The 56,093-nt window shown below is 69.2% G+C and carries 50 protein-coding genes (2 of these 50 only partly in view); 29 read left to right on the top strand and 21 right to left on the bottom strand.

The genetic code is table 11. From position 1 onward, the window contains the following. From AC1DGW_RS07110 to AC1DGW_RS07095, 4 genes are all read right to left on the bottom strand, one after another. Positions 1–1,104, bottom strand: the 5' portion of a protein-coding gene (locus tag AC1DGW_RS07110; RefSeq protein ID WP_478021008.1) for an asparagine synthase-related protein. The gene continues 636 nt to the left of window position 1, outside the view; only the first 1,104 of its 1,740 coding nucleotides appear in the window; it begins with the start codon at positions 1,102–1,104; its stop codon lies off the left edge, out of view. Next, the gene (locus tag AC1DGW_RS07105) at positions 1,104–1,784 is read right to left on the bottom strand and encodes a lasso peptide biosynthesis B2 protein (protein WP_478021006.1); all 681 of its coding nucleotides are present in this window, start codon (positions 1,782–1,784) and stop codon (positions 1,104–1,106) included. The genes AC1DGW_RS07110 and AC1DGW_RS07105 overlap by 1 nt, the downstream gene beginning before the upstream one ends. A gap of 52 nt (positions 1,785–1,836) precedes the next feature. Beyond that, the gene (locus AC1DGW_RS07100) at positions 1,837–1,980 is read right to left on the bottom strand and encodes a benenodin family lasso peptide (RefSeq protein WP_478021004.1); all 144 of its coding nucleotides are present in this window, start codon (positions 1,978–1,980) and stop codon (positions 1,837–1,839) included. A gap of 217 nt (positions 1,981–2,197) precedes the next feature. Further along, on the bottom strand, positions 2,198–2,833 hold the full coding sequence (locus tag AC1DGW_RS07095; protein WP_478021002.1) for a GntR family transcriptional regulator: 636 nt from the start codon (positions 2,831–2,833) through the stop codon (positions 2,198–2,200). Positions 2,834–3,020: 187 nt separating this feature from the next. On the opposite strand from AC1DGW_RS07095, the gene AC1DGW_RS07090 reads away from it, so the two are divergent. The 4 genes from AC1DGW_RS07090 to AC1DGW_RS07075 all read left to right on the top strand — a co-directional run bounded on the left by AC1DGW_RS07090 (position 3,021) and on the right by AC1DGW_RS07075 (position 8,511). Next, complete coding sequence (locus AC1DGW_RS07090) at positions 3,021–3,653, top strand: hypothetical protein (protein ID WP_478021000.1); 633 nt, start codon at positions 3,021–3,023, stop codon at positions 3,651–3,653. A 107-nt stretch (positions 3,654–3,760) separates the two neighbouring features. Further along, a complete protein-coding gene (locus AC1DGW_RS07085) occupies positions 3,761–4,852 on the top strand; it encodes a DNA glycosylase AlkZ-like family protein (protein WP_478020998.1) in 1,092 nt (363 codons plus the stop codon). A 119-nt stretch (positions 4,853–4,971) separates the two neighbouring features. After that, positions 4,972–6,933: an alpha/beta hydrolase family protein gene (locus tag AC1DGW_RS07080; RefSeq protein ID WP_478020996.1), complete on the top strand. Its 1,962-nt coding sequence runs from the start codon at positions 4,972–4,974 to the stop codon at positions 6,931–6,933. A 381-nt stretch (positions 6,934–7,314) separates the two neighbouring features. Next, the gene (locus AC1DGW_RS07075) at positions 7,315–8,511 is read left to right on the top strand and encodes a serine hydrolase domain-containing protein (protein WP_478020992.1); all 1,197 of its coding nucleotides are present in this window, start codon (positions 7,315–7,317) and stop codon (positions 8,509–8,511) included. A gap of 50 nt (positions 8,512–8,561) precedes the next feature. On the opposite strand, the gene AC1DGW_RS07070 is transcribed toward AC1DGW_RS07075, so the two are convergent. Then, positions 8,562–8,879: a hypothetical protein gene (locus AC1DGW_RS07070; RefSeq protein ID WP_478020988.1), complete on the bottom strand. Its 318-nt coding sequence runs from the start codon at positions 8,877–8,879 to the stop codon at positions 8,562–8,564. A 76-nt stretch (positions 8,880–8,955) separates the two neighbouring features. Further along, entirely contained in the window at positions 8,956–9,387 is a 432-nt protein-coding gene (locus AC1DGW_RS07065) for a helix-turn-helix domain-containing protein (protein ID WP_478020986.1), read from the bottom strand. A 68-nt stretch (positions 9,388–9,455) separates the two neighbouring features. Between AC1DGW_RS07065 and AC1DGW_RS07060 the strand changes: the two genes are divergently transcribed. The 3 genes from AC1DGW_RS07060 (at position 9,456) to AC1DGW_RS07050 (ending at position 11,194) form a co-directional block, all read left to right on the top strand. Then, positions 9,456–9,950 carry a DUF2938 domain-containing protein gene (locus tag AC1DGW_RS07060; protein ID WP_478020984.1) on the top strand — a complete coding sequence of 165 codons (495 nt, stop codon included), beginning with the start codon at positions 9,456–9,458 and terminating at the stop codon, positions 9,948–9,950. A 68-nt stretch (positions 9,951–10,018) separates the two neighbouring features. Next, positions 10,019–10,765 (top strand): type I methionyl aminopeptidase, encoded by a 747-nt coding sequence (map, locus tag AC1DGW_RS07055; protein WP_478020982.1) that lies wholly within the window; start codon positions 10,019–10,021, stop codon positions 10,763–10,765. Positions 10,766–10,843: 78 nt separating this feature from the next. Continuing rightward, a complete protein-coding gene (locus AC1DGW_RS07050; RefSeq protein ID WP_478020980.1) occupies positions 10,844–11,194 on the top strand; it encodes a hypothetical protein in 351 nt (116 codons plus the stop codon). Between the two features lie 108 nt (positions 11,195–11,302). Here the strand turns inward: AC1DGW_RS07050 and AC1DGW_RS07045 are convergent, their stop codons facing one another. The 4 genes from AC1DGW_RS07045 to AC1DGW_RS07030 all read right to left on the bottom strand — a co-directional run bounded on the left by AC1DGW_RS07045 (position 11,303) and on the right by AC1DGW_RS07030 (position 14,919). Then, positions 11,303–11,944 carry an ABC-type transport auxiliary lipoprotein family protein gene (locus AC1DGW_RS07045; protein ID WP_478020978.1) on the bottom strand — a complete coding sequence of 214 codons (642 nt, stop codon included), beginning with the start codon at positions 11,942–11,944 and terminating at the stop codon, positions 11,303–11,305. After that, positions 11,941–12,867 carry an MlaD family protein gene (locus AC1DGW_RS07040; protein WP_478020975.1) on the bottom strand — a complete coding sequence of 309 codons (927 nt, stop codon included), beginning with the start codon at positions 12,865–12,867 and terminating at the stop codon, positions 11,941–11,943. The genes AC1DGW_RS07045 and AC1DGW_RS07040 overlap by 4 nt, the downstream gene beginning before the upstream one ends. Positions 12,868–12,972: 105 nt before the next feature. Next, complete coding sequence (locus AC1DGW_RS07035) at positions 12,973–13,794, bottom strand: ABC transporter ATP-binding protein (RefSeq protein WP_478020973.1); 822 nt, start codon at positions 13,792–13,794, stop codon at positions 12,973–12,975. A gap of 12 nt (positions 13,795–13,806) precedes the next feature. After that, the gene (locus AC1DGW_RS07030; protein WP_478020971.1) at positions 13,807–14,919 is read right to left on the bottom strand and encodes an MlaE family ABC transporter permease; all 1,113 of its coding nucleotides are present in this window, start codon (positions 14,917–14,919) and stop codon (positions 13,807–13,809) included. A gap of 90 nt (positions 14,920–15,009) precedes the next feature. Here AC1DGW_RS07030 and AC1DGW_RS07025 point away from each other — a divergent pair, with 90 nt between their 5' ends. After that, a complete protein-coding gene (locus tag AC1DGW_RS07025; RefSeq protein ID WP_478020969.1) occupies positions 15,010–16,278 on the top strand; it encodes a threonine/serine exporter family protein in 1,269 nt (422 codons plus the stop codon). 156 nt (positions 16,279–16,434) lie between these two features. Here the strand turns inward: AC1DGW_RS07025 and AC1DGW_RS07020 are convergent, their stop codons facing one another. The 3 genes from AC1DGW_RS07020 to AC1DGW_RS07010 form a co-directional block, all read right to left on the bottom strand. Next, complete coding sequence (locus AC1DGW_RS07020; RefSeq protein ID WP_478020967.1) at positions 16,435–16,806, bottom strand: H-NS histone family protein; 372 nt, start codon at positions 16,804–16,806, stop codon at positions 16,435–16,437. A gap of 272 nt (positions 16,807–17,078) precedes the next feature. Continuing rightward, positions 17,079–18,773 (bottom strand): proline--tRNA ligase, encoded by a 1,695-nt coding sequence (locus AC1DGW_RS07015; protein ID WP_478020965.1) that lies wholly within the window; start codon positions 18,771–18,773, stop codon positions 17,079–17,081. Between the two features lie 123 nt (positions 18,774–18,896). Further along, a complete protein-coding gene (locus tag AC1DGW_RS07010) occupies positions 18,897–19,277 on the bottom strand; it encodes a DUF4124 domain-containing protein (RefSeq protein WP_478020962.1) in 381 nt (126 codons plus the stop codon). Positions 19,278–19,359: 82 nt separating this feature from the next. Here AC1DGW_RS07010 and pssA point away from each other — a divergent pair, with 82 nt between their 5' ends. From pssA to rimI, 3 genes are read left to right on the top strand one after another with little or no spacing between them, the layout of a single operon-like run. Further along, positions 19,360–20,139 carry a CDP-diacylglycerol--serine O-phosphatidyltransferase gene (gene pssA / locus AC1DGW_RS07005; protein ID WP_478020960.1) on the top strand — a complete coding sequence of 260 codons (780 nt, stop codon included), beginning with the start codon at positions 19,360–19,362 and terminating at the stop codon, positions 20,137–20,139. A 56-nt stretch (positions 20,140–20,195) separates the two neighbouring features. Continuing rightward, entirely contained in the window at positions 20,196–20,600 is a 405-nt protein-coding gene (locus AC1DGW_RS07000; protein ID WP_478021485.1) for an alanine acetyltransferase, read from the top strand. Then, positions 20,597–21,094, top strand: a complete 498-nt coding sequence (gene rimI / locus AC1DGW_RS06995; protein WP_478020958.1) for a ribosomal protein S18-alanine N-acetyltransferase — start codon at positions 20,597–20,599, stop codon at positions 21,092–21,094. Before AC1DGW_RS07000 ends, rimI begins: the two co-directional genes overlap by 4 nt. Positions 21,095–21,109: 15 nt before the next feature. On the opposite strand, the gene AC1DGW_RS06990 is transcribed toward rimI, so the two are convergent. The 5 genes from AC1DGW_RS06990 to AC1DGW_RS06970 all read right to left on the bottom strand — a co-directional run bounded on the left by AC1DGW_RS06990 (position 21,110) and on the right by AC1DGW_RS06970 (position 26,572). Then, positions 21,110–21,397, bottom strand: a complete 288-nt coding sequence (locus tag AC1DGW_RS06990) for a hypothetical protein (RefSeq protein ID WP_478020956.1) — start codon at positions 21,395–21,397, stop codon at positions 21,110–21,112. An 85-nt stretch (positions 21,398–21,482) separates the two neighbouring features. Further along, the gene (locus AC1DGW_RS06985) at positions 21,483–24,308 is read right to left on the bottom strand and encodes a valine--tRNA ligase (protein WP_478020954.1); all 2,826 of its coding nucleotides are present in this window, start codon (positions 24,306–24,308) and stop codon (positions 21,483–21,485) included. Between the two features lie 32 nt (positions 24,309–24,340). Then, positions 24,341–24,541: a YqaE/Pmp3 family membrane protein gene (locus tag AC1DGW_RS06980; protein WP_478020952.1), complete on the bottom strand. Its 201-nt coding sequence runs from the start codon at positions 24,539–24,541 to the stop codon at positions 24,341–24,343. A 12-nt stretch (positions 24,542–24,553) separates the two neighbouring features. Then, positions 24,554–24,979, bottom strand: coding sequence for a DNA polymerase III subunit chi (locus AC1DGW_RS06975; protein ID WP_478020949.1), 426 nt, complete (start codon positions 24,977–24,979; stop codon positions 24,554–24,556). 105 nt (positions 24,980–25,084) lie between these two features. Beyond that, the gene (locus AC1DGW_RS06970; protein WP_478020947.1) at positions 25,085–26,572 is read right to left on the bottom strand and encodes a leucyl aminopeptidase; all 1,488 of its coding nucleotides are present in this window, start codon (positions 26,570–26,572) and stop codon (positions 25,085–25,087) included. A gap of 105 nt (positions 26,573–26,677) precedes the next feature. Between AC1DGW_RS06970 and lptF the strand changes: the two genes are divergently transcribed. Both lptF and lptG read left to right on the top strand, forming a co-directional pair. Beyond that, positions 26,678–27,760, top strand: a complete 1,083-nt coding sequence (gene lptF / locus AC1DGW_RS06965) for an LPS export ABC transporter permease LptF (RefSeq protein ID WP_478020945.1) — start codon at positions 26,678–26,680, stop codon at positions 27,758–27,760. Beyond that, positions 27,757–28,863 (top strand): LPS export ABC transporter permease LptG, encoded by a 1,107-nt coding sequence (gene lptG / locus AC1DGW_RS06960; RefSeq protein WP_478020943.1) that lies wholly within the window; start codon positions 27,757–27,759, stop codon positions 28,861–28,863. Before lptF ends, lptG begins: the two co-directional genes overlap by 4 nt. 207 nt (positions 28,864–29,070) lie before the next feature. Here lptG and AC1DGW_RS06955 read toward each other — a convergent pair whose 3' ends face one another. Continuing rightward, positions 29,071–29,535 (bottom strand): RDD family protein, encoded by a 465-nt coding sequence (locus tag AC1DGW_RS06955; RefSeq protein WP_478020941.1) that lies wholly within the window; start codon positions 29,533–29,535, stop codon positions 29,071–29,073. Between the two features lie 71 nt (positions 29,536–29,606). Here AC1DGW_RS06955 and xerD point away from each other — a divergent pair, with 71 nt between their 5' ends. The 16 genes from xerD to AC1DGW_RS06875 all read left to right on the top strand — a co-directional run bounded on the left by xerD (position 29,607) and on the right by AC1DGW_RS06875 (position 54,337). Then, positions 29,607–30,638, top strand: a complete 1,032-nt coding sequence (gene xerD / locus AC1DGW_RS06950) for a site-specific tyrosine recombinase XerD (RefSeq protein WP_478021483.1) — start codon at positions 29,607–29,609, stop codon at positions 30,636–30,638. Positions 30,639–31,103: 465 nt separating this feature from the next. Next, on the top strand, positions 31,104–31,883 hold the full coding sequence (locus AC1DGW_RS06945) for a DsbC family protein (RefSeq protein ID WP_478020939.1): 780 nt from the start codon (positions 31,104–31,106) through the stop codon (positions 31,881–31,883). Positions 31,884–32,139: 256 nt separating this feature from the next. Further along, positions 32,140–36,021, top strand: a complete 3,882-nt coding sequence (gene purL / locus AC1DGW_RS06940; protein WP_478020937.1) for a phosphoribosylformylglycinamidine synthase — start codon at positions 32,140–32,142, stop codon at positions 36,019–36,021. Positions 36,022–36,302: 281 nt separating this feature from the next. Then, a complete protein-coding gene (locus AC1DGW_RS06935; RefSeq protein ID WP_478020935.1) occupies positions 36,303–37,166 on the top strand; it encodes a glycosyltransferase family 2 protein in 864 nt (287 codons plus the stop codon). Then, on the top strand, positions 37,163–37,999 hold the full coding sequence (locus AC1DGW_RS06930) for a glycosyltransferase family 2 protein (RefSeq protein WP_478020933.1): 837 nt from the start codon (positions 37,163–37,165) through the stop codon (positions 37,997–37,999). Before AC1DGW_RS06935 ends, AC1DGW_RS06930 begins: the two co-directional genes overlap by 4 nt. A gap of 113 nt (positions 38,000–38,112) precedes the next feature. Next, a complete protein-coding gene (gene pncB / locus AC1DGW_RS06925) occupies positions 38,113–39,291 on the top strand; it encodes a nicotinate phosphoribosyltransferase (RefSeq protein ID WP_478020931.1) in 1,179 nt (392 codons plus the stop codon). A gap of 203 nt (positions 39,292–39,494) precedes the next feature. Continuing rightward, on the top strand, positions 39,495–41,021 hold the full coding sequence (gene bcsE, locus AC1DGW_RS06920) for a cellulose biosynthesis protein BcsE (RefSeq protein WP_478020929.1): 1,527 nt from the start codon (positions 39,495–39,497) through the stop codon (positions 41,019–41,021). Next, positions 41,018–41,200, top strand: coding sequence for a cellulose biosynthesis protein BcsF (gene bcsF, locus AC1DGW_RS06915; protein ID WP_478020927.1), 183 nt, complete (start codon positions 41,018–41,020; stop codon positions 41,198–41,200). Before bcsE ends, bcsF begins: the two co-directional genes overlap by 4 nt. Continuing rightward, on the top strand, positions 41,197–42,840 hold the full coding sequence (gene bcsG, locus AC1DGW_RS06910) for a cellulose biosynthesis protein BcsG (RefSeq protein ID WP_478020925.1): 1,644 nt from the start codon (positions 41,197–41,199) through the stop codon (positions 42,838–42,840). Before bcsF ends, bcsG begins: the two co-directional genes overlap by 4 nt. Further along, the gene (gene bcsR, locus AC1DGW_RS06905; RefSeq protein ID WP_478021481.1) at positions 42,840–43,016 is read left to right on the top strand and encodes a cellulose biosynthesis protein BcsR; all 177 of its coding nucleotides are present in this window, start codon (positions 42,840–42,842) and stop codon (positions 43,014–43,016) included. The genes bcsG and bcsR overlap by 1 nt, the downstream gene beginning before the upstream one ends. Continuing rightward, on the top strand, positions 43,013–43,768 hold the full coding sequence (bcsQ, locus tag AC1DGW_RS06900; RefSeq protein WP_478020923.1) for a cellulose biosynthesis protein BcsQ: 756 nt from the start codon (positions 43,013–43,015) through the stop codon (positions 43,766–43,768). Before bcsR ends, bcsQ begins: the two co-directional genes overlap by 4 nt. Continuing rightward, positions 43,765–46,383 carry a UDP-forming cellulose synthase catalytic subunit gene (bcsA, locus tag AC1DGW_RS06895; protein WP_478020921.1) on the top strand — a complete coding sequence of 873 codons (2,619 nt, stop codon included), beginning with the start codon at positions 43,765–43,767 and terminating at the stop codon, positions 46,381–46,383. Before bcsQ ends, bcsA begins: the two co-directional genes overlap by 4 nt. Further along, entirely contained in the window at positions 46,380–48,716 is a 2,337-nt protein-coding gene (bcsB, locus tag AC1DGW_RS06890; RefSeq protein ID WP_478020919.1) for a cellulose biosynthesis cyclic di-GMP-binding regulatory protein BcsB, read from the top strand. The genes bcsA and bcsB overlap by 4 nt, the downstream gene beginning before the upstream one ends. Beyond that, positions 48,716–52,288, top strand: a complete 3,573-nt coding sequence (gene bcsC / locus AC1DGW_RS06885; RefSeq protein WP_478020917.1) for a cellulose synthase complex outer membrane protein BcsC — start codon at positions 48,716–48,718, stop codon at positions 52,286–52,288. The genes bcsB and bcsC overlap by 1 nt, the downstream gene beginning before the upstream one ends. Further along, complete coding sequence (gene bcsZ, locus AC1DGW_RS06880) at positions 52,272–53,405, top strand: cellulose synthase complex periplasmic endoglucanase BcsZ (RefSeq protein WP_478020915.1); 1,134 nt, start codon at positions 52,272–52,274, stop codon at positions 53,403–53,405. The genes bcsC and bcsZ overlap by 17 nt, the downstream gene beginning before the upstream one ends. Before the next feature lie 140 nt (positions 53,406–53,545). Further along, the gene (locus AC1DGW_RS06875; protein WP_478020913.1) at positions 53,546–54,337 is read left to right on the top strand and encodes a DUF3667 domain-containing protein; all 792 of its coding nucleotides are present in this window, start codon (positions 53,546–53,548) and stop codon (positions 54,335–54,337) included. A gap of 40 nt (positions 54,338–54,377) precedes the next feature. Here the strand turns inward: AC1DGW_RS06875 and AC1DGW_RS06870 are convergent, their stop codons facing one another. Together AC1DGW_RS06870 and ettA are read right to left on the bottom strand one after the other, a co-directional pair. Continuing rightward, positions 54,378–55,694, bottom strand: coding sequence for an NCS2 family permease (locus AC1DGW_RS06870; protein WP_478020911.1), 1,317 nt, complete (start codon positions 55,692–55,694; stop codon positions 54,378–54,380). A 369-nt stretch (positions 55,695–56,063) separates the two neighbouring features. Next, positions 56,064–56,093, bottom strand: the final stretch of a protein-coding gene (gene ettA / locus AC1DGW_RS06865) for an energy-dependent translational throttle protein EttA (RefSeq protein ID WP_313317166.1). Its footprint extends 1,635 nt past the window's final position; the window shows 30 of its 1,665 coding nt (coding positions 1,636–1,665); its start codon lies beyond the right edge, outside the window — the gene reads right to left on this strand; the stop codon is at positions 56,064–56,066.

The raw sequence follows: 56,093 nt of genomic DNA, 5'->3' as shown, positions 1-56,093 counted from the left end.
ACCGGCCAGGCCGCGTTCCCTGAAAGCGTCTGCCGCCGGAGCTGCGCCCGCTGCGTAGCAGAAGACCGTGTCGCCTCCGCCTCCGGAGAAGAAACTGGCGGCGCCATGGCTGTAGGCTGCCGAGGTCATGGCTTCATGGGCAACGTACTGCAGGACCGACATACGCGGCTTGGGCGTCTGCACCGGTAGTGGAAAGTCGAAGCGGGCATTCTCGAAATCGAGGTGTTCGACGTGCAGCGCGACGCTGAGCGCATCGGCTACCTGGCGGGCATAGCGCCGCTCGTCGGCACCTGGCACCGGAGTGACAAGGGTGTTGCAGGCCACCTGCGACTCGATGCCCTGCAGACTGACGGCGACGATCGAGGAGTCCAGTCCGCCTGAAAGCTCCACCAGAACCGCCTTGTCTGTCCGTGCCCATGCTTCGCTAACGGTGATGACTGCTTCGCGCACCTCGGCGGCGGCCTCGTCAGGATCGACCTGTCTGTGGTCGCGGGATACGAATGTCCAAGGCAGCCAGTCTTCGCGGACCGATGTGGTCAGCCCGCGGAGCACCAGCGAACACCCCGGAAGCAATTCACTGACGCCAGCCAGTCCGGTGCGCCTGGTGTTGACGTGGGGATAGGCCAGTGCCTGGGCGATGAAGCCCCAGTCGATCTGCCGATCATGCAGCTCGAGTTCCACCGCCAGCGAGCTGTCCGAGGTGACGAAACCGGCATCTTGCTCGAATGAATAGATGCAGGGCACACCGCCGGAAGGTTCGCGCATGATCTCCAGCTCGGGCACCGGGCCACAGGTTGTCTGGATCAGCAGGTACTCCCCCCAGTAGTGCGTCAGCAGATGCTCGGCGAGATGCCGGGCACTGGTTTGCGTCGGCAGGTCGCCCAGCTTGGCGGGCTTGCCATCGTGGGTGAAGATGTGCCCAATCACCACGCCGCCGGGAACCACCTCCGCCGGCGTTTCCGCTGCAACGTAGAGGATGACCGGGCCTGCCATCGGCATGGCACGCATGCCTCTGGCGCCAAGGAGCGCAGCCTGCGCGTCGGACACCTGCGGTATGGCTTGCGCGCGCCCGGTGCCGATCAGGGCGATGTAGTGGTAGCCCATCAGACTTTCCTGATCGGTGTATGGGCCATGACGTTGCCCAGGGTGTCGTTGAGAACCCAGTCCCCGGCCTGCACCCAACAGTGCGCGGCGAACGGGTTGTGCGTGATGCCAAATACGAGTTCTGCGGGTACCTGCCTGCGTGCCAGGAATCTCACCATCGCGACGGCATCCAGCAAGCAGGAGGTTTCGATCGGCACGTAGCTGCGGGCTTGCCTGAATGCAGCGGAACATGCCAACAGATGCGCCTCCCTGGATGGGGCCTGCGAGAGCGGGATGCCTGTGGTTTTGCGATGACGATAGGCAGAGAGTGCGGAGATGATGCGGCGAAGGGGCCGGATCTTCAGCTGAATTCGCGTCAGGCATACCGTGGCGGCCACGTCCAGCATCGCGAAGGCATGGACGGACGCCGGAGTACTTGCATGTTCAAGAGCGCTCCGGATCGGCACGACTATTGCTGGTGCCGGTTCCCACCGTACATCTTCGGGCATCGGTATCAGGATGTTGCGTTGTAACAGGCCAAACACATCCGTCTCGAATTGCTCCTCACCACGAAGGCAGGAAATGACAGTGGTCTCCAGTGGTCCGGACAGACGGAAATACCGGTCTGCATCCAGGTCCAGAAAAACCAGGCTGCCATCCACCTGGCAGCAGGAAAGGCCATCGCGCAGCCGGTAGTGCATGAGTATTCTCTCGATGAGAACAGAGGCGCGTCTTTCGACGCGCCTCTGTTGCTTACTCTTCCGAAATGCCCATTCCAATGTTGAGCCCGTAGGGCTCGCCGGTATCGAAGACGCCTCCCAGTGTCTCCACGCTGGCGACGCCGAGCACGATCACGTCTTCTTCCGTATTGCTACGGTCGTTTTCATTCGCGTTCATATCTGCCTCTCCTGCGGTTGCGTCATGGCGGTTTCCATGACGCACGCAGCGTAGGAGGCGGAAAATTTGATTTTCAAATGATTATTGCGTTGCCAAACGATGATTATCCAGAGACGAGCAGGCCGTCATGGAATGACGATGAGATGCGCGCTGCCGCCTTCGGATCGATACGTCCGGGCAATCGATCTTCCGTCTTTGATGGATAAAACCGGGCCGGCTACGGCTGCTGATCGCGGCGGTCGACGAGCAGAGCCACGACCCGTGGCACCAGCAGCTTGCGGCGCGCGTGGTAATCACGCAGGCCGGCTTCCAGCGCGGGGATGTCGCGCTCCAGCCAGTATCTGCTCAGCTCCGCCAGCTCATCGTCGGCGTAGTCGATCAGCTCGCGTTTGGCCCGCCGCACCGGTGCGAGCCTGTTGTTGGCCTGATTCACCGCCTGGTGCAGTGGGCGGAACCCGGACGCGCCGGCGATCGCATCGAACAACTGCCAGGTTCCCTTCACCACATCGCCATGATTGCCGCCAAAGGCGTGGCCGGACTCCCGGATCGGGGCATCGCTGGGGGACGCGCCGATTTCGCAGGCCATCAGCAATAGCCGCTCCATCCAGTCATAGAGGTCACGCAGGCCGACCTCGGTGAACAGCGGAACGTGCAGCCCGTTGCGGGCGTGGTCGTCGATCAGCCCTTCGCCGACCAGGCGGTTGAGGGCCAACCGTACGGGCGTGGGGCTGGTGCTGAACTCATCGGCCAGCGCGCCCGGGTCGATGCGCTGCCCGGGCAGGTAGCGCCCCGACTGCAACGCTCTGCGTACCTGCCGGCAGAGCAATGCGCTCTTGGAGTGGTTCGCACGCATGGCGGAACTCCCTGTCTGCGTATGGCGTCCTTTTCCGTGTCGATGTTACAAGAACCACCTGCGCGTACAGCAGCCAATCGCCGCCGTCCGTCAGATCGTGGCTGGTATGCTCCTACTACTAATCAGGGGATATGGAATACATGGCATCGCATGGGTTTTCCGTGGCAGCACGGGTTGGGGTATACGCATGAACGCACACGTCACGCCTCCCCCGGCACGGAGTTCATGGTGGAAGCCGCTGCTGATCCTGTTCGGGGTGTTGCTGCTGCTGCTCGTGCTGGGCGTTGCCGCGGTGCTGGGGCTCGGCTGGTTCGGCTGGAAGGCACTGAAGAGCACGATCGATGAAGCGCAGGGGCTGAGCCAGCCGCGGCAGGCGCCATCGCGTCCTCTGTCGGCGGACGAGCAGGCCATCGTCGACATGGTGCTGGAGCGCGACGATCCGGTGCTGCGCGAGGGCATTGCCGGGGGCAGCCAGGCGGATATGGAGAGTCTGGAGAAGCTGCTGGCCGGCTACTACCAGCGTTCCATGAACGAACATGCCAATGGTGGCCAGGGCACCGGCAACATGGGCGCCACGCAGAGGACGCTGACCGCGGTCCTGGCAGCGCTGGAGGAAAGCCGGCGCAACGGCGGCGATGCTCCGGAAATGTCGCCCGAACTATCCATCCTGCTCGAGGCGCTGGCGGCCCATTACGATCATGGGCAGAACACGAAGGGCGAGGTGGTCCCCCTGCTGACGGAAGATCGCCCGCTGACGGCGGAAGAGCGTGAGCTGGTCGATACGATCGTGGAAGTTGAGGCGCGCAACCGGGCCCGCTGAGCGGCCGCACGGGCGCTGCGCCGGTGGCGCTGCCGGCAGTCCCGATGGCCGGTGCCGTACGCCGGCGGTACGCGCTTCATGGTGCGGGCAACTGGCATCATGCGTCCATGCCGCTCACCATCGATCAACTCCGTCGTTACGCCGTCGCCCGTTCGCTGTTCAAGCCGACCACGCTGATGCGGGCAATCGGGAAGCTTGGCTTCGTCCAGGCCGATCCCATCCGCGCGCCGGCGCGGGCGCAGGACCTGACCCTGCGCCATCGGGTCAAGGACTACCGTGCCGGCGAACTGGAGCGACGCTACCCGCGCCTGCCGCTGGAAGAGGATTTCTTCGTCAACTACGGCTTCCTGCCGCGCGCGCACCAGGCGCTGATGCATCCGCGGCAGGCGCGAACGGCATGGACACCGGCGCGCTGGAAGCAGGCGCATGCAGTGCGCGATTTCGTTGCCGGCCGCGGCGTGGTGCATCCACGCGAGGTCGATGCGCATTTCGCCCATGGCAAGACCACCAACTGGTTCGGTGGCTCGTCCAATGCCAGCACCCAGCTGCTCGATGGCATGCACTACCGCGGCCTGCTGCGGGTGGCGGGCCGCGAAGGCGGTACCCGCGTATATGCCGTGCGCGGGGACATTGCGCCGGTGCCGGCGCATGAAATCGAAGCGCGCCTGGATGCGTTGATCGATCTGATCGTGGGCAAGTACGCGCCACTGCCTGCGGCCAGCCTCCGGCAACTGGTCGGCTACCTCGGCAACGGTGTCCCGCAGTGGCGCGATGCCTGCAGGCCGGCACTGCTGCGCGCACGGCAACGCCTGCAGTGCGCCCGCGTGGACGGCGTGGACTGGCTGTGGCCCGACGGCGAGCGTGCGGAGAGCCGTCGTTGGCAGGCCGAGGAGCAGGTGCGCCTGCTGACGCCGTTCGACCCGGTGGTATGGGACCGCCGCCGCTTCGAACTGATGTGGGGCTGGACCTACCGCTTCGAGGCCTACACGCCGGCGCCGAAACGCAGGCTCGGTTACTACGCATTGCCGCTGCTGTGGCGCGAGCACGTGATCGGATGGGGCAACCTGTCGGTCATGGCGGGGGTACTGGATGCGCGGCTGCACTATGTCACCGGCCGGCCGCCGAAGGACGTCGCGTTCCATACGGCTCTCGAAGAGGAGTTGGAGCGGATGCGGACATTCCTTGGGTTGGAGGGCTGAGGGCCGGCGTATGGCCCGCCGGACGGGAACGGGACGTGCGGGGATATCGACTCCGTCCGGTGCTCCCGGCATGCTCCCCCCACCAGGAACCGGATCGGCCAGGGAAAAGGGACGAAGGCATGCGCGTCTTGATTGCGGCGGTACTGTGGGTGGCGGCGATGGCGATGGCGCAGGCGCAGGCGGGCGGGGTCGTGGACCTGGCGCCCTATGTGCAGCAGGACATGTACGAATGGGTGAAGATCTCGCCTGATGGAAGGTATTACGCGGTGACCAAGCCGCTGGAGGACCGCACCGCGCTGTTGATCCTGCGACGCGAGGACAATGCCTTCACTGCCAAGATCATGGGCGGCGCCGATTCGGTGGTGGACGATTTCTGGTGGGCCAACAACGAACGGGTGGTGGTGTCGCTGGCGCGCAAGCAGGGGTCGCGCGACGAACCGGTATCCATCGGCGAGTTGTATGCGGTGAACGTGGACGGCAAGTACAGCATGCTGCTGGCCAGTCCTTACGGCATCTCCGAGCGCCCGGGCCTGGTCTCCGAGATCAGGACGCAACTGGAACAGTCGGTCTACATGCTGGACCCGCTCGAGGACGACGACCGCAACGTGCTGGTTTCGGCGGTACCTGTCACCAGTGACCCCTTCGTCCGTATCGAAAAGCTGGACATCTACACCCGCAACCGCATCCGTGTGGCGGACGTGCCGGTGCGGCGCGCGCGCTTCGTGGCCGACCAGGCCGGCGAGGTGCGCTTCGCGGTGGGGGCGGGTACCGACAACATCTCCAAGCTGTTCTACCGCGAAGCACGCGGGCAGGAGTGGCGTCTGGTCAACGATCAGGGTGTCAGCGGTGTGCGCCGTTTCCCGCTGGGGTTCAGCGCCGACGGCAGGCTGGCCTACCTGCAGGTGGAACAGGCGCAGGGACCCGACGTCATCGTCTCGTGGGACCCCGCTACCGGCCAGGAAGTGGAACTGTTGCGTGATGCCGTGGTCGATCCGTACCAGATCCTCTACGACGTGGACGGCCGCACGCCGATCGGCGCCTCGTACATGAAGGAGAAGATCAGCAACCGCTTCTTCGACGAGACCGCGCGTACCGCGCGTTTCTACCGCAGCCTGGAGAAGGTATTCGTCAACGACGCGGTGCGGATGACCTCGGCCACGCGCGATGGCCGCTTCGTGCTGCTGTTCGTGTGGGGCGACCGCAACAACGGTGACTATTTCCTGTTCGACACGCAGGAGCGCAAGGCCGACCGCATCTTCAGCCGCAGGGAGTGGTTCGCGCCCGAAAGGGTGCCGCCTTCGCGTTACGTCAGCTTCCGCGCGCGCGACGGCATGGTGCTGCACGGCTATCTGACCGAACCCATGCAGCCCGCCGACGGGCCGCGGCCGATGGTGCTGTTGCCGCATGGTGGTCCGTTCGAAGTGTTCGACGCATGGCGGTTCGACGACGACGCGCAGCTACTGGCCGCCGCGGGCTATGCCGTGCTGCGGGTGAACTACCGTGGTTCGGGCAACTACGGGTGGTCATACATCGAAGCAGGCAGCCGCGAATGGGGCGGGCGCATGCAGGACGACCTGGCCGATGCCACGCGCTGGGCCATCGACCAGGGCATCGCCGACAGTGCGCGCATCTGCATCTATGGTGCCAGCTACGGCGGTTATGCGGCGTTGATGGGGGCCGCGCGCGACCCTGATCTGTACCGTTGCGCGGCCGGCTATGTGGGTGTCTACGACCTGGAGATGATGCACCGCGACGCCTCGCAGCGCAGCCGTTCCGGACGAACCTGGGCGTCGGACTGGCTGGGCGACCGGGAAACGCTTGCGGTACGTTCGCCCAGCAATCTTGCCGACCGGATCAAGGTGCCGGTGTTCCTCGCCGCTGGCGGCAAGGACGAGCGCGCGCCCATCGAGCACAGCCAGCGTATGGAAAAGGCCCTCAAGCGCGCCGGCGTGCCGGTCGAGACGCTGTACTACCCCAACGAGGGCCACGGCTTCTATACCGAACCGCATCGGCGCGAGTACTACGCGAGGCTGCTCGGGTTCCTGGCGCGACACCTGGGCGGTGCGACCGCCGGGCATTAGGACACGGCGCGCGGTGCGCCGTTGCTCCTCCGGTCACGTGTGTGCCCCGCCCACATCACGTGCCGGCACGCCGCCCTGAACGGCCGGCCTGTGCGATGGCCGGCAGCCTGGCGTCGGCGCTGCCAGGTACCGCCTTGCCCGCCCGGTTCGCGGGGCGGGCGATGACGGGGTCGAGGCGACAATGCCCGGCGGGTGATCGACGGCGAGCCGAAGGTGCTCGACATGGCCGGCCCGGCCATCGTGAGACCGGGCCTGTGCCTGCTGTCCTGCGAATCCACTTCGGTGCAGACCTTGCGGCCCACGTGATGCGGGTGCCAGCGCACTCGACGCCACCGCCGTTCTTGCCTATGGTCGGTCCTTCGCCAATCGCGGGGAATGGGAATGCGCGTCGGATATCTGCTGGGAATGTGGCTGGTCGTGGGAAGCCTGCAGGCGGCCGAACCGGTGGCGACGGTGCGGGTGGGGTTCGACCGCGACGGCATCACCACCACCGAGGCGCACGGCATGGCCGACATCGCCGCCGGGCGCGCGCTGGGTGCCGATGATCCGGTGCGGATCGCATCGATCTCCAAGCTGGTCACCGCGCTGGGCGTGATGCGCATGGTCGAGGCCGGGCAACTGGACCTGGACGCGGATGTGTCGCGCTGGCTCGGTTGGCCGCTGCGCCACCCGCAGTTCCCCGACACGCCGATCACCCTGCGTCTGCTGCTGTCGCACCGCGCCGGCCTCACCGATGCCGCCGGCTATTACGCCGTGCCGCTGGGCGGGCAGTTGCGCGAGGTGCTGGATGACCCGCGCGCGTGGGACAAGGCGCATGCGCCGGGCACGTTCTTCCGCTACGCCAACATCGATTTCCCGCTCGTCGCCTCGGTGATGGAGAAGGCCAGCGGCGAGCGCTTCGATCGCCTGATGCAGCGGCTGGTGCTGAAGCCGCTGGGCATCGCTGCCTGCTACAACTGGGACAGCTGCGACGACGCCACCGTGGCGCACGCGGTGGTGCTGTACGACGAAGCGCACCAGCCTGTGCGCGACGACAACCATGGCCGCCGCCCCGATTGCCCGGTGGTGGCCGCCGCCGACGGCAGCTGCGATCTCGGCCGCTGGCGCGCCGGCGACAACGGCGCGCTGTTCGCACCGCAGGGCGGCCTGCGCATCTCCGCCAATGGCCTGGCGAAGATCGGTCGCCTGCTGCTGGGCGGGGGCGAGGTGGATGGCATGCGCCTGCTGCGCGCGGAGTCCGTGCGCGAGCTGGCGCGTCCGCAGTGGACCTGGGCGCCGGGCGACGGCATGACCTCGGAAGAAGACGACAGCGGGCAGGGCGGCGACGGCTTCTTCTGTCGTTACGGACTGGCGATGCAGACATTGGCTACGCCGGTGAAGGGCTGCCGCGACGATCCGTTCGGCGACGGCGTGGCGCGCTTCGGCCACTCCGGCTCGGCCTATGGTCTGTTGTCGGGGGTGTGGGTCGATCCGGCCAGCGGCACCGGTGTGGCGTACTTCGCCACCGGCCTGCCGGAAGCGCGCAAGGGCGAACACTCGGCGTTCTCGGCCATCGAGGAGCGCTTGGCCACACCGTGATGGCACGCCGCGCCCGGGCTGCGGACCGTGCGCGGTGTCGATCCGGGAAATCAGACTGACCCTGCGCCAAGCATGTGGCCGGCCAGCTGGCTGATGCCGCCGACGGCCAGCTCAACCCAGATCGCGAGCACCGCGCACAGCGTGGCGATGCCCAGCATCAGCCGATGCCGCCTGCTGCCGAGCCGGGGAGCGAAGTATTCGTATCCCAGCCCCGCGCCGAACAGCAGGGTGCCCATCACGACGAAGTCCAGCGGCCCCCAATGCCAGCCTTCGCCAGCGGGCGCGTGGCGGTCCAGCGTGGACATGACCAGCGGTACGAGAAGCAGCAGGCCGGTTCCAATGGCCGGACGGAACACGAAGTTTTTCACGGCGGTACTCCACGGGCGAAGGATGAGCCTGGAGCGTCGGCTACCCTCGCGGAGCCTTGATGGGGGCGTGGTGAAGTCATAGTGAAGCCGGGGGGCCGTCATCGCCCTGCCGGTGCTGCCGGCGCAGCGCGGCACGCATCAGGCGCTGGAAGGTGGGGCATTGCAGGTGATCGGCGTGGCGGCAGCGGGCAGCATGGCGCAGCCCATCGCGCAGGGCCTGCAGGCGTGCGATGCGTCGTTCCAGCTGGTCGGCCTTGTGCAGCAGTTGCGGGCGGTCGATGTCGGGAGGGGCGCCGTCGCCGAGCATTGCGCCGATTTCCTCGAGCGAGAATCCCGCCGCGCGCCCCAGCGCGATCAGCGACAGGCGCTGCATCACCGAGGCCGCGTAGACGCGGCGCAGTCCGTTGCGGCCGATCGGGCGGATCAGGCCGCGGGTTTCGTAGTAGCGCAGGGTGGAGGCGGCGACGCCGCTCTGCCGTACCACCTGTCCGATGTCGATCTCCTGCACGCTTGACCTCAAGTCGGCTTCAACGCCGAGACTGATGGAAACAGGTTTCCGGGCGGGCAGGAAGGGCAATGGACAGTGGCGGAATCATCATGCGGATCGTGGTCGTGGGTATCGCCGCCACCGCGGTGACCGATCTGTGGACGGCGCTGCTGCGCCGGCTCGGGCGTCCCACGCTGGACTATGCGTTGCTCGGCCGCTGGATCGGCCACTGGCGCGAAGGGCGCTGGTGCCACGCCGCCATCCGCGATGCGGCGCCGGTCCGGCATGAGCGCCTGTTGGGCTGGTGCGCCCACTACGCCATCGGCATCGCCTTTGCGGGGATGCTGGTGGTGATGGCGGGCAGCCACTGGCTGCGGCAGCCGACGCCGGGCGCGGCGCTGGGGTTCGGTGTGGCCAGCGTGCTGCTGCCGTTCCTGGTGATGCAGCCGGCGTTCGGCGCCGGCATCGCCGCCGCGCACACGCCGCGGCCATGGCCAGCGCGGCTGCAGAGCCTGGCCACGCATGCGGTGTTCGGCATCGGATTGTTCGCAGGAGCGCGGGCGGCCGCGATATTTTCTTTTTGATATCAATGATTTGATTGAACCGTCCGCAGCGCTGCTAGGCTTTCCCGGCCAATCACCCGGAGAACGCCATGACCATTGGATCGCAGTCGGACATCGACGGACTGCAACGCATCGGCCGGCTGGTCGCGCGCATACGCGAGGAAATGCTCGCCGCCGCCTGCCCGGGCATGAGTACCGGCGAACTCGACCAGATCGGCGAGCGGATGCTGGCCGCGCATGGCGCGCAGCCGGCACCGCGCCTGACCCTTGGCTTCCCGGGTGCGACCTGCATCAGCGTCAACGAGGAAGCCGCCCACGGCGTGCCCGGTGCACGCGTGCTGGCTGCCGGCGACGTGGTGAACGTGGACGTGTCCGCCGAACTGGATGGCTACTTCGCCGATACCGGCGGTACCCGTGTGCTGCCCAAGGCAGCGGCGCGCGACCTGCGCCTGTGCCATGCCGCACGCAGCGCCTTGGCCAACGCGCTGAAGGTGGCGCGCGCCGGGCAGCCGCTGAATCTGATCGGCGCGGCGATCGAACGCACCGCACGCCAGGCCGGCTTCCGCGTGATCGAGAACCTGGGCAGCCACGGCGTCGGCCGCGCGCTGCACGAGGATCCGGACCACATTCCCGGCTACTACGACCCGCACGACACGCGGCGGCTGCACGAAGGCATGGTCATCACCATCGAGCCGTTCCTGTCCACGCGCAGCCGACAGGTCGAGGAGGCCGACGATGGCTGGACCTTGCTGGGTGCGCGCGGCAACCGCTCGGCGCAGTACGAGCACACACTGATCGTCACCCGTGGCGAACCGATCGTGGTGACGCTGCACTGACTGCAGGCGCGCGGCATCGACACGGCATGCACGCGGTCATGGCGATGGTGGCGGCGTTCCCGATCGCAACCAGCGCACATGGCCGATCCGCCGCTGCTTACACCTGACGGCCGCGATCTGGTCGTGCGCGGCCGCCTGTGGCGCGCGACCAATCCGCATCTGCCGGAAGAACAGCGGCAGGCGGCGATGCGGCAGCTGATGGCCGCGCGCCGCGAGGTAGGGCAGACACGCCGGCAGGGGGGCCGCCAGGCGCTGGCGCGTGCCTGCTACGCGGTCGACACGGCCAAGCGCGCGCTTGGCGAGCGCGGGCCGGCGTGGTGGGACGATGGCGCACCGGACTACAACCGCCGTGTGGCGAAGAACAGGCCGTACGCGGCGTGGCATGCGCGGATGATCGGCGCGGCGGATGATTCGATTGAGCGGCCCTGATGCGGCGCTGCCCCGTTATCGGGACACGAAAGAAGGCGTGCGTGACCTGCCCGGATCCAGGCCCGACACAGCGCGATGCAGGAAAGCATGCGGGGCAAAGCCCCGCATCTACCGGACGGGGTGGGACTTCCAGTCCGCCTGGCCGGCAACCAGCGTCCAGCCGATCAGGTCGGTGGCGGCCTTGCCCAGCGCGGTTTCGAAGGCGACGGTCACGCTGCCGACGTCGGTGCCGGCAGCGGGTTCGGCGATGAGGAAGGTGCGCGAGGCAACCACGCGCTGGTCCAGGCTGTGGATCAGCTTGGCATTGAGTTCGATGGTCGCCGCCGGGCGTTCGTTGCCGGCGTAGTCCGATTCGAAGCGGCGCAGGTCGATGGCGAGCTTGTAGTCGGAGCGGATGCCGGTGGCGATGCGTGCCACTGCATCGATCCTGCCGGAGTCCTCGAAGCCGCGCAGCAGGGCATCCTCGAGCATGTCGGTGGCCGGCTGCGACCAGGTGGCGCCGCGGTAGACCTCCAGTTCGCCGGGGGTCGGGCGCACGTTGATGCGCGGGCTGTCCACCAGGCGCGTGGCGGCGGGTTTGGCGATGGCCAGCTGCCAGCCCACCTGCGGCCAGGACGGGTCGGCGCTGATGCGCGCCTGCGGCGCGTAGATGGTGACTGGATGGCGGTCGCCGCTGGCCAGTACCGAGCAGCCGGCCAGGGCCAGCAGGCAGAAGGGAGCGAGCAGTCGCATTGGCGGAAGGCGCTTCATTTTGGTTCGAACTCCTTCGGGGCATCGCGGCCGAGCAGGTAGCGTGCCGGGTTGTTCTCGAGGCGGTCGCTGACCCGGCGCAGGTCGCGGATCAGCCCGCGTAGTTCGGTCAGGGTCGGGCCGAGCTGGGCCAGGCCGTCGTTGGCGAAACTGTTGATGGCGGCGCGGTTCTCGCCAAGGATCGCGTTGGCGTTGCCGGCCGCCGAGTCGAGCTTGGAAAGGCTGGCGTCGAGCTTGTCCAGCGTGGCCGGCAGCTGGCGCACGACATTTTCGTCCAGGTGCTGGATGGTGCCGTTCGCGGTGGCGAGGGTGGTGTTGAGGTTGCGCGCGGCGTCGCGTGCTTCCACCAGCAATGCCTGGGTGCCCTGGTCGCGGTCGGCCAGGTCGCCGCTGATGGTTTCCAGGTGCGCCAGGGTGTTGGAGAGGCGCTCCACGTTCTGGTCGCTGAGCAGTTCGTCCATGCGCTCGACCACGCGGTTGGCCACGTCGGTGATGTTCTGCAGCGCCGAGGGCGAGGTCTGGATGGTGGGCACCGCTTCGTGGTTGACCGTGGTCAGCGCCGCCGCCTGCGGGCTGCCGCCGCTGAGCTGGATGATGGCCGGGCCGGTGATGCTGGTGATGGCCAGCTTGGCGCGGGTATCGGTCTTGACCGGCGTGGTCGAGTTCAGGCGCAGCTTCGCGATGACTTTGCGCGGGTCGTCCGGGGCCAGCGACAGATCGGTGATCGAGCCGACCGAGATGCCGTTGTACTGCACCGGGCTGCCGACCGACAGGCCGGTCACCGCCTCGTCGAATACCACCCGGTATTCCTGCCAGGTGCGGTCGGACGAGTACTTCGCCGCCCACAGGCCGAAGGCGAGCAGGGCCAGCGACACGATGAGGGTGAAGGCACCGATCAGGACGTAATGGGCTTTGGTTTCCATGGGGTCACGGCCGGGAAGGGGGAACGGGGAACAGGGAGCGACGGTGGGCGTCAACGCCGGGTGTGCCGGCGGCGGGAACGGTGGAGGCGAAGCGGCGGAAACGGTTCATTGCCGCATCTCCGTTTCCCGTTCCCCGGCGCCGCGCGCGGCGCGGGCGCGGGGGCCGTGGAAGTATTCGCGGATCCACGGGTGGTCGAGGCGTTCGATTTCCGGCAGTGGCGCGGTGGCGACCACCTTGCGGTCGGCCAGCACCGCGACCCGGTCGCAGATGGCGTAGAGCGTGTCCAGGTCGTGGGTGATCAGGAACACAGTCAGGCCCAGCGCTTCCTGCAGGGTCTTGATCAGACGGTCGAAAGCGGCCGCGCCGATCGGGTCCAGGCCGGCGGTGGGTTCGTCCAGGAACAGCAGCGGCGGGTCCAGTGCCAGTGCGCGCGCCAGGCCGGCGCGCTTGCGCATGCCGCCGGACAGTTGCGAGGGCAGCTTGTTGATGGCGTCGGCCGGCAGGCCGGCCAGCTTCACCTTCAGCAGCGCCAGCTCGTAATGCCAGCGCTCGGGCAGTTCCGGGTGATGCTCCTTCAGCGGCACCTGCACGTTCTCGCCGACGGTGAGCGAAGAGAACAGCGCGCCGTCCTGGAACAGCACGCCGGTATTGCGTTCGATATGCAGGCGCGCGGCCGCGTCGTCCGAGCGCGCGTCCACGCCCAGCACCTCGATCTGCCCGGCGTCGGGCGTGCGCAGGCCGAGGATGGAGCGCATCAGCACCGACTTGCCGGTACCCGAGCCGCCGACCACGCCGAGGATCTCGCCGCGGCGCACGTCCAGGTCCAGGTCTTCGTGCACGGTCTGGCTGCCGAAGCGGTTGACCAGGCCGCGCACGCGGATGGCCAGTTCGTTGCCGCCATTGTCGCTTCGGGAGGGAATCGCCATCGTGCCGTTCCCTTACCAGTCCATGTGCATGAACCACAACGCGGCCACCGCGTCGAGGATGATGACCAGCGAGATCGTCTGCACCACGCTGGAGGTGGTGCGCTCGCCCACCGACTGCGCGGTGCCTTCCACCTTCAGCCCTTCCAGGCAGCCGATCAGGGCGATGATCAGCGCGAATACCGGCGCCTTGGACATGCCTACCAGCAGGTGCCGCACCTGCATGGTGTCGTGCATGCGCGCGATGTACATCTGCGGTGGGATGCCCAGGTCGAACGCACCCACGGTGACGCCGCCGGCCAGGCCGGCGACCATGGCGATGAAGGTCAGCAGCGGCAGCATCACCACCAGCGCCAGCACCCGCGGCAGCACCAGCAGGTCGATCGGGTCCAGGCCCAGGGTCTGGATCGCATCGATCTCCTCGCGCGCCTTCATCGCGCCGATCTGCGCGGTGAAGGCGCTGGCGGTGCGCCCGGCCAGCACGATGGCGGTCAGCAGCACGCCGAACTCGCGCAGGAAGGCGATGTTGACCAGCTCGACAACGTAAATTTCCGCGCCGAAGTCGCGCAGGATGGTCGAGCCGAGGAAAGCGATCACCGCGCCAACCAGATACGACAGCAGTGCGATCAGCGGCACCGCGTCCAGCCCGACCTCTTCCATCTGGTGCACGGTGGCGGTCAGGCGCAGGCGCCGCGGTTGCCGCACCAGCCGCGCCAGCTTGGCCAGGTTCTCGCCGAAGAAGCCCAGCAGCACCACGATGTTGTCGCCGATGGCGTGCACCGAGCGGCCGAGCCGCTCCAGTGCCGCGGCCACGCCGTAGTCGCGCTGCGGCCGCGGGCGTTCGTCGGCGACCTCGTCGATGGTGCAGACCAGGGCGCGGTGCTCGTCGCGGAACAGCAGCGCGTCGTCGGCCAGCCCGGCGCTGCGCGAGTAACGCAGCAGCTGCAGCACGCCGGCCGAATCGAGCTGGTCGATGCCGCGCGCATCCAGTTCGCGCACCGGGGCATGCACGCCGCGCAGCACTTCGGCCGATTGCAGTGCGGTGGACAACGTCCAGCTGCCCGACAGCCTGAGTTGGCCGTCGACGTCCGGGTCCATCGCGCAGTGGGGCGGTTCGGCGTTCTTCATGGGGGGCGTCCGGCGCCGAGCATAACCTGTCGCCCGTCATGCGCCCATGAGTCGATCAGGCCGACGCACTTCCGGGTGATACTAATGCGCATGTCCGCCGAATCCATCGCCCCCGTTTCCATCGCCCCCGGCCGCGCCACCTATGCGCAGCGCGTGGCCTTCGTCACGGAGATCGCGGGCCGCCTGCACAGCTACGGCACCACCGCGCAGCGGCTGGAGGCGGCGGTGGTCGCGCTGTCGCAGCGGCTGGACCTGGATTGCGAGCCCTGGTCCAACCCGACCGGCATCATCCTCAGTTTCAGCGATCCGACCCAGGCGATCGGTTCCAGCGACATCACCCGCGTGATCCGCCTGGACCCCGGCAGCAACGACCTGCACAAACTGACCCTGGCCGACCAGATCGCCGACGCGGTGGCCGGCGGGCAGATGAGCATCGCCCAGGGCCATACCGCGCTGCGCCAGCTCGACAAGGCCCCCACCTGGCGCGACAACGCGCAGATGCTGCTGTCCTTCTGCCTGGGGTCGGCGGGCGTGGCCGGCATGTGGCGGCTGCCGTGGCTGGATGTCGTCACCGCCGGTTTCACCGGCCTGCTGATCGGGCTGATGCTGTTCTATACCGACCGCCGCGTCGCCACCCGCGAAGCCAGCGATGCGCTGGCCGCGCTGCTGGCCGGATTCGTCGCGGTATTGGTGGCGACCTTCATCGGCCCGTTGAACCAGAACTCGGTGATCATCGCCTCGCTGGTGGTATTGCTGCCCGGCATGGCATTGACCAACGCGGTCAACGAACTGGCCAGCCAGCACTGGGTATCGGGCACGGCGCGTTTCGCCGGCGCGCTGACCACGATCATGAAACTGACGGTGGGCGCGATGATCGCGGTGACGATCACCGGCCTGATCGGCCTGGAGCCGCTGGTGCGCGCCTCGCGCCCGCAGCCGGAATGGGTGGAGTGGGGCTCGGTGATGCTGGCCGCGTTCGCCTTCGCGATGCTGTTCCGGGCCTCGCGCCGGGATTACCCGTGGGTGATGGCCGCTTCGTTGGCCGGTTATGCCATCTCCCGCTATGGCGGGCAGCAGTGGGGCGGACCGGCGGGGATATTCCTGGCGGCGATGATGCTGACCGCCGCCGGCAATCTGTTCGGCCGGCTGGCGCAGCGGCCGGGCGCGATCATCCGCCTGCCGGGCATCATCATGCTGGTGCCCGGCAGCATCAGCCTGCGCGGCGTATTGAGCCTGATCCAGCAGCAGAGCGTGAACGCCGGCGAATCGGCGCTGCTGACCGTACTCAACGTGGTGATGGCGCTGGTGGCGGGCCTGCTGTTCGGCAACCTGCTGGTACCGGCACGGAAGAATCTTTGAGGCAGGAACTGGTAGGCAAGAACCAGGAACTGGTGAAGGCAGGGGCATTTACCGCAGGCTGCTTCCGTTCTTCATGGTTCCTTCTCTTTCCTCTTTTCCGAAAAAGAAAACGCCGGCAACCGCCGGCGTTTTCGTTGCAGCCTGTTCCTGTCCAGGTCACTTCTGGATCAGGAAATCCTCGACCTTGCGGCCGCCCGAGGTGTACTCGGCCAGCCAGCGCGGCTGCTTGCCGCGGCCGGTCCAGGTGTTGGCGGCATTGGCCGGATCACGATACTTCGGCGCGACCTTCACGCCCTTGTTCGCGCTCTTTGCCGGAGCCTTGGCGGCGCGCGGGGCACGGCTGGCCTTGGGGGCGCCGGCGCCGAACAGTTCTTCGATGCTGTAACCGGCCTTTTGCGCGGCCTTGACCAGCTGGGCGCGGACCTTGGTGATGGGCTGGCGCTTGGCGACAACGGTCTTGCGCTTCTGTGCGTCGCGGATCAGGGAGGCCAGCTCTTTGGCCGACAGACCGCTCAGGTCAATACTCATCAATAGCTACTCCGGATAATGGGGTGGGTATCGCCGATCCGTGGCAGCACGACGAAGCATACCGGCTGCTTTACGGAAACGGCAAACAATAATGTGCGCTGGATATTATTTCCATGAGAAAAGGCCGGGGTTTTGCCCCGGCCTTTTCCATGACACACATCTGGCCGCCATGGATGGCGGGAATGCCGGTTTTGCAGGAGCAAAAACCGGCCCGGCGTCACCCTCCGGGCGGCTTTGCCGTGAAAAACGGCTGTCCTGCTGCTTTTTTCATGTCACCCGGCGATTTTCTGCAGCAGCCCGGCCTTGTCCAGGTTCTCGGCCTCGCTGGCCGAACGGGCCCGGTATTCATAGGTGCCCGCGGCCAGGCCGCGTTCGGACACCACGATGCGGTGCGGGATGCCGATCAGTTCCATGTCGGCGAACATCGCGCCCGGGCGCAGGCCGCGGTCGTCCAGCGCCGCGTCGATGCCGGCGGCCTGCAGGTCGGCCAGCAGCGCCTCGGCGGCGGCGGTGACGGCCGCATCCTGCTTCGGGTTGATCATGCACACCACCGCCTGCCACGGTGCCATCGCTACCGGCCAGACGATGCCGGCCTCGTCGTGGTTCTGTTCGATGGCGGCGGCGACGATGCGTGATACGCCGATGCCATAGCAGCCCATCGCCATCACCGCGGCCTTGCCGTTCTCGTCCAGCACCGTGGCCTTGAGCGCCTCGGCATACTTGCGGCCGAGCTGGAACACATGGCCGACCTCGATGCCGCGCGCGATCTTCAGCTCGCCGCCGTCGTGGGCGCGGTCGCCGGCCACCACGTTGCGGATGTCGGCCACTTCCGGTTCGGCCAGGTCGCGGCCCCAGTTCACACCGGCGATGTGGAAACTCTTTTCATTGGCGCCGACGACGAAGTCGGCCATTGCCGCCACCTCGCGGTCGGCGACGATGCGGATGGCCTTGCGCGGATCCAGCGGGCCGAGGAAACCCGGTTCGCTGCCGAGGTATTCGGCGATTTCCGCTTCGCTGGCCATGCGGTGGTCGGCCAGGCCGGCCACCTTGGCCAGCTTGATCTCGTTGACCTCGTGGTCACCGCGCACCAGAGCCAGCACGAATTCGCCGTCGCCGGTCATCACCGCCACCGACTTGACCGTGCGCGCCAGCGCGATGCCCAGCAGCGCGGCGACTTCCTCGCAGGTCTTCTGCGTCGGGGTTTCGACCTTGCGCAGCGCCTCGGTCGCAGCACCGCGCGGCGCCGGGTCGGCGGCGATGGCGGCCTCGACGTTGGCGGCGTAATCAGAGCCGGTGGAGAACACCAGCGCGTCCTCGCCCGAATCGGCGATCACGTGGAATTCCTGCGAGGCGTCACCGCCGATGGCGCCCGAGTCAGCCTGCACCGCGCGGAACTCCAGCCCCAGGCGGGTGAAGATGCGGGTGTAGGCGGCCTTCATGTTCTCGTACTCGGCCACCAGGCTGGCATCGTCCAGATGGAAGGAATAGGCGTCCTTCATCAGGAATTCGCGCGCGCGCATCACGCCGAAGCGCGGGCGGATCTCGTCGCGGAACTTGGTCTGCACCTGGTAGAAATTGACCGGCAGCTGCTTGTAGCTGGACAGCTCCTGGCGCGCGAAGTCGGTGATCGCTTCCTCGGCCGTGGGGCTGTAGCAGTATTCCTGCTCCTTGCGGTCCTTGATCTTCAGCAGCTGGCCGCCGAACTTCTCCCAGCGCCCGGTCTCTTCCCACAGCTCCTTCGGCTGGATGGTCGGCAACTGCAGTTCCACCGCGCCGGCGCGGTTCATTTCCTCGCGGACGATGCCTTCCACCTTGCGCAGCACGCGCAGGCCCAGCGGCGACCAGGTGTACAGGCCCGAGGCCAGCTTGCGGATCATGCCCGCGCGCAGCATCAGCTTGTGGCTGACCAGCTCGGCGTCGGCGGGGGTTTCCTTGGTGGTGTGCAGGTGGAAGCGGGAAAGGCGCATGGGGAGGCTTCACGGAACGGCGGACCGTCTATTTTGCCAGAAGCCCCGGCCGGGCATGGGCGTCCCGCCGCGGCTGCCCCGGCCTGCCCGGACGATGCGATATGCCGGCGGCAGGCCCTGCTGCTATTTGCAGTAAACCGCCGCGGCTGCTTCGGCCAGCTGTTTCTGCGCCGCCCGCTGGCTGTCGTCCAGCGGGGTATCGGGTTTGCCGTCGCCATCGGTGTCCTGCATCACCGGGCCGCTGCCGGACAGCAGGTCCAGATTGCGCCGTGCCGAGGCACATTGCGGGGATACGTCGGTCTTGTCCGGCTCGGCCGCGGCCACCGGCTCGCCGGAGGCGGTGATGCGGCGGGTTTCGTACTTCTGCCCGGCCGGGGGGCGCTCCGAATACTGGGTCACGCCGTTGGCGTCCTTCCACTTGTACAGGTTGCCGGTGCCGGCAGCGGCGCCGTGGGCGGCGCTGGCCAGTACCAGCAGGCAGCAGAAACGGGGCAGGGCGCGCATGGCGACTCCGGTCGCTTGGACGGGGTGAGGGTCCGATTGCAGCACCCGGTGACGCGGCTGGCAAGTCGATTAAACTGGCCGCATGGACGAAACGAGACCCCCGCCGCGTTCGCGCAGCATCTACCTGCTGCCGAACCTGTTCACCACCGCCGGGCTGTTCGCCGGCTTCTACGCCATCATCGCCGCCTCCAACGGCGACTTCGTCAACGCGAGCATCGCGGTGTTCGTGGCCGGGGTCATGGACGGGCTGGACGGGCGCGTGGCGCGCCTGACCGGCACCAGCAGCGAGTTCGGCGTGCAGTACGACTCGCTGGCCGACCTGGTCAGCTTCGGCATGGCGCCGGCGCTGGTGATGTACCACTGGTCACTGTCCTCGCTGAAGTTCGACGGCGACGTGATGGGACGCGTCGGCTGGCTGGCGGCCTTCCTCTATGCGGCCTGCGCGGCGCTGCGCCTGGCGCGGTTCAACACCCAGGTGGGGACGGTGGACAAGCGCTGGTTCGTGGGCCTGGCCAGTCCGGCGGCGGCGGGGCTGATGATGTCCTTCGTCTGGGCCTTCGCCGATGGCAACCTGGGCTGGAGCGGCGAGGAACTGCGCTACGTGGCGCTGGCGGTGGCCATCGTCGCCGGCCTGCTGATGGTCAGCCGCATCCGCTTCTGGAGCTTCAAGGGCGGCGCCGAGAAAGGCCCGCGTTCGGAGCGCGTGCCGTTCGTGGTGCTGGCGCTGGTGCCGATCGTCATCGCCATCATGGTGGTTGACCTGCCGCGCACTCTGTTCGTGGTCGGCGTGCTGTATGCACTGTCCGGACCGGCGATGTGGCTGTGGCAGCGTTGGCGCCAGCCGGCCAGCAAGGTGCAGTGAACACCGCCGCGTCCACGCCGTTGTGGTCGCCGCAGCAGCAGGCATGGCTGCAGGCGATGGGCTATTCGGTCTATCTGGAAGGCGGCGCGCTGGACGCGCCGCTGCCGCAGGCGGTGACGCGCGCCGCGATGCCGGCCGCGGCCGATGTCGAGGCCTCGACCGCGCCGGTGCCGGGGCCCACGCGCATGGCGCCGCCGCCACGCCGCGAGGCTCCCGCGCGGACACCGCCCGATGCGCCGGCCACCGCGCCGGAAGCCCGGCCGGCAGCGCGTCGTGGCGGACTGCGCCTGCCCGACCGCCTGCAGATCGCGCTGCTGCGCGCATCCGGCTGCAATCCCAACGATCCGCAGACCCGCGCGCTGATGGACAGCTGGCCGCTGGCTGAGCTGCGCGCCAATCCCGCCGCCAAGCGCGCGCTGTGGCCGCAACTGCGCGAACTGCGGCGGAAGCAGCGGCAATGAGCGCGGTGGCGGCGATGCCGGCCCCCGTGCTGCGCCCGATGCACGAGGGCGACCTGGACGCGGTGATGGAGATCGAGCTGCGCGCCTATCCCTTCCCGTGGACCCGCGGCATCTTCCAGGACTGCCTGCGCGCCGGCTATCCGGGGCGCGTGCTGGTAGGGGACACCAGCCTGCTCGGCTATGGGCTGCTGAGCATCGCCGCCGACGAGGCGCACGTGCTCAATGTCTGCGTCGATCCGCTGCGCCAGTCGCGCGGGCTCGGGCGGCGCCTGCTGCGCGACCTGGTGCGGTTGGCGCGGCAGCATGGCGCGGCGCGGGTGTTCCTGGAGGTGCGGCCGTCCAATACATCGGCCATCGCGCTGTACCACAGCGAGGGCTTCAACGAGATCGGCCGCCGCCCGCGCTACTACCCGGCCGGGAGCGGGCGCGAGGATGCGCTGGTGATGGCGATGGAACTGGTGGACGAGGACATCGCCCGCATGCCGCCGCTGTAAGGCGCGCGGTCCGGTTCAGCCGGGTCGCCGCAGGACCGCGCCGGCCACGATGAGCGCCGCGACCAGGGCGTAGCAGCCGACCTGCAGCACGGCCGATGCCGCCAGCCATGGCCAGCTTGCCGGTGCCGGTGCCGGTGCCGGAAGCGGCAGCCGCGGCAATGCCAGCGCGGAAAGGGCGGCGGCCCAGCCGGTGGCCACGATCGTGGTCAGCAGCGTGTCGCCGCCGGGTTTGACGATGGCGTTCCAGCGGGCATGCAGCAGGGGGGCACAGCACGGCGCAGAAGATCGCCGGCGACATCGCATGCCCGTGTTGCGGTGGAGGTGCCCAGGATGGCCGCAAATGGAAACGCCGCCCGCAGGCGGCGCTTCCATTGCCGAAACGGCAGGTTTACAGCTTGGCGCGCTGCTCCTGCAGGCCGGCCAGCTGGCTGTTCCAGTCGGCCAGGCGCACGCGCTCCTGCTCGACCACCGCCGCCGGCACCTTGTCGGTGAACTTCGACAGCTTGGTTTCGCTCTTTTCCTTCTCCGCCGACACGCGGGCGATTTCCTTGTCCAGGCGCGCGCGCTCGGCATCCAGGTCGACCAGGCCTTCCAGCGGCACCAGCAGCTTCAGCTCGCCGACGATGGCGGCGGCCGCCGGCGGCGTCTGCGCATCGCCGGCCAGCCAGTCGATGCTTTCCAGCTTGAGCAGGAAGCGCAGCTGCGAGGCGAAGCGTTCGACGCGGGCGCGGTCGGCGTCCTGGCCGCCCTGCAGCAGCAGGCGCACCTGCTTCGACGGCGGCACGTTCAACTCGCTGCGCACGCGGCGCAGGGCGCTGACCATGGTCTTGAACCATTCCACGTCGGCCTCGGCCTGCGCGTAGTGGCCGGCAAACTCTTCCGCCGTCGGGTACGCACGCAGCGACAGCGACTCGGCATTGATGCCAAGACGCGGTGCCACCTGCTGCCACAGCTGCTCGGTGACGAACGGGATCAGCGGGTGCAGCAGGCGCAGCACCGCTTCCAGCACGTACAGCAGGGTGTGGCGGGTGCTTTCGGCATCCGCCGCATCGCTGCCATTGAGTGCCGGTTTGGTCAGCTCCAGGAACCAGTCGCAGAACTCGTTCCAGACGAACTCGTAAAGGCACTGCGCCAGCAGGTCGAAGCGATAGTCGGCGAAGTGCTGCTGGGCCTCGGCCGAAACGGTGGCCAGGCGGGCGAGGATCCACTTCTCGGCATCGGTGCGCGGCTGCGGCACGCCGCTGAAGCGCGACCCCTCGGTGTTCATCAGGGTGAAGCGGCTGGCATTCCACAGCTTGTTGCAGAAGTTCTTGTAGCCCTCGGCGCGGCTCATGTCGAACTTGATGTCGCGGCCATGGGTGGCCAGCGCGGCGATGGTGAAGCGCAGCGCGTCGGCGCCGTGGGCGATGATGCCGTCCGGGAATTCCCTGCGGGTGGCCTTCTCGATCTTCTCGGCCATCTTCGGCTGCATCAGGCCATGCGTGCGCTTGGCGACCAGGTCGTCGATGCTGATTCCGTCGATGATGTCCAGCGGGTCGAGCACGTTGCCCTTGGACTTGGACATCTTCTGGCCCTGCGCATCGCGGATCAGGCCGGTGATGTAGACGTCCTTGAACGGGATCTGCCCGGTGAAGCTGTCGGTGGCCATGATCATGCGCGCCACCCAGAAGAAGATGATGTCGAAGCCGGTGATCAGCACGTTCGACGGCAGGTAGCGCTCGAAGCCGCGCGCGGCCATGGCCGCGTCATCCGGCCAGCCCAGCGTGGAGAACGGCCACAGCTGCGAGGAGAACCAGGTCTCCAGCACGTCGCTGTCCTGGGTCAGCACCACATCGTCGCCCAGACCGGCCTTGGCACGGGCTTCGGCTTCGTTGCGGCCGACGTAGCAGTTGCCCGCTTCGTCGAACCATGCCGGGATGCGGTGGCCCCACCACAGCTGGCGGCTGATGCACCAGTCCTGGATGTTCTCCATCCAGTGGCGGTAGGTGTTGATCCAGTTGCCCGGCACGAACTTGATGGAGCCGTTCTCCACAAGCTCCAGGCCGCGCCTGGCCAGCCCGTCCATCTTCACGAACCACTGGTCGGTCAGATACGGCTCGATCACCTGGCCGGTACGGTCGCCGCGCGGCACCTGCAGCTTGTGTGCCTTGGTCTCGACCAGGATGCCCAGGTCTTCCAGCTCGGACAGGATCAGCTTGCGCGCTTCGTAGCGGTCCAGCCCGCGGTACTTCTCCGGCGCGTTCTCGTTGAGCGCGGCCACCGGAGTGAACAGGTTGATCATCGGCAGGCCGTGGCGCACGCCGACCTGGTAGTCGTTGAAGTCGTGCGCCGGGGTGACCTTGACCACGCCGGTGCCGAACGCCTTGTCCACGTAGTCGTCGGCGATCACCGGCACGCTGCGTCCGGTCAGGGGCAGGGTCACGCGCTTGCCGATCAGGTGGGCGTAACGCGCGTCTTCCGGGTGCACCATCACCGCGGTGTCGCCCAGCAGGGTTTCCGGGCGGGTGGTGGCCACGACCAGGTAGTGGCGGGTTTCGCGCAGGGTTTCGTTGCCGTCGGCGTCGACCTCGACGTGCTCGTAGCTGGCGCCGTCTTCCAGCGCGTAGGCGATCGACCACAGGAAGCCGTCTTCCTCGACGCTTTCCACCTCCAGGTCGGAAATGGCGGTCTTCAGCACCGGGTCCCAGTTGACCAGGCGCTGGCCGCGGTAGATCAGGCCCTGCCCGTGCCAGCGGATGAACGATTCGATCACCGCCTCGCTCGGGCCCGGGTCCATGGTGAAGGTGCTGCGCGACCAGTCGGCCGAGGTGCCGAGGCGGCGCATCTGGCCTTCGATCACGTTGCCCGAGTGCGCCTTCCACTCCCACACCTTGTCGATGAAGCCGTCGCGGCCCAGCGAGTCGCGGGTTTCGCCCTTGCCTTCCAGCGCGAGGTTGCGGCTGACCACCATTTCGGTGGCGATGCCGGCGTGGTCGGTGCCGACCTGCCACAGCGTGTCGTAGCCGCGCATGCGGTGGTAGCGGATCAGCGCGTCCATCAGCGTCTGCTGGAACGCGTGGCCCATGTGCAGGGTGCCGGTGACGTTCGGCGGCGGCAGCAGGATGGTGTAGGGCTCGCCCTTGCCGGACGGCTTGAAATGGCCGGCTTTTTCCCACGCATCGTAGAGCGCGGTTTCGAAGGATCTGGGGTCGTAGCTGGAGGCGAGTTGGGTCATGCGGGGAAACCGGGTGGAAGGCGGGGAGGGGATCAGCGGAACGCGCCGGTTTTCAGCGCGCGCCGGATCTTCTGGTCGGTGTGGTACTGGCTGACCGCATAGGCGGCCCAGATCGCGGCGGGCACCCAGCCGATCAAGGTGATCTGCAGGATCAGGCAGACGATGCCGGAGATCGGCCGGCCGATGGTGAAGAAGGCCAGCCACGGCAGGAGGAGGGCGATGAGCAGGCGCATGGGTGTCGTCCTTTACATGTCGTGCTTGTTGAGCGCGTAACCGGCGGCCTTGTACTGGCGCCAGCGCTCGCGCAGCGGTTCGCGCGCGGCCGGGTCGGCCGGCACCACCTCCAGCACCCGCTCGCAGCCGCCCAGCCAAGGCTCGTCGCGCAGGTTGATCACCAGCGGCCGTTCCGGCGCGTCGGCGCCGGGCGCGGCGATCAGCACGATGGCTTCTTCCTCGTCCACGTCCTCGCCGACGATCTGGTGCGGGATGTAGGCGTCCGGGTCGAACGACCACAGCAGCTCGTCCAGTTCCTCGGCCTGCGCCGCGTCGCGCGCCAGCACCAGCGTGTACTGGCTGCTGTCGTTGGCCTTGCGCGCCAGTTCGCACACCAGCTTCAGCGGCTCGGTGAGGAAACGGGGCTTGGCGATCAGGTAGAAGTCGGCGCGGGTCAAGGCGGTGAACCGGTAGGGAGGAAGAGGGAAGGGCGGTGCAGAAGCGGGGCTGGGGAACCGGCGCGGGGAACTTTCATTCCCCGCTTCCCGTTCCCTTTCCCGGCTTCAGGCCACCCGATCCAGCAGCCACTGCGTCAGCAGGCCCACCGGGCGGCCGGTGGCCATGCCGCGCTTGCCTTCGTCGCTGGCCACGCCGGCGATGTCCAGGTGTGCCCAGCGCTGTCCTTCGGCGAAGCGCGACAGGAAGCAACCGGCGGTGATGGCGCCGGCCCAGCGGCCGCCGATGTTGTAGACGTCGGCGAAGCTGGAATCCAGCATCGGCTGGTACTCGTCCCACAGCGGCAGGCGCCAGGCGCGGTCGAACACCTGCTCACCGGCGACCAGCAGTTCGCCCGCCAGGTCGTCGTGCTTGCTCATCAGGCCGGCGGTCTGGTGGCCCAGGGCGACCATGCAGGCGCCGGTCAGGGTGGCGACGTCGACCAGCGCGGCCGGTTCGAAGCGCTGCGCGTAGGTCAGCGCATCGCACAGGATCAGGCGGCCTTCGGCGTCGGTGTTGCCGACTTCGATGGTCTTGCCCGACATCGAAGTGATCACGTCGGACGGGCGGTAGGCGTTGCCGTCGATGGCGTTCTCCACCGCAGGCACCACCACCACCAGGTTCAGCGGCAGCTTCGCCTTCACGGCCGCGACGAAGGTGCCGATGACGTTGGCGCCGCCGCACATGTCGTACTTCATCTCCTCGATGCCGCCCTGGGTCTTCAGGTTGACGCCGCCGGTGTCGAAGGTGATGCCCTTGCCGACCAGCACGTAGGGCTTGGCGGCGGCGCCGTCGGCTTGCGGCAGGCCCGTCCACTTCAGCACCACCAGCTTCGGCCGGTTGGCCGAGCCACGGGCCACGGCCAGCAGCGAGCCCATGCCGAGGGCTTCCATCTGCTGTTCGTCGAGGATCTCGGCCTGCGCGCCCTCGTGTTCGGCAGCGAACTTGACCGAGCTTTCGGCCAGGTAGGCCGGCGTGCACAGGTTCGGCGGCAGATTGCCCAGCTCACGGGCGTATTCGACGCCGGCGGCGATGGCCTGGCCCTGGGCCAGCGCGGTCTCGTCGCTGCCGCTGATCGACAGGGTTTCCAGGCCCGGGGCGTCGGGCTTCTTCTTGCCCAGGGTGGCGGTATAGCGATAGCTGGCATGGTTGGCGGCGATCACGGCCTGGCGGATGTTCCAGGCGGCGTCGCGGCCCGCAACGATCAGCTCGGACAGGGTGAACAGCGCGCTGCGGGTGACCCCGCTGCGGAGCGCGCGCGCGGCGTCGCCCACCGCCTTGATGTACTGCGGCACGCCGAACTTGGCGGCATCGCCCAGGCCGACCACCAGCACGCGCGGCGCGGCCACGCCGGCCAGGTCGTGCAGCAGGGTGGTGTTGCCGGTCTTGCCACCGATGTCGCCGCGCTCCATCAGCGCCGCGATGCGGCCGCCGGAGGCGGCGTCCAGCACCTGCGCCGCCGGGGACAGCGACTTGTCGGAGAAGGCGCCAACGATGACGCAGTCGACCGCGGCGGTGGCCGGGGCGGCGTGGTTCAGGGTGAATTGCAGAGACATTGATCAGATTCCATTGCCAAATCCGTACAATCGCGGACTGTTTCCACCCTTCCAGACCGGCCGGGCGCGCCGCGAACGAAACCGGGAGTTTAAACCACCCACCCCATGGCGAAGCTTGACCGCTACCTGCTGAGCGACTTCATCCAGAGCTTCCTGGCGACCCTGACCGTGCTGCTGGTGGTGAGCGTGGGCGGGGTACTGGTGGACATCCTGGGCCGGATCGCCGATGGCCGCATGCCGGCCGGCCTGCTGCTGTCGCAACTGGGCCTGCAGTTCATCGTCTACCTGCCCATCATCCTGCCGCTGGCCCTGCTGCTGGGGCTGTCGCTGGCCATCGCCCGGCTCTACCGGGATTCGGAGATGGCGGTGCTGACCGCGGTAGGGGTCGGCCCGCGGCGCCTGCTGCGGCCGGTGCTGATGCTGGTGGTGCCGGTGGTGGCCGTGGTCGGGGCCTGCTCGCTGTGGCTGGGCCCCTGGGCCAACCGCACCGCCGACGCGATGGTCGAGGCCGCCAGCCGCAGCGTGGTGGTGGCCGGGCTGGAGCCGGGCAAGTTCACCCAGCTCTCCGGCGGCGGCATCGTCTACCTGTCCTCGCTCAACGAGGACGGCACGAAAATGGGCAAGGTGTTCATCCAGCGCCAGAAGGACGGGCGCATCGACGTGGTCTCGGCCAACAGCGGCGCGATGTTCTTCGAGGGCGAGCGCCAGCGTTTCCTGCGGCTGGAGGACGGCCACCGCGTCGAGGGCCCGGAGAATGGCGGGCTGGACTACCGCCTGATGCGCTACGCCAGCAACGAGGTGGCGCTGCCCGACCGCGACGAACCGCGCGGGCAGGACGATCCCGAGGTGCTGCCGACCCTGACCCTGCTCGGTGACGACCGGCGCGAGGCGCAGGCGCAGCTGCACTGGCGCATCACCCCGCCGTTGCTGGCGCTGGCCTTCGCCCTGCTGGCCCTGCCGCTGTCGCGCAGCACGCCGCGGCAGCAGCGCTACGGAAGCATCATGCTGGCCTTCCTGGGCTATGTGGTGGGCATCAGCCTGATGATCAGCGGCCGGCAATGGCTGGGCACTGGCAAGCTGCCGGCCGCGCTGGGCATGTGGTGGCTGACCGTGCCGCTGCTCGCGCTGGCGCTCTGGATGTACTTCCGTGATGGCCGCCTGTCACGCCGCAAGGGAGCGCGCGCATGATGCTGCGCCCGCGCATCCACGATTTCTACGTCGGCCGCACCGTGCTGTTCACGGTGCTGCTGGCCTGGGCGGTGCTGACCGGCCTGGACGCGATGCTGTCGCTGTCCGGCGAGGCCAAGAACATCGGCACCGGCAGCTATAGCTTCGGCCATGCCGTCGCCTGGACCGCCTACACCCTGCCACGCCGCGCCTACACGCTGTTCCCGATGGCCGCGGTGATCGGCGCGCTGATGGGGCTGGGCCAACTGGCCGCGACCTCGGAACTGACCGCCCTGCGCGCGGTCGGCCTGTCGCGGCGCCGCATCGCGCTGTCGGTGGCCATCGCGCTGTCGCTGCTGACCGCGATGATGGTGGTCAACGGCGAAACGCTGGCGCCGTGGGCGCAGGAGAAGGCCGATGCGCTGAAGGCCAGCGCCAAGTTCAACACCGACATGGCCGTGGCCCGCTATTCCGGCCTGTGGGCGCGCGAGGGCGATACCTTCCTCAACGCGCAGAGCGGCGAGGAACAACTCACCGACGAAGGCGGGACGCGCCTGCTGCTGCACGACGTGCGCCTGTACCGGCTGGATGCCGGCGGCCGCCTGGCAAGCCTGACCTACGCGGTCACCGCGCGCCACGACACCGATGGCTGGACCCTGGAGCAGGTGCGGCGCGACACCTTCGGCGAGCGCTCCGCCACCCGCCAGACGGTCGCCAGCGAGCGCTGGGATTCGGCCCTGGACGCGGCCGCGCTGGCCTCCGGCCTGGCCAAGCCGCGCAGCCTGACCGCCGCCGAACTGCGCACCAGCATCGAGTACCGCAAGCGCAACGGCCTGGATGCGCGCGACTACGAGGACACCTACTGGAGCCGCTGGTTCTACCCGGTGAACGTGCTGGCGCTGTGCCTGGCGGCGGTGCCGTTCGCCTTCGGCTCGCTGCGCAGCGGCGGCATGGGCAAGCGCCTGTTCCTGGGCATGCTGTTCGCGCTGGGCTTCCTGCTGCTGCAGATGTTCTTCGGGCGCATGGCCGGCGCGCTCAAGTTCGATTACCGCATTGCCTACGCGCTGCCGCCGATCGTGATGCTGGCGGTGTCCGGCTGGCTGTTCAAACGCCGCTCCAGCTGACCCCACGCTCCCGGGGAGCAGAAGCTGGAGCGCCCCCTGGTGCGCGATGGAGCCCTGCCGGGAATGCCTGTCGCGCACCAAGGCCCCTACGGTCTGGGTATGCGCACCAGCCGCGTGTTGCTCAGGCGGTCATGCCGCGCCGCGGGAAGCCGGACGAACCTGTCTGTCTGCCGCGCCGCCGCGCGCCGGTGCAACGACGTACCGGCGCTATTCCTTGGGTATGCGCACCAGCCGGGTATTGCTCAAACGGTCGTGCCAAGTAAGCCGATCTCGATCAACCAGCGCCCACCAGAATCCCAGCCCGCCGCACAGCAGCGACAGCGTGCCGGCCGCGTAGCGCTTCCACAGCATGCCCATCGAAGGCGTGCCGTCGGTGCCGCGTACATGCAGCCGCCACGGGCGCATGCCCAGCGTCTGTCCGCCGCGCTTCCAGCTGACCGTCGCATACACGCCGGCCACCGCCCAGCAGCACAGCCACAGCAGCCACTGCAGTGGGCTGTACGGGGCGATGTTGTGGTGCGTGTTGCCGCTCGCAACCACGTCCAGCAGGGTGAACGGCACGGCGGTGAGCATCCACAGCGCCAGCGCCGGCCACAGGTCGTAGAACAGCGCCAGCAGCCGGCGCAGCAGCAGCGGCGAAGGGCGGGGCGGGGAAGCGGTGTCTGCGTTCATCGCGCGAGCATACGGGCTGGCGTGCGCGATGTGGATGGGCAGCGGTGCCGGCAATGCCTATCCTTCGCGCGATGACTTCGCTTTCCACCGCCGCCGAACGCCGCCAGCTGGTGATGCAGTTGCCCCCATTGCGCGAGGAGGACGGTCACCGCATCCAGCGCTTCCTCGATGCGATCTGGGCCGAGCAGGGGCTGGCGCGGGCGACGCTGGACAGCTACCGCAGGGACCTTGAAGGACTGGCGCGCTGGGCGAACTGGCGCGCCTGCGGACCATCTGGCCGCGCACCGGTGCATCCGCTCGTGGTTTCTCCACGGGGAAGCCTTCTGGCCGGCATCGACCGGCCGGGCCTGTTCGACTATCTGGCCTGGCGCACCCATCACGGCTGGTCGCCGCGCAGCAATGCGCGGCTGCTGTCGGCGCTGCGCGCGTTCTTCGCCGATTGCCTGCGCCGCGGCGAGCGCGGCGACGATCCGTCCGCGTTGCTGGAGCCGCCCAAGCTGCCGCGGCCATTGCCCAAGGCCCTGGCCGAAAGCCAGATCGAGGCCCTGCTGGCCGCGCCGGATATCGCCACGCCGGAGGGGCTGCGCGACCGCGCCATGCTGGAACTGATGTATGCCGCCGGGCTGCGCGTCAGCGAACTGGTCGACCTGCCGGCCAACGCGGTCAACCTGCGCCAGGGCGTGCTGCGGGTGACCGGCAAGGGCAGCAAGGAGCGGCTGGTGCCCCTGGGCGAGGAGTCCCGGCACTGGCTGGAGCGCTACCTGGCCGACGCGCGCCCGGCGCTGGCGGCCGGCCGGCCGGTGCAGGCCACGGCCGGCGGCCAGGTGCCGCTGTTCCTGGCCCGCGGTCAGAAGCCCCTGACCCGGCAGCAGTTCTGGGTGCTGGTGAAGACCTGCGCGGCGGTGGCCGGCATTGACCCGGCGCGGGTCAGCCCGCATGGCCTGCGCCACAGCTTCGCCACCCATCTGCTCAACCATGGCGCGGACCTGCGCGCGCTGCAGATGCTGCTCGGCCACAGTTCGCTGTCCACCACCCAGATCTACACCCTGGTCGCCCGCGAGCACCTGCAGAAACTGCACAGCAGGCATCATCCGAGGGGGTGAGGCAGGCCGCTTGCGCGGCACTGCCGCGCGGCCTGCCGAACGCCGCGCCAAGCTGAAGCTAGGGCGCCGGCAATGCCCGCCGCGCCGCCGCGCGCCCGGATCCAACCGCAATCAAGGATGTTCATGATGAAGCCTGGCAACCCTGGCGCCGGCCTGCGCCCGGCCGGCTTACCCGGCAGGCCCCACATCGGCGTGCAAGGGTCGCAGAGTGCGCCGTAGGTGCCTGGCTTGCCCGGCACGGGCTTCCCCGGGAAAGCTCCATGCGGGGCAAGCCCCGCATCTACGGTGAGATTTCGCGTCAGGGATGAAGTCCGTGCAGGCCCAAGGCGTGCCCCGCGCTGCAGCGCCGAACCCTCTCGCAGGTTCCGTGCGGACGGCGCCAACCCAACCGCCCCCCTGAACGCCCCCAAGCCCCGGGTATGCGAGAATTGCCCGGCTTTCTGCCTCTCTTTCCCTGGAATCCCCATGCTCCGAATCGCCATCGCCGCGCTGCTGGGCGCGATCAGCCTGACTGCCTGCGCGCAGTCGAAGGCGCCCGAAACCACCACCGCTGCGGCTCCGGCCGCCGGGGATGGGGCGGTCGAAAAGCGGGTGCGCGACGCGCTCAAGCAGCTGGACCCGAACTTCAGCCCGGACTACATCGGCGCCGCTCCGTTCGCCGGCTTCCGCGAGGTGGTGGTGTCCGGCCAGGTGCTGTACGTCACCGACGACGGCCGTTTCCTGCTGCAGGCCCAGCCCTACGACATCGGCAAGCGCGCGCTGGCCACCAGCGAAGGCCTGCTGGCCTACCGCCGCAAGCTGCTGGCCACGCTGCCGCATTCGGACCGGATCGTGTTCGCGCCGCCGAACGCCAAGTACACCATCAGCGTGTTCACCGACATCGAGTGCGGGTACTGCCGCAAACTGCACCAGGACATCGCCGAGCTGAACCGCCAGGGCATCGCGGTCGAGTATCTGGCGTTCCCGCGCATGGGCCTGGGCAGCAAGGACCACACGGACATGATCTCGGTGTGGTGCGCCAGCGACCGCAAGGCGGCGCTGACCGCGGCCAAGTCCGACCGCCCGGTGGAGGCGAAGAACTGCACCAACCCGGTGGCGATGCAGTACAACGTCGGCCAGCAGCTGGGCATCAGCGGCACCCCGGCGATCTTCGCCGCCGATGGCACCCAGTTGGGCGGCTATCTGCCGCCGGCGCAGCTCAAGGCGGCGCTGGAGCGGCTTCCCGGCGCAGCCGGCAGCCCCTGAGGCGATACGGGAAACGGCGGCCTCGGCCGCCGTTTCTGTATCCGCCCTCTCTGCGGCCATTCTCCTTGCCGTGTGCGGGAGATGCCGACGCGGTGTCTGACCGCCGCCCTTCACCTGCGGGGCGGCAGCAGCGAAAGCCGTTGACGGCGGCCATGTCGTTTCCGGCAAGGCGAGGCACTGTGCCGGCGCCGGCTCCAGCCTGGGGCGTCGGCTCCGGTACAATGGCGGGCCCGACTCCCACCATGGTCTCCCGGACATGATCGTCCTCGAGGGCGCAGCCGCCCTTTCGCCGTTCCGCCGCGAACGTCTTGAATCCCGCCTGCAGTCCATCGCCGCCGATCTGCGCATCACCGGTGCCTGGCACGTCTATTTCACCCAGGCCGCCGATGCCGCGGCCGTCGACCAGGCCACGCTGGGCCGCATCCTGCAGGGCCAGCCGCAGCCGGCCGAAGCCGCCGCGGATACGGTCTCGCGCTACGTGGTGCCGCGCCTGGGCACGCTGTCGCCCTGGTCGAGCAAGGCCACCGAGCTGGTGCGCGGCGCCGGCCTGCCGATCCAGCGCGTCGAGCGCGGTACCCGCATCGACCTGGGCGGCTGGCCGTCCGACCCCGCAAAGCAGGCCGCCGTGGCCAGGCTGCTGCACGACCCGATGACGCAGTCGCTGCTGACCGGCATCGAGCAGGCGCGGGCGCTGTTCACCAGCCTGGCGCGCGGCCAGCTGGAGCGCATCGCGCTGGCCGACCTGGAAGCGGCCAACAAGCGCCTGGGCCTGGCCCTGGCCGACGACGAGATCGACTACCTGCGCCAGCGCTACGCCGAACTCGGCCGCGATCCGTCCGACGTCGAACTGATGATGTTCGCGCAGGCCAATTCCGAGCACTGCCGGCACAAGATATTCAACGCCAGCTGGACCATCGATGGGCAGGAGCAGGACCGCTCGCTGTTCCGCATGATCAAGAACACCCACCAGCAGACGCCGCAGCACACGCTCAGCGCCTACAGCGACAACGCGGCGGTGATCGAAGGCGAGCCGGCCGCGCGTTACCGCCCCGATCCGGCCACCGGCAGGTACCGCAGCGAAGCGGTGGTGCCCAGCGCGTTCCAGATCAAGGTGGAAACCCACAACCACCCGACCGCGATCGCGCCGTTCCCGGGCGCCTCGACCGGCGCCGGCGGTGAAATCCGCGACGAAGGCGCGACCGGCCGCGGCGGCAAGCCCAAGGCCGGCCTGACCGGCTTCTCGGTCTCGCACCTGCGCATCCCGACCCTGCCGCAGCCGTGGGAAGCGCCGCGCGCGCTGAACCCGCGCATGGCGCCGGCGCTGGACATCATGCTCGACGGCCCGCTCGGCGGCGCCGCGTTCAACAACGAGTTCGGCCGCCCGAATCTGCTGGGTTACTTCCGCAGCTTCGAGCTGCCGGAAGAGGGCATCACCCGCGCCTACGACAAGCCGATCATGCTGGCTGGCGGCCTGGGCGCGATCGACCGCGTGCAGGTGGACAAGCTGAAACTGCAGGATGGCGACATCGTCATCGTGCTCGGCGGTCCGGCGATGCTGATCGGCCTGGGCGGCGGCGCCGCCTCGTCGGTGGCCTCGGGCGAGAGCGCCGAAGACCTCGACTTCGCCAGCGTGCAGCGCGACAACCCGGAAATGGAGCGCCGCTGCCAGGAAGTGATCGACCGCTGCGTGGCGATGGGCGTCGACAACCCGATCAAGTTCTTCCACGACGTCGGCGCCGGCGGCTTGTCCAACGCCATCCCGGAACTGTTGCACGACTCCGACGTCGGTGGCGTGATCGACCTGGGCAAGGTGCCCACCGATGATCCGTCGCTGTCGCCGCTGGAGCTGTGGTGCAACGAATCGCAGGAACGCTACGTGCTGGGCATCCCGGCCGGGCGCCTGGCCGAGTTCACCGCCATCTGCGCACGTGAGCGCTGCCCGTTCGCCGCGGTCGGCATCGCCACCACCGAGGAACGCCTGGTCGTGGCCTACGGCGCGACCCCGGGCAACATCCCGGCCGATGCGCCGATCGACCTGCCGATGGACGTGCTGTTCGGCAAGGCGCCGAAGATGCACCGCGACACCGCGCACCCGGCCGCGCCGCGCTGGCCGGCGCTGAAGACCGCCGGCATCGACCTGCATGACGCGGGCCTGCGCGTGCTGTCGCACCCGACCGTGGCGGCAAAGAGCTTCCTGGTCACCATCGGCGACCGCAGCGTCGGCGGCCTGACCGCCCGCGAACAGATGATCGGCCCGTGGCAGCTGCCGATGGCCGACGTCGCCATCACCCTGGCCGGGTTCGACACCTGGGCCGGTGAAGCGATGTCGCTGGGCGAACGTACCCCGCTGGCCCTGCTCAATGCCGCGGCGTCCGCGCGCATGGCGGTGGGCGAAGCCATCACCAACCTGTGCGCCGCGCCGCTGACCTCGCTGGACACGGTCAAGCTGTCGGCCAACTGGATGGCCGCCTGCGGCCACAACGGCGAGGACGCGCTGCTGTACGACGCGGTCAAGGCGGTGGGCATGGAACTGTGCCCGCAGCTGGACATCAGCATCCCGGTGGGCAAGGACTCGCTGTCGATGCAGGCGCAGTGGCAGGCCGACGGCAAGGCCGAGAAATCGGTGTCGCCGGTGTCGCTGGTGATCTCGGCGTTCGCGCCGGTGGTCGATGCGCGCCAGCAGCTGACCCCGCTGCTCGACCGCGAAACCGAAAGCGAGCTGTGGCTGATCGGGCTGGGCGCAGGCAAGCAGCGCCTGGGCGGTTCGATCCTGGCGCAGACCCAGGCCGACCACAGCGCCTTGCCGGCCTTTGCCGGCGAAGTGCCGGACCTGGACGACCCCGAGCGCCTGCGCGGCTTCTTCGAACTGATCCGCGACGCGCGCGAAGCCGGCCTGCTGCTGGCCTATCACGACCGCAGCGACGGCGGCGCGTTCGCCGCGCTGTGCGAGATGTCCTTCGCCTCGCGCCTGGGCCTGGACATCGTGCTCGACGCCTGGGGCGATGATCCGTTCCGCAGCCTGTTCAACGAGGAACTCGGCGCCGTGGTGCAGATCGCCCGCGAAGACCGCGCCGCGTTCGCCGACCTGGTCGAACGCCACGCGCTGACCGAGTGCGCGCAGCGCATCGCCCGCCCGACCACCGCGCCGATGGTGCGCGTGCAGCTGGAAGGCGAAACGCTGGTCGAATGGCGTTGGGAAGAACTGTTCGACGCCTGGTGGTCGGTGACCCACGCCATGCAGAAACTGCGCGACAACCCGGAAGCGGCCGACCAGGAACGCGCGGTCGCGCGCAGCTTCAATGCCCCGGGCCTGAAGCCGAAGCTGGCGTTCGATGCGGCCGAGGACGTGGCGGCGCCGTTCATCGCCACGGGTGCGCGCCCGAAGGTGGCGATCCTGCGCGAGCAGGGCGTCAATGGCCAGATCGAGATGGCCAACATCTTCGAGCGCGCCGGCTTCGACGCCTTTGATGTGCACATGAGCGACCTGATCGAAGGCCGCGTGCAGCTGGCGGACTTCCGCGGCATCGCCGCCTGCGGCGGTTTCAGCTACGGCGATGTGCTGGGCGCGGGCCGCGGCTGGGCGACCTCGATCCTGGAGCGCCCTGCGCTGCGCGAGGCCTTCGCGGCGTTCTTCGCGCGACCGGACACCTTCGCCCTGGGCGTGTGCAATGGCTGCCAGATGATGAGCCAGCTCAAGGACATCATTCCCGGCGCGGAGCATTGGCCGAAATTCCTGCGCAACCGCAGCGAGCAGTTCGAAGCGCGTACCGCATTGCTGGAAGTGATGGAATCGCCGTCGATCCTGCTGCGCGGCATGGCCGGCTCGCGCCTGCCGGTGGCGGTGGCGCACGGCGAGGGCCGTGCCGAGTTCGACAGCGCGGTGGACCAGGCCGCCGTCGACGTTGCGCTGCGCTACGTCGATGGCGACGGCAAGGCCGACCCGCAGTACCCGCTGAACCCGAATGGCTCGCCCGCCGGCATCACCGGCCTGACCACCCGCGACGGCCGCGTCACCATCCTGATGCCGCACCCGGAGCGCACCCCGCGCACGGTCAACCTGAGCTGGGCGCCCAAGGGCTGGGGCGAGGATTCGCCGTGGCTGCGCATGTTCCGCAACGCACGGGTGTGGTGCGGCTGATCCAGCCGCGCCATCGCCGGGCCTGCGCAACACGCAGGCCCGGTGTCAGCCCCCGGGGGAGCGGTTTCAGCTGCGAAAGAGGGCTGTCCCGTTGCATTCGCCGCAATGCCGCCTGGGCACTGAAGGTGGCACCTGTTTGAAAGCGCCATCGCGGTTGAAACCACTCCTGCGGGGTGCGCGTGGTTCCGGGCGGCTGCTAGAGTTCGGCGCGTCGGTACCAGGGAATCACCGGTCGTGACCACTTCCGCACCATCCGTTCCACGTAATGCCGGGATCGCTGCATGACCCTGCCGGTGATCCTGTTGCCGGTAGGCGTGGACGATGCGGCGCTCGATGCCTGCCTGGCGGCGCTGGAAGCGGCCACGCCCGCCGGTACGCCGATCTGGCTGGCCGACGATGCGCAGGGCGGGCCGCGCGTGCAGGCGGTGATCGAACCCTGGCTGGCGCGCACGCAGCTGCAGGCCGAATACACGCGGCGTCCGCGCGCCATCGGCGAATCGGCGCACCTGGAGGAAATGCTGCGGGCCTGCGGCGATGCCGACGTGGCGGTTCTGGCGCCCGATGCATTGCCGCTGCCGGGCTGGCTGCAGCAGCTGTGCGACTGCCTCGCGCGCGATGCTTCCATCGCCACCGCCACGCCATGGAGCAATGCCGGCGAGACCGTGGCCTGGCCGCGCGCGGGCGAGCTGAATCCCTTGCCGTCCGATGCCGCGCGGCTGGTACGGGCCTGCGCGTCGATGCCGCTGCTGCATCCCGAACTGCCCTCGGCGGTCACCCATGCGGTGCTGATACGCGGCAGCGCACGGCGTCGTGCCGGCGGGCTGGATACGCAGAGCTGCGCGTCCTGGTATGCCGCGCTGGTGGACCTCAGCCTGCGCATGAGCGGGTTGGGCTGGCGCAACGTGCTGTGCGACAACGCCTTCGTCGGCCGCCACGACGAAGGCCGGCCCGCCGATGGCGACATGGAAGTGCTGGCCAGCCGCTGGCCGACCTGGACCGCACGCCTGGCCGGCTTCCTGATGGACGACCCGCTGCATGCGCATCGCCAGCACCTGCAGCAGCTGTGCGAGCAGGCGGCGATGCCCGCGCAGCAACCCGACCTGTTCGGCGATGGCGACGATCCGGCGGCGGAGGCGGTGCCGTGAGCGCGTCGATCGCCGTCGTCGTGGTCAGCTACCAGAGCGCCGCGACGCTGGACGAGTGCCTGCGGCGGCTGCGCGACGCGCGCGACGTGGCGCAGATCCGCGTGGTGGACAATGCTTCGGACGATGGCTCGCTCCGCATCGCCCAGCGCCATGCGCTGGCCGATGCACGCGTACGCTTCATCGCCAATCCGGACAATCCCGGCTTCGCCACCGCCTGCAACCAGGGCGCGCAGGACAGCGACGCGCCGTGGCTGGCCTTCGTCAATCCGGATCTGATGGTCGAGGCCGATACGCTGGCGCGGCTGCGCGACCTCGGCCAGCCGCTGGGCGACTGCCTGCTCGGCGTGGAGCAGGTGGACGAGCAGGGCCGCCCGGATGCGGCGGTGCGCCGCCGCGATCCCGACTTCGCGGCGATGCTGCGCAATCCGGCGGCCGGCGCGCGGCTGGCGGTGGCGGCCGATCCGGCGCAGCCGCTGCAGCCGGTGCCGGCCCTGTCCGGCGCCTTGCTGCTGATGCCGCGCGGCCTGTTCGACCGCATCGGCGGCTGGGACGCGGGCTACCGGCTGCATGCCGAGGACCTGGACCTGTGCCGGCGCGCGCGCGAAGCCGGCGCCAAGGTGGCCGTCGCCAACGAACTGGCGGTGCTGCACGTGCGCGGGGTTTCCAGCCGCGCGCGGCCGTTCTTCGTCGAATGGCACAAGCATCGCGGGCTGTGGCGCTATTTCCGCAAGTTCGAGGCGCCGCGCCGTAGCCTGCCGGTGCGCGCGGCGGTGTGGTGCGCGATCTGGACGCATGCGGCCGTGCAGGTGCCCAGGCTGCTGCTGCGCCGGTAGGAAGGCCCGTGCCGCATGAAGCCTCACCGGGAAAACCCGGTGTGGAGCGAACCCTGCGCCATCGGGGATTTCCCGCAGCGAAGCGTTCCCGGCGGGCGGCGCATAATGCCCCCATGATCATCCAGTCCCTGCTCGATACCGACCTCTACAAGTTCACGATGATGCAGGCGGTGCTGCACCAGCACCCCGGGGCGATCGTGCAGTACCGCTTCAAGTGCCGCACGCCGGGTATCGACCTGGCACGCTTCATCGACCAGATCAGCGCCGAGATCGATCATCTGTGCAGCCTGCGTTTCACCGCGGACGAACTGGACTACATGCGCGGGCTGCGCTTCGTGAAGCCGGACTTCGCCGATTTCCTCGGCCTGTTCCACCTGGACCGCAAATACATCGACCTGCGCGCCTCGGCCACCGTGCCGGGCGAGATGGAACTGGACATCGCCGGTCCCTGGCTGCACACCATCCTGTTCGAGGTGCCGCTGCTGGCGATCATCAACGAGGTCTGGTTCCGCAACACCAGCACGCCGGACTTTGCCGAGGGCGAGCGCCGCCTGCGCGCCAAGACCGCGCTGCTGCGCGACACGCCGGGTTTCGGCAACTGCCGCATCGCGGACTACGGCACCCGCCGCCGCTACTCGCGCGACTGGCACGCGCACATGCTGCCGCTGCTGCGCGACGCGCTCGGCACGCAGTACGTCGGCACCAGCAACGTGCATTTCGCGCGCCGCTACGGCATGACCCCGCACGGCACGATGGCGCACGAATACCTGCAGGCCTTCCAGGCGCTGGGCCCGCGCCTGCGCGACTCGCAGGTGGCCGCGCTCGAGTCGTGGGCGCGTGAGTACCGGGGTGACCTGGGCATCGCGCTGTCCGACGTGGTTGGGCTGGACGCCTTCCTGCGCGACTTCGACATGTATTTCTGCAAGCTGTTCGACGGCGTGCGCCACGACTCGGGTGATCCGTTCGCATGGGGCGACCGCATGCTGGCGCACTTCAAGGCCAACCGCGCCGATCCTTCCAGCAAGATCCTGGTGTTCAGCGACGGCCTGAACATCGAGAAGGTGATGCGCCTGTACGACTATTTCCGCGACCGCTGCCAGGTCGCCTTCGGCGTGGGCACCCACCTGACCAACGACCTGGGGCCGACCCCGCTGAACATCGTCATCAAGATGGTGCGCTGCAATGGTCAACCGGTGGCCAAGCTCAGCGATTCGCCGGGCAAGAGCATGTGCGACGACCCGGGATACCTGGCCTACCTGCGGCAGGTATTCGGCCTGCCGGCTGGGTCCTGAGCCACGACGCGCGCCAGGGAGCGCGCGGATCCTTCGCTTGCCTGCCTTCTACACACGGCGTGGAACCGCCGTGTGTCAGGCTCGCCGTGAGCAAGTGACATTGAGATGACGGATGGGGCGGGTTTAACTGTGACCTCCGTCATGGATCCTGTGTGGGGCGAGGGACGGAGAGCGGCGGTGCGTCTGCCGACAGGGACACGACTTTGAAGACGACTTCACTTGCCATCGACGGCTTGCCGTACGAACTCACCCGCCTGCGTGCGGGCGGGGTGTATTGGATCGCCTGCGCCGATGCCGCCCATGCCGACCTGTTCGCCGCCGGTGTCCTCGCCGGATCGGCCGAATTGCCTCTGGCCGTGGTGGCCGCGCTTGGGCGCTCGCCGGCATCGATGGTCGCGCCGCTTGCGGCCGAGCAGGGGCCCGCGCGCATCCGCCTGCATGAAGCGGCGGTCGCCGACCTGCCGCCCGCGGTCCGCGCGCTGCCGGCCGACCTGGCGCGCTGCGCCGCCGCGCGCGACACCCTGTGCGTGGTGCAGGTGCCGGCGGCCGCGCTGGAAAACCTGGAAGGCGCCGGCCTCGCGCGCTGGTGCAGGCAGTTGCACGACTGGGCCGTCGCTGGCGGCCACTGCGTGCTGCTGCTGTGCCATGGCGAGGTGGCGACACTGGCGCCGCGACTGCTGCCCCTCAACCGGTTGTGCAGCGGCGTCGCCCAGTTGTATCCGCACCGCGGCGCGCTGCAGTACCTGGTGCATTACTGGAGCAACGCAGAAGGCGTGTTCGCGCATCGCGATTTCGAAGCCGAGTGGCGCGGCTTCCGCCTCGGCGTGATCGCCGACGGCGACGGCCTGATGGCCGCGGTGCTGGCGCAGGAAGGCGGCGACCGTTTCCTCTACCTGGCGCAGGCCGACGCGCTGGAAGGCGCGCCGCCGTTCTCGCCGGCCTGGCGCCTGTTCGAGAACTGGTCGGCGCTGGTGGCCGCCGCGCTGCAGGCGCAGGCGGCCACGGTGGTGCTGTCGATCGACGAGAACGCCGATGTCGATGCGCTGACCCGCATCGTCTTCCGCCTGCGCAGCGAACGCGGCAACGGCCTGAAGCTGGTGGTGCGCGAGATGCAGCCCTGCCTGCGCTATGCCGACGAGCGCCTGTTGCTGGAATCCGGCGCCAGCCTGGTGGCGCCGTCCAGCCTGCCGCTGGCGCGCTTCCTGACCCTGCTGGAAACGATCCAGGGCCAGGTCTGGCAGGGGCGTCTGCCGGAGGACCCGGAGCGGCTGATCCGCCTGCACCGGCCGCCGGATGTCGGCGGCATCGTCACCCCGGTGCAGTTCAGGCAACTGGCCGGCGAGCTGCTCGACCAGGGCGAGGGCGTGGTGGAAAGCGCGGTGCTCGTCCTGCAGCCGGTGGCCGGGGTGAGCCCGGTGCAGGCGCTGCAGCAGCTGCAGATGCGCCGTCGCGGCGATTTCGCCTGCATGCACGCGGGCCAGGTCTGGCTGTTCCTGTTCGCCTGCCGCAGCGATGGCGTCGAGCGCGCGCTGGGCAATCTGTTCCGCCTGCCATGGCGCGAATTGTTCGATGGCTACCAGCGCCTGGCCGAACACGACGTGGCCGCGATGAGCGCGGCCGAGGGCGGCGTCGCGCCGCCGCAGCCGCGACAGGTGCCGGTCATGGCGCCCGCCGCGCCGGCACCGTCGTGGACGGCGCCGCGACCGATCCGTCTGGGGGGCGAACGATGAACGACCAGCAGGTATGGAGCCTGGTGGCCGCATGTGCGGTGGTGATGATTCCCCTCGGCGTGATGCTGGGTGCGATAGGCCGGGCGCTGCGCGCGCGCCTGCGGCGCAGCCTGCCGCCGCGTTACCTCAGGCGGGTGGGCGAACGTCGCCGCCAGGCTGGTCCGCGGAGGCAGGCATGAGCAATGTTCCCACCGCTTCGGCAGCGGCTTCCACGCCGTGGGCATGGCCTGATCTGCGCGGCTGGAACCTGTATTTCCTGTCCAAGGTGATCCTCGCCTGGATGGGCGCGCTCGACCTGCACATCCTGCCCAACCTGCTGCTGCTGGCGGCCCTGCTGGTGCCGTTGCCGTGGCGCCGCGCACGCATCGCGCGCACCGTGGTCGCGATCCCGGTGGCGGTGGCGCTGTACTACCAGGACACCTGGTGGCCGCCGTTCGAACGCCTGCTGGCACAGCCGGGCGTGCTGGATTTCTCGGCCTCGTACTGGCTGGAACTGCTGGGGCGCTTCATCAACTGGCAGATGGTCGCGCTGCTGGCGCTGCTGGTCTTCGGCTATCTGCTGCTCAAGCCCTGGCTGCGGGTCACCACGCTCAGCGTGCTGGGAATGCTGGGCATGGCAGCGATGGCGCTGCCGCTGCCAGCCGGCCTGCAGTTCGCCGGCGGCGATGCGACGATGGCACAGGGCGGTGCGGGTACCGGCGCGGCGGCGCGTGGCGGCCCGGCCAGCAACGAAACGCTCAATGCCTGGCTGGCCGGCTTCTACCAGCAGCAGGCCGGCCTGAAGACCGCGTTCCCGCCGGCCCACGGCGGCACGCCCTTCGACGTGATCGTCCTCAACATCTGCTCGCTGGCCTGGAGCGATCTGGATGAAGTGGGCATGCGCCACAACCCGTTGTTCGACGGGATGGACGTGGTGTTCGACGACTTCAATTCGGCTACGTCCTACAGCGGGCCGGCGGCCATCCGCCTGCTGCGCGCCAGTTGCGGCCAGACCTCGCATACCGCGTTGTTCGATCCGGTGCCGGCGCAGTGCCAGCTGTTCGCCAACCTGCAGGCGCTGGGCTTCCAGAACGAACTGGCGATGAATCACGATGGTCACTTCGACGACTTCATCGGCGACCTCACCAAATACGGCGGCCTGGCCGCCACGCCGTTGCCGATCGAGAACTACCCGCGCGCGCTGATCGCCTTCGACAAGTCGCCGCTGCGCCGCGACAGCGATGTGCTGACCGGCTGGCTGAAGCGCCGCCAGGCCGAATCCAGCGGACAGGTGGCGCTGTTCTACAACACGATCTCGCTGCACGATGGCAACCGCATCGTCGGCGCCGACGGCCGCGCGATGGCCAGCGACTACAAGGCGCGCGCGCAGATGGTGCTGGGCGACCTGGAAGGCTTCATCGACGCGCTGGAGAAGAACGGCCGCCGCGCGATCGTGGTGGTGGTGCCGGAACACGGCGCGGCCCTGCATGGCGACCGCATGCAGATCCCGGGCATGCGCGAGATTCCCAGCCCCTCCATCACCCATGTCCCGGTGGGCGTGAAGCTGGTCGGCATGGGCATCCCGGCCGCGGCCGGCCCACGCCACGTGACCACGCCGAGCAGCTATCTGGCGATTTCCGAACTGGTGGCGCGGGTCTATGCGCTCAACGCCCAGGCGCCGGCCGACGGTCGCAACTGGGAGGGCCTGCTGCAGGGCCTGCCGACGACGCCGTCGGTGTCGGAGAACGAAGGCGCCAAGGTCATCGATTACGACGGCAAGCCGTGGCTGCAGCTCAAGGGCAGCCAGGCATGGACGCCCTACCCGGAGGACAAGCCGTGATGGTGAACCCAGTGACCGCGGGGCTGACCTCGGAGGAGGACGACATCGACGTCCTGCGCGAGCACCTGCACATGCCGGACCTGCCCTATCTGGATTTCTCCGCGCAGCGCGCGCAGGCGCAGGCGCTCGCGCGCTGGCCGCTGTTCGCCGAACTGGCGACGGAGCCGCGGCGATGACCACGATGCTGTCCCTGCAGGGCGTGCGCGGCGGCGTCGGGGTGACGACGATGGTGGCCGCGCTTGGCCATGCGCTGCATGCGCAGGGCGAGCGCGTGCTGCTGGTCGAATGCAACCCCGACCACCTGCTCGGCCTGCACCTGGGCCTGCCGGCCGCCGAGGCGCGCGGCTGGGCGCGTGCATGGCTGGAGGGGGGCGACTGGCGCGAGGCGGCGTTCGAATCGATGCCGGGGCTGGCCCTGCTGCCGTATGGGCTGGCCAGCGATGTCGACGTGGCTGCGGTCGAGCAGCGGCTGCGGCAGTCGCCGCGGTTCTGGGCCGAGCGCCTGCCGCCGCTCGCGGCGCAGTTCGACTGGATCCTGTTCGACCTGCCGCAGCGGCTCGACGCGCATGTCGCCGCGGTCAACCAGCACGCCGCCTGCGCCTTGCCGTTGCGGCTGGCGACGGTGGACCCGGGCAGCCACGTCCTGCTGCAGCGGCGCGTGGACGACGCGCGCCGGGTGCTGTGCAACCGCTACGACCCGGCGATGGCGGTGCAGCGCGACCTGATGCAGCTGTGGATCGACGGCGGTCCGCCGCTGGTGCCGCAGCCGCTGCACGAGGATGCGAGCGTGTCCGCGGCGCTGGCGCGCAAGCTGCCGCTGGGCGTCGATGCCGATGGTTCGCAGGCCGCGGCCGATGTCGCCAGCCTGGCGGTGTGGTGCCTGGCCGAGCGTGGGCGCCTGCGCGCGCGCGGAGGGCGGCGGTCATGAGCCTGCGCTACCTGCGCTGGCCGCAACTGCGCGAAACGGCGCGGGCGCCGCTGCCCACGCTGTGGCTGTTGTGGCTGCTGCAGGCGCTGGGCTGGGCCCTGCTGCGGCTCGAGGGGCCGGCCTGGCAGGCGCTCGCGCCGCGCCTGCCCGATGCCTTCCCGCAACTGCAGCCGTACCGTCGCTGGCGGTTCGGCGACCCGCTGCGGATGCTGATCCAGGCCGGCTGGCTGTTGCTGGTCCGCATCACCCCGCAGACCTCCAACCGCCGCCATCGGCTGGCCGCGGCCCGGCGCCGCCATGTCGCCGGGCTGCGCGGTGCCGCCGACCGCGGCTGGCGGCGCTACCTGGATGCGATGCGCGGCCTGCCGCGACTGGTCTGGAACAGCAATGCGTGGCAGCGCGCGCGCCGCACCCTGGGTGGGCTGTCGCCGCGCGCGCGCCGGTGGCTGACATTCGGCGCGGGCCTGGCCACGCTGGGGCTGGCGCTGCTGTGCATCACCCAGCCGTTCAGCTATTTCGCGCAGCTGGTGTTCGTGCTGCTGCTGTGGGGCATCGCCCTGCTGGTGCGGCGCGTACCCGGCCGCTACGCCACGCTGATCCTGGTGGTGCTGTCGATCACCGTTTCCTGCCGCTACCTGTGGTGGCGCTACACCGCCACGCTCAACTGGAACAGCAATTTCGACCTGGTCTGCGGCATCGTCCTGCTCGCGGCCGAAACCTATTCGTGGCTGGTGCTGATGCTGGGTTACGTGCAGGTGGCCTGGCCGCTGCAGCGCAAACCGTCGGCGCTGCCGGCCGATCCGCGGCACTGGCCCACGGTGGACGTGCTGATCCCGACCTACAACGAGGAACTGTCGCTGGTGCGGCATACGGTGCACGCCGCGCTGGGCCTGGACTGGCCGGCGGACAAGCTGCGCATCCACCTGCTCGACGACGGCAAGCGCGCCGAGTTCCGCGAGTTCGCCGCGCAGGCCGGGGTCAACTACATCACCCGCAGCGACAACCGCCACGCCAAGGCCGGCAACCTCAACCACGCGCTGGCCCAGCTAGACGGCGAACTGGTGGCGATCTTCGACTGCGACCACCTGCCGGTGCGCTCGTTCCTGCAGATCAGCACCGGCTGGTTCCTGCGCGACCCGAAACTGGCGCTGGTGCAGACCCCGCACCATTTCTTCTCGCCCGATCCGTTCGAACGCAACCTGCGCGTATTCCGCCGCGATCCCAACGAGGGCGAGCTGTTCTACGGGCTGGTACAGGACGGCAACGACCTGTGGAACGCGGCCTTCTTCTGCGGCTCGTGCGCGGTGCTGCGGCGCGCGGCCATCGACGACATCGGCGGCTTCGCCACCGAGACCGTCACCGAGGACGCGCATACCGCACTGCGCCTGCACCGCAACGGCTGGAACTCGGCCTATCTGCGCATCCCGCAGGCCGCCGGCCTGGCCACCGACAGCCTCGGCGCGCACGTCAACCAGCGCATCCGCTGGGCGCGCGGCATGGTGCAGATTTTCCGCATCGACAATCCGCTGCTGGGCAAGGGCCTGAGCCTGTTCCAGCGTTTCTGCTACGCCAACGCGATGCTGCACTTCCTGGCCGGCATTCCGCGGCTGGTGTTCCTGACCGCGCCGCTCGCGTTCCTGCTGCTGCACGTCTACATCATCTACGCGCCGGCGGTGGCGATCCTGCTGTTCGTGCTGCCGCACATGGCGCACGCCAACCTCACCAATTCGCGCATCCAGGGCCAGTGGCGCCGCCCGTTCTGGGGCGAGGTCTACGAGACCGTGCTGGCCTGGTACATCGCGCGGCCGACCACGGTGGCGCTGTTCAGCCCGACCAAGGGCAAGTTCAACGTCACCGAGAAGGGCGGCACCCAGGCCGGCGACCGCTTCGACTGGAAGGTCGCCCAGCCCTACCTGGTACTGGCGCTGCTCAACATCGCCGGCCTGGTGTTCGCGGTCTGGCGCTTCCTGCATGGTCCGGCCGACGAGCGCGGCACGGTGATCGTCAGTTCGCTGTGGGTGCTCTACAACCTGCTCATCGTCGGCGGCGCGCTGGCGGTGGCCGCCGAAGTGCAGCAGGTGCGCCGCACGCACCGCGTCAGCCAGCGGCTGCCGATGGCGCTGCGCCTGCCCGACGGCCGCACCCTGCGCGGGGTCATGCACGACTATTCCAACGACGGCGTCGGGCTGGAACTGGCGCAGGCGCCGGAGCTGGCCACCGGCACGCGGGTCTCCCTGCTGCTCGGCCGCGGCCGCCGCGAGTTCGCGTTCGCCGCGGTGGTCCAGCGCAGCGTCGGCGCGCGCCTGGGCCTGCTGCTGCGGTTCGAGAACGAAGCGCAGCGGGTGGAGTTCGTGCAGTGCACCTTCGCCCGCGCCGACGCCTGGTTGAACTGGCACGCCGGCTACCAGCCGATGAGCCTGCCGCGCAGCCTGTGGAGCGTGCTCAAGCTTGGCTGGCAGGGCTATCGCCGGATAAGCGACTTTTCGCCCATCGATCTCGACCGGCCGATGCACTGGAGCCGCCGCGCCCTGCGCTGGGCGGCCAGCTTCGCGCCGCAACGTCCATTTCCTTCCTACCCGGCTGACCCAGCCGCTGACCCGGGGCTTCGTCCATGAGCATTTCCTCTTCACTGCGCTGGTTGCTGCTGCCGTTGTTGGCGCTGCCCGTCGCCAACGGTTCCAGTGCGCCGCAGGCAACACCGGCGGCTCCCCCGGCGCCGGACGCCGCACCTGTTCCCGTCGTACCGGCCACCACGCCGCAGGCGCCGGGGGCGGTCTGGTCCGGCGCTGCCTGGCCCTGGCAGCGCGCCAGCACCCTGGCCCAGCTGGGCCGCCGCCAGGACACGCTGCTGTCGGGCATCCGCAACACCACCACGTTCGAGTTCCAGGTGCGGCGTGACCGCCTGGCGCGCGAGGCCGAGCTCGACCTGAGCTTCACCCCGTCGCCGTCGCTGCTGCCCACGCTCTCGCACCTGCGCGTCTATCTCAACGACGCGCTGATGGACGTGGTGCCGATCGGCAATGACCAGCTCGGCCGACCGGTGCAGGCCAAGGTGCCGCTGGACGCGCGGCTGATCGCCGATTTCAACCAGGTCCGGCTGGAGTTCGTCGGCCATTACACCGACATCTGCGAAGAGCCGACGCACAGCTCGCTGTGGGTCAACCTGTCCAGCAACACCACCCTGCGCCTGGGCGGCCAGCCGCTGGCGGTGCAGGACGACCTGGCCAACTTCCCGTTGCCGTTCTTCGACCCGCGCGACAGCGCGCGGCTGGAGCTGCCGGTGGTGTTTGCCGGTTCGCCGTCGGTGGCGCAGCAGCGCGCGGCCGCGCTGATGGCCTCGTACTTCGGCAGCATGGCCGGCTGGTGGCGGCAGGCGCGGTTCCCGGTCAGTTTCGACCGGTTGCCGGCGCAGGGCCACGCGGTGGTGATGGCGGTCAACGGCAGGTTCCCGTCGGTGATCGCCAGGCACGCGCCGGTGCAGGGGCCGGTGATCGAACTGGTGTCGCTGCCCGAAGATCCGCAGCGCAAGCTGCTGCTGGTGCTGGGCCGCAACGACGAGGACCTGCAGACCGCGGTGTCGGCGATAGCTGCTGGCAACGTGCTGTTCCGCGGCACCCGCGTGCAGGTGGACGAGGTCAAGCCGCTGGCGCCGCGCAAACCTTACGATGCGCCGAACTGGGTGCGCACCGACCGCGCCGTGCGCTTCGCCGAGCTGCTCGACTACCCGCAGCAGCTGCGCGCCAGCGGCATCGCGCCGCAGCCGATCGTGCTCAACCTCAACCTGCCGCCGGACCTGTTCATCTGGCGCAACCAGGGCATCCCGCTCAACCTGCGCTACCGCTACACGCCGCCCTTCAGCAGCGACGAATCGCGGCTGAGCGTGGGCATCAACGACCAGTTCATTTCCAGCTTCCCGCTGATCCGCCGTTCCGGCAAGCAGGGCCTTGAGGAGATCCGCCTGCCGGTGCTCAGCGGCGATGCCGGCGCCGGCGATGGCAAGCTGCTGATCCCGGCGCTGAAGATCGGCGACCGCAACCAGCTGCGCTTTGATTTCAACTTTGCCAGCGTCATGGGCAGCGCCCAGCGCGACCACTGCCAGACCGTGCTGCCGCCCAACCTGCAGGCGGCGATCGAGGAAGATTCCTCGATCGACTTCTCCGGCTTCCACCATTACATGGGCCTGCCGGACCTGGCTGCGTTCGCCTTGAGCGGCTTCCCGTTCACGCGCATGGCCGACCTGTCCGAGACCGTGGTGATGATGCCGCCGCGCGCCAACGAGGCGCAGGTCGGCCTGCTGCTGAACCTGATCGGCGGTCTCGGCGTGCAGAGTGGTTATCCGGCCTACGGCCTGCGCGTGAGCGAGGACTGGAAGCAGGCCGCGCGGCTGGACGCCGACGTGCTGATGCTGGGCGAACTGCCGGCCGAACTGCGCGGCAGCGACAAGCTCTCGCTGATGATCGACAACCAGCGCACCACGCTGCGCAACGGCCGGGTGAACTCGCCGCAGGAAGCGGTGATCGAGGCGCGTCTTGGCAGCGCCGGTGGCGACGCGGCGATCAACCGCGTCGGCGTCACCGCCGATGCGCCGTTCGCTGCGATCATCGGCCTGCAGTCGCCGCACCACGCACAGCGCAGCATCGTGTCGTTGGCCGCCAGCAAGGATGCGGACTACGCATTGCTCGACGATGCGCTGAGCGACATCGGCAAGCGCGAAGCCATCGCCGGTTCGGTGTCGATCCTGCGCAGTTCGGGTATCCACAGCCAGTTCGTCGGCGAGCATTACTACGTCGGTTCGCTGCCGTGGTGGCTGCTGCTCTGGTACCACCTGGCCGACCATCCGGTGCTGCTGGCGGTGCTGGCCACGGTGGTGGTGCTGATGGTGGCGTTCCTGTTGTGGCGCGCGCTGCGCTGGGTGTCGCAGCGGCGGCTGGAAGCGGCCGAGCACTGATGCCCCGTCGTCTTCCCCTGTCGGTGGCATTGCTGGTTGGCCTGGCCGGTATCGGCCAGGCCGCCGCGCAGGAACTGCCGCCCACGCCGGCCGGCAGCGTCGCCTCGCAGCGGCAATGGCTGCTGCAGCAGGTGCGCATCGGCGAGGCCACCGGCCGCCAGCGGCTGATCGAGGACGCACTGGCGCGGCTGCGCCTGCTGGCGCCGGACGACCGCGCCACCATGGTCGCGATCCTGGAAGTGCAGCTGTCGCAGCAGAAGATCGACGACGCCACCGGAACCCTGCAGCGCCTGCGCCAGGCAGGCGCGGGCAGCCGCGAACTGCTCGCCGGCGAACGGCTGTGGGCGGCCTATCGCGGCGACATGCAGGCGGACCTGCAGCAGGCGCGCATGCTGGCCACCGGCGGGCGCAACGCCGAGGCGCTGGCGATCTACCGCCGGCTGTTCGACGACGACCCGCCGGGCATGCAGCTCGGCCTGGAATACTGGCGCCTGCGCGGCGCCGAACCGGCCGGCCGGGCGCTGGCGATCCGCCGCCTGGTCGCGCTCGACGAGGCCTATCCCGGCAACACCGTGCTGCTGCAGACGCTGGCGCAGTTCCTGTTCGCCGCCGGCCGCGACAGCGAGGCGCTGGCGGCGCTGCAGCGCATGGGCAACAACCCGGAAGCACGCACCTATGCCGCCGACGCGGAGTGGGATTACCTGTCCTCGCGCCAGGCCGATGCGGCCAACGTGCGCCGGCTGCAGTCCTTCATCGCCCGCTATCCCGGCTGGGTGCACATGGATGACGCGCGCAGGCTTTATGACGAGCAGCGCAAACGCGTCGGCAACCCGGCCTGGCTCGCGGGACTGCGCGGTACGCAGCTGCTGGACGCCGGCCGCAACGCGGAGGCGGAAGCCGCCTTCCGCCAGGCCCTGCGCGGGTTTCCGGAAGAAGCCGATTTCCAGGGCGGGCTGGGACTGGCCCTGATGCGCCAGGGCCGCCGCGAGCAGGCGCTGGAACAGTTCCAGAAAGCGCAGCACCTGCAGGCCGATACCAGCAACAGCGACAAATGGCGCGACCTGATCGCCAGCACCCGCTACTGGCTGCTCATCGACCAGGCCGACGCCGCGCTGGAAGCCGGCGAACTGGACCGCGCGCAGTCGCTGTACACGCAGGCGCGCCGGCAGCAGCCGCGCGAGATCAACGCGCAACTCGGCCTGGTCGACGTGGCGGTGGCACGCGGCGACGATGCCACGGCCGGCCGCGAGCTGCAGGCCGCGCGGCGCATCGCGCCGAACGACGCGAACCTGGTGCGCAAGCTGGTGCAGTTCTACGGACGCACCGATCCGGCGCAGCTGGAAAGCTATGTCGCCGGCCTGCCGGCGGCACAGCGCGGGCTCTACGCCGACGAACTGCGCAACCTGCGCCTGGCGCGGCTGCGCGAACAGCGCGAGCGTGCGCTGGCGGCAGGCAACATGGCCAGCGCCATCGAGCTGGGGCGCGAGCTGCGCCGCGAGCAGCCAGGCGACCCATGGCTGGCCTATTCGCAGGCCAACGCGCTGCGTGCCAGCGGCGCGGCTGAGGAGGCCGACGCGGTGATCGCCGACATGGCCGGCAAGGCCGGCAACACGCCCGAATCGCGCTACGCGCAGGCGCTGTATCTGTCCGGCTCGGACCGCCTCGGGCCGGCGCTGGCCGCGCTGGACGAACTGCCTTCCGCGCAGTGGAACGACGACATGCGCGCGCTGGCCGCGCGCCTGCGCCGCCAGCAGGCCACGGCGCGTGCCTGGGAGCTACGCGCGGCCGGGCGCGAGGACGAGGCCATCGCCCTGTTGCGGCAATTGCCGCAGGACGCGGACATCCAGTTGACGCTCGCCGACTGGGCGCGCCTGCGCGGCGATCATGCGCAGGCACTGCAGCTTTACGGCCAGGTGCTGGATGCGCAGCCCGGCAATGTGGACGCGCAGCTGGGCCGCGTGCAGGTACTGATCGACAGCGGCGACCTGGAAGGCGCGCGTACACGCATGGCGCAATCGCCGCCCGCGGTGGAACCGGGCAATGTCGGCCAGCAGCGGCAGCTCGCCGCGATCTGGTCCGGCCTGCACGACGACGCCCGGGCGCTGGAGATCCTGCGCGGCGTGCTGGCCGCCAAGACCGGGCCGGACCCGCAGGTCTGGCGCGATGCCGCGCGGCTGCTGCGCGCCGGCGACCCGCAACAGGCGCTGGACATGTATGCCCGCGCGATGGAGGAGAACGGGCTGCTCGCACCGCAGCAGGCGCAGCCGCGCGACAACCGCGCGTTGACCCGCGCCAGCCGCGAAACGGCCGGCGACGACTGGCTGCGGCGCAGCCTGCGCGATGACGTGGAGACGCTGTACCGGCAGCAGAATCCGACGCTGACGGTGATGCAGGATTCGGGGCGGCGCAGCGACGGCACGCCGGGCATATCCAGGCTCGCGCGCGACACCCGCATCGCCCATCTCGACGCGCCGTTCGTCGGCGGGCTGGGCTGGGCGCGGCTGGAGCAGGTGCGGCTGGACGCGCGCCGTTTCGAGACCGACGCCAGCGGCTTCCACGACCAGGATTTCGGCAGCTGCGACCTTTCGCTGCCGCGCCCCGACGGCAGCTCCCTGCAGGCGCCGGGCTGCGACACCCGCCTGCGCCAGCGCATGAACTCCGGTGCCGGCTTCGCGGTGGGCTGGCGCACGCTCGACGACCGCTGGAACTTCGATATCGGCCACACTCCGTCCGGCTATGCGGTCGGCAACTGGCTCGGCGGCGTCACCGTCAATGGCGACCTCGGCCGCTTCGGCTGGGGCGCCACGCTGTCGCGGCGGCCGATGACCAACTCGCTGCTGTCGCAGGCCGGCGCGGTCGATCCGCGCAGCGGCATCGTATGGGGCGGCGTCACCGCCAACGGCGTCACCTTCAGCCTCGGCTACGACCAGGGCGGCCGCAACGGCGTCTGGTCGAACTGGAGCTGGCATCGCCTGACCGGCCGCAACGTCATGGACAACGACCGCGCCCGCGCGATGGCCGGCTGGTACCACAAGCTGGTACAGCGTCCGGACCTGCGCGTGGACATCGGCCTGACCGGCATGTACTGGCGCTACGCGCACGATCTGGGCGGCTACTCGCTGGGGCAGGGCGGCTACTACAGTCCGCAGCGCTACGCCTCGCTGAGCGTGCCGGCGAGCCTGGCCTGGCGCAACGACGACTGGTCGGTGCGCGTGGATGCCTCGCTGAGCGTGTCCAGCGCGCGCACCGCTTCGATCAGCCGCTTCCCCGAGCAGTCGCTGATCGAGCGCGTGGTCGAGCAGCTGCAACCGCTGTATGGCCCGCTCACGCTGGACCCGGCCGGGCTGTACACCGCCGATTCCAGCAGCACCGGAACCGGCCACCGCCTGTACATGGCGGTCGAGCGCCGGCTCGGCGACCACCTTGTGCTGGGCGCCGCCGGCACCCTGCAACGCAGCCAGGACTATTCGCCGAACACGTTCCAGCTCTATCTGCGCTACACCCTGAAACCCTGGCAGGGCAACCTGCCGCTGCCGGTTTCGCCGCTGGTGCCGTATGGCGAGTTCCGCTGACCCCACGCGCCGCATGCTGTTGCAGGCGATGGCCGCCGCGCCGCTGCTGGGCATGCTGCCGGCGGCATGCGCGGCGGAAGGCTGGCCGCGCTGGCGGGTGCTGGCGGACAGCAGCCTGAGTACAGACGGGCGCATGATCGACCGCAGCCAGGACGATCTGCGTACCACCTCGGAAGGGCAGTCGTATGCGCTGTTCTTCGCCCTGGTCGACAACGACCAGGCGCTGTTCGACCGCGTCCTCGCCTGGACGGTAAACAATCTTGCCGGCGGCGACATGGGCAGGCGCCTGCCGGCGTGGCTGTGGGGGCGCGACGCCAAGGGTGACTGGGGCGTGCTGGACGACAACCCCGCCTCCGACTCCGATCTGTGGCTGGCCTACAGCCTGCTCGAAGCCGGGCGCCTGTGGCATCGTCCGGCGCTGCAGCGCATCGGCCAGGACATGCTGGCGCAGGTACGGCATGGCGAAATCGTCGATCTGCCGGGACTGGGGCCAATGCTGCTGCCCGGCCCGCAGGGCTTCGTCGAGGAGGGGACGACCCGGGTCAACCCCAGCTATCTGCCGCTGCCGCTGCTGCGCCGTTTCGCCGCTGTCGATGGCGACGGGCCGTGGTCGGCGCTGGCCGCCAACACCGTTGAACTGCTGCGGCAGACCGCTCCGCATGGTTTTGCCCCGGACTGGGCGGCATGGCGCGATGGCGCCTTCGTTGCGGATCCGGTCAAGGGCGCGGTCGGCAGTTACGACGCGATCCGCTGCTACCTGTGGGCGGGCCTGCTGTCGCCGCGCGACCGTTTGTTCCGCGCGCAGATGCAGGTGCTGTCCGGGCCGCTGCAGCGGCTGCGCGAGGGCAAGCCGATGTGGGAAAAGGTCGACACCCGCAGCGGAGCCGGCGAGGGAGAAGGCGGCTATGGCTTCCGTGCCGCCCTGCTGCCCTACCTGCTGGCGCAGGGCGAGCGCACGCAGGCGCAGGCGCTGCAGTCCAGCCTGCCCACCCACGAGCAGCAGCGCAGCGACGCACCCGCCTACTACGCGCAGATGCTGGCCCTGTTCGGCCACGGCTGGGCCGAAGGGCGCTACCGCTTCGCCGCCGACGGCCAGTTGCAGCCGCGCTGGCGTTGATGCGCCGGCGCGGTGCGTCGGGCCCGCGTGCGATGCGTCGTCTCTGACGGGCTCGCGTCCGCCCGGCACCGGCGATGGTCGCCGCCGAGGACTCCGTTCTAGAATGCGCCCCTTCCGACAGGGGCAGGCAGCGCATGGGGATGCACGACGAAAGCCACTGCATCAACTGCGCCCGCGCCGTCGCCGGCCCGGAACAGAAGTTCTGCCCGGACTGCGGCCAGCCCACGCCGGCGCGGCGCATCGACTGGGGTTATGTCGGCCATGAGCTCGAGCACGGCGTGCTGCAGATGGACCGCGGCCTGCTGTATTCCCTGAAGCTGCTGATGCTGCAGCCGGGCAAGCTGCTGCGCGACTACATCCAGGGGCGGCGCGGCAACCAGGCCAAGCCGCTGCTGCTGGTCACGCTGACGGCCGCGGCGGTGGTGCTGCTGGGCCGTTTTGTCCTCGACGAAGGTGTGATGAAAGCGGTGGCGCCCACCGATGTCGCCGCCGCGGCGGAAGCCGGGTCCACGGCCGCGCGGCACATGGCGCGGTTCGTCGCCGCCAGCCAGTCGGTCGCAGGGTGGATCAATGCCAACTTCGCGACCTTCACCCTGCTGCTGCTGCCGATCGAGGCCGGCGTGAGGTGGGCGGTGTTCCGTCGCTACAGCCGGCTGAACTATCCCGAATGGCTGGTGATCTCCACGCTGCTGGTCTCGCAGGCATTCGTCGTGTGGGTGGTGCTGATCTCGCTGCATCGCTGGCTGCCGCAGCTGCTGCAGTGGGTCGCGTTGTTCGCGGTGGTCTATTACGTGTTCTCGATGGTGCAGTTCTTCCAGGGACGGCCGGCATGGCAGACGATATGGCGCGCCCTGCTCGCCGAGCTGGTGTTCACGGCGATCGCCCAGGTATTGATGGCCGTGGCGATCTTCGCGCTCATGGTGATCGGCTGACGCAGGCCGGCGCTGCTCCCGGACGCGATGGCGCCGGGGGTCACTCCAGCGCGAAACGCAGCACGAACAGCCCCGCCACCAGCCACAGCGCCGGACGCGCCTCGCGCCAGCGGCCGGTGCCGGCCTTCAGCGCGGCGTAGGCGATGAAGCCGAAGGCCAGGCCGTTGGCGATGGAATAGGTGAAGGGCATCGCCAGCGCGCACAGCGCGGCGGGGACCGATTCGGTCAGGTCGCTCCATTCCACGTTGACCAGTTCGCGCAGCATCAGCCCGGCAACGAACAGCAGCGCCGGCGCGGTGGCGTAGGCCGGCACCATTGCCGCCAGCGGCGAGAACAGCAGTGCGGCCAGGAACAGCGCGGCGACCACCAGCGCGGTCAGGCCGGTGCGGCCTCCGGCCTGCACGCCGGAGGCGCTCTCGGCGAAGGCGGTGGTGGAACTGGTACCCAGCAGCGAGCCGGCGACGATCGCGCTGCTGTCGGCCAGCAGCGCACGGCCGAAGCGCTTGCGGCCATCGGCCAGTTCCAGCAGGCCGGCGCGGCCGACCACGCCGTACAGCGTGCCGGTGGCGTCGAACACCTCGACCAGCACGAACACCAGCACCACCTGCAGCAGCACGGCCACGGGCGCGCCGCCGTCGTGGTGCAGCAGGCCGGGCAGGTCCAGTTGCAGGAAGGTCGGCGCCAGGCTCGGCGGCAGCGACACCAGGCCCTGGTACTGCACGTCGCCGGCCAGCCAGCCGGCGGCGGTGACGGCGAGGATGCCGATCAGGATGGCGCCGCGCACGTGCCGCGCTTCCAGCACCGCGATCAGCAGGAAGCCGGCCAGCGCCAGCAGTGGCGGCACGGTATTGAGCGGCCCCAGCGCCAGCATCGTGTCCTCGTTGGCGACGATCACGTTCGACTTCTGCAGCGCGATGATCGCCAGGAACAGGCCGATACCAGCCACGATTGCCGAGCGCAGCGACGCCGGGATGCCGGCCACCAGCCAGGCGCGGACGCCGCTCAGCGACAGCGCCAGGAACACGAGGCCGGAAATGAACACCGCCGCCAGCGCCTGCTGCCACGGCAGCCCCGCCGAGCCGACCACGGTGAAGGCGAAGAAGGCGTTCAGTCCCATGCCCGGCGCCATGCCGACCGGGAAGTTCGCCGCCAGCGCCATCACGGTCGAGCCGATCGCCGCGGCCAGGCAGGTGGCCACGAACACTGCGCCAGGGTCCATGCCGGTGGTACCGAGGATGTCGGGGTTGACGAAGACGATGTAGGACATCGTCAGGAAGGTGGTCAGCCCGGCCAGCACCTCGGTGCGGACATCGGTGCCGTGCTGGTGGAGCTTGAACAGATGGTCGAGGAAGGGCATGGGGCGATTCGGGAGGTGGCGGAAGGAACCCTTCTCTCCGGGAGACGACTGGCAGGATCGCCAGCGTGCAGGGCGACGCCGCCCGAAGGGTGGCACGGGAGGTGCCGGATGCAGGCGCCCCGAAAGGGCGGGTGAGGGCGCCACGTGGATATTGCAGCCGTTGCAATGACGAACGCGTCGCCTCGCGCCGGCACGGTCGAACCATGGCAAAGCGGAACTGCGCCTGTTCGCCACCCGGGTGCATGGCTGGAAACGACACGCTCCTGCGGGGCCGCTCTCCCCGATCCTTCCCTCAAGGGGCGGAAGGTCTTCAACGGAGAGACAGCTTGAAAAGCAGACGGCCGCATCGCTGCGGCCGTCCGGTGCTGCTTACTTCAGCGCCTTGAAGCGCAGGCGCTT

The sequence above is a fragment of the Stenotrophomonas sp. 05N423 genome (assembly GCF_056397145.1).
This window is presented reverse-complemented; position numbering and strand designations above follow the sequence as displayed.

What these genes read in the sequence shown, in the direction of transcription:
- AC1DGW_RS07105 (WP_478021006.1), bottom strand. Translation starts at nt 1,784, where the DNA reads ATGCACTACCGGCTGCGCGATGGCCTTTCCTGCTGCCAGGTGGATGGC.
- AC1DGW_RS07100 (WP_478021004.1), bottom strand. Translation starts at nt 1,980, where the DNA reads ATGAACGCGAATGAAAACGACCGTAGCAATACGGAAGAAGACGTGATC.
- AC1DGW_RS07095 (WP_478021002.1), bottom strand. Translation starts at nt 2,833, where the DNA reads ATGCGTGCGAACCACTCCAAGAGCGCATTGCTCTGCCGGCAGGTACGC.
- AC1DGW_RS07090 (WP_478021000.1), top strand. Translation starts at nt 3,021, where the DNA reads ATGAACGCACACGTCACGCCTCCCCCGGCACGGAGTTCATGGTGGAAG.
- AC1DGW_RS07085 (WP_478020998.1), top strand. Translation starts at nt 3,761, where the DNA reads ATGCCGCTCACCATCGATCAACTCCGTCGTTACGCCGTCGCCCGTTCG.
- AC1DGW_RS07080 (WP_478020996.1), top strand. Translation starts at nt 4,972, where the DNA reads ATGCGCGTCTTGATTGCGGCGGTACTGTGGGTGGCGGCGATGGCGATG.
- AC1DGW_RS07075 (WP_478020992.1), top strand. Translation starts at nt 7,315, where the DNA reads ATGCGCGTCGGATATCTGCTGGGAATGTGGCTGGTCGTGGGAAGCCTG.
- AC1DGW_RS07060 (WP_478020984.1), top strand. Translation starts at nt 9,456, where the DNA reads ATGGACAGTGGCGGAATCATCATGCGGATCGTGGTCGTGGGTATCGCC.
- map (WP_478020982.1), top strand. Translation starts at nt 10,019, where the DNA reads ATGACCATTGGATCGCAGTCGGACATCGACGGACTGCAACGCATCGGC.
- AC1DGW_RS07050 (WP_478020980.1), top strand. Translation starts at nt 10,844, where the DNA reads ATGGCCGATCCGCCGCTGCTTACACCTGACGGCCGCGATCTGGTCGTG.
- AC1DGW_RS07045 (WP_478020978.1), bottom strand. Translation starts at nt 11,944, where the DNA reads ATGAAGCGCCTTCCGCCAATGCGACTGCTCGCTCCCTTCTGCCTGCTG.
- AC1DGW_RS07040 (WP_478020975.1), bottom strand. Translation starts at nt 12,867, where the DNA reads ATGGAAACCAAAGCCCATTACGTCCTGATCGGTGCCTTCACCCTCATC.
- AC1DGW_RS07035 (WP_478020973.1), bottom strand. Translation starts at nt 13,794, where the DNA reads ATGGCGATTCCCTCCCGAAGCGACAATGGCGGCAACGAACTGGCCATC.
- AC1DGW_RS07030 (WP_478020971.1), bottom strand. Translation starts at nt 14,919, where the DNA reads ATGAAGAACGCCGAACCGCCCCACTGCGCGATGGACCCGGACGTCGAC.
- AC1DGW_RS07025 (WP_478020969.1), top strand. Translation starts at nt 15,010, where the DNA reads ATGTCCGCCGAATCCATCGCCCCCGTTTCCATCGCCCCCGGCCGCGCC.
- AC1DGW_RS07020 (WP_478020967.1), bottom strand. Translation starts at nt 16,806, where the DNA reads ATGAGTATTGACCTGAGCGGTCTGTCGGCCAAAGAGCTGGCCTCCCTG.
- AC1DGW_RS07015 (WP_478020965.1), bottom strand. Translation starts at nt 18,773, where the DNA reads ATGCGCCTTTCCCGCTTCCACCTGCACACCACCAAGGAAACCCCCGCC.
- AC1DGW_RS07010 (WP_478020962.1), bottom strand. Translation starts at nt 19,277, where the DNA reads ATGCGCGCCCTGCCCCGTTTCTGCTGCCTGCTGGTACTGGCCAGCGCC.
- pssA (WP_478020960.1), top strand. Translation starts at nt 19,360, where the DNA reads ATGGACGAAACGAGACCCCCGCCGCGTTCGCGCAGCATCTACCTGCTG.
- AC1DGW_RS07000 (WP_478021485.1), top strand. Translation starts at nt 20,196, where the DNA reads ATGGGCTATTCGGTCTATCTGGAAGGCGGCGCGCTGGACGCGCCGCTG.
- rimI (WP_478020958.1), top strand. Translation starts at nt 20,597, where the DNA reads ATGAGCGCGGTGGCGGCGATGCCGGCCCCCGTGCTGCGCCCGATGCAC.
- AC1DGW_RS06990 (WP_478020956.1), bottom strand. Translation starts at nt 21,397, where the DNA reads ATGCGATGTCGCCGGCGATCTTCTGCGCCGTGCTGTGCCCCCCTGCTG.
- AC1DGW_RS06985 (WP_478020954.1), bottom strand. Translation starts at nt 24,308, where the DNA reads ATGACCCAACTCGCCTCCAGCTACGACCCCAGATCCTTCGAAACCGCG.
- AC1DGW_RS06980 (WP_478020952.1), bottom strand. Translation starts at nt 24,541, where the DNA reads ATGCGCCTGCTCATCGCCCTCCTCCTGCCGTGGCTGGCCTTCTTCACC.
- AC1DGW_RS06970 (WP_478020947.1), bottom strand. Translation starts at nt 26,572, where the DNA reads ATGTCTCTGCAATTCACCCTGAACCACGCCGCCCCGGCCACCGCCGCG.
- lptF (WP_478020945.1), top strand. Translation starts at nt 26,678, where the DNA reads ATGGCGAAGCTTGACCGCTACCTGCTGAGCGACTTCATCCAGAGCTTC.
- lptG (WP_478020943.1), top strand. Translation starts at nt 27,757, where the DNA reads ATGATGCTGCGCCCGCGCATCCACGATTTCTACGTCGGCCGCACCGTG.
- AC1DGW_RS06955 (WP_478020941.1), bottom strand. Translation starts at nt 29,535, where the DNA reads ATGAACGCAGACACCGCTTCCCCGCCCCGCCCTTCGCCGCTGCTGCTG.
- xerD (WP_478021483.1), top strand. Translation starts at nt 29,607, where the DNA reads ATGACTTCGCTTTCCACCGCCGCCGAACGCCGCCAGCTGGTGATGCAG.
- AC1DGW_RS06945 (WP_478020939.1), top strand. Translation starts at nt 31,104, where the DNA reads ATGCTCCGAATCGCCATCGCCGCGCTGCTGGGCGCGATCAGCCTGACT.
- purL (WP_478020937.1), top strand. Translation starts at nt 32,140, where the DNA reads ATGATCGTCCTCGAGGGCGCAGCCGCCCTTTCGCCGTTCCGCCGCGAA.
- AC1DGW_RS06935 (WP_478020935.1), top strand. Translation starts at nt 36,303, where the DNA reads ATGACCCTGCCGGTGATCCTGTTGCCGGTAGGCGTGGACGATGCGGCG.
- pncB (WP_478020931.1), top strand. Translation starts at nt 38,113, where the DNA reads ATGATCATCCAGTCCCTGCTCGATACCGACCTCTACAAGTTCACGATG.
- bcsF (WP_478020927.1), top strand. Translation starts at nt 41,018, where the DNA reads ATGAACGACCAGCAGGTATGGAGCCTGGTGGCCGCATGTGCGGTGGTG.
- bcsG (WP_478020925.1), top strand. Translation starts at nt 41,197, where the DNA reads ATGAGCAATGTTCCCACCGCTTCGGCAGCGGCTTCCACGCCGTGGGCA.
- bcsR (WP_478021481.1), top strand. Translation starts at nt 42,840, where the DNA reads ATGGTGAACCCAGTGACCGCGGGGCTGACCTCGGAGGAGGACGACATC.
- bcsQ (WP_478020923.1), top strand. Translation starts at nt 43,013, where the DNA reads ATGACCACGATGCTGTCCCTGCAGGGCGTGCGCGGCGGCGTCGGGGTG.
- bcsA (WP_478020921.1), top strand. Translation starts at nt 43,765, where the DNA reads ATGAGCCTGCGCTACCTGCGCTGGCCGCAACTGCGCGAAACGGCGCGG.
- bcsB (WP_478020919.1), top strand. Translation starts at nt 46,380, where the DNA reads ATGAGCATTTCCTCTTCACTGCGCTGGTTGCTGCTGCCGTTGTTGGCG.
- bcsC (WP_478020917.1), top strand. Translation starts at nt 48,716, where the DNA reads ATGCCCCGTCGTCTTCCCCTGTCGGTGGCATTGCTGGTTGGCCTGGCC.
- bcsZ (WP_478020915.1), top strand. Translation starts at nt 52,272, where the DNA reads ATGGCGAGTTCCGCTGACCCCACGCGCCGCATGCTGTTGCAGGCGATG.
- AC1DGW_RS06875 (WP_478020913.1), top strand. Translation starts at nt 53,546, where the DNA reads ATGCACGACGAAAGCCACTGCATCAACTGCGCCCGCGCCGTCGCCGGC.
- AC1DGW_RS06870 (WP_478020911.1), bottom strand. Translation starts at nt 55,694, where the DNA reads ATGCCCTTCCTCGACCATCTGTTCAAGCTCCACCAGCACGGCACCGAT.